This window comes from Lacticaseibacillus sp. YLM2-1 (assembly GCF_056583465.1).
In genome coordinates this window covers 1-57,671 of record NZ_JBWOEE010000002.1, presented here as the reverse complement: position 1 = coordinate 57,671, position 57,671 = coordinate 1, and the positions used below count along the sequence as shown (strand labels likewise).

The following is a 57,671-nucleotide window of genomic DNA, read 5'->3' as shown; positions in this document are numbered from 1 at the left end:
TTGAGACGACAGATTGGGATTGGTCGATTTATCCACGAGGAATGTATGACATACTGATGCGGATTCATAATGACTATCCGTTGGTGCCAGTGACCTACGTGACAGAAAATGGTATTGGTCTTAAAGAAAGCTTGCCAGAAAATGCGACCCCTGACACCGTGATTGAAGATCCAAAACGGATTGATTATGTAAAGAAATATCTGTCCGCAATGGCTGATGCTATCCATGATGGCGCAAATGTCAAAGGTTACTTCATCTGGTCACTTCAAGATCAGTTTTCTTGGACAAACGGTTACAGTAAACGATATGGTCTGTTCTTCGTTGATTTTCCAACACAAAATCGTTATATCAAACAAAGTGCCGAGTGGTTTAAGTCTGTGAGTGAGACCCACATCATTCCGGATTAAAAAGTTTTTGGCTATTTAGACAGCAAGGATTGAATCGGAGGGAAAATGATGGCTACTAAAGAAGAAATTTCAATGGTTGGTTTTGCACTTGTGGCGTATGCAGGCGATGCTCGAACGGCTGCTGTGCATGCACTTGATGCCGCTGAAGCAGGCGATTTCGATAAGGCAAACGAATTGGTTGAGAAGGCCCAACAGGATATTAATGAAGCCCACAACCAACAGACCCAGCTTCTAAGTCAAGAAGCTGGCGGTGCTGAAATGGATGTCACCTTTATCATGGTTCATGGTCAAGATACGTTGATGACAACCATGTTGCTCATTGATGAATCACGCTACATGATTCGCATGTTTAAGCGGATCAAAGAACTTGAGAACAAGCAGTAAATGAGTCATCATCATTTCTCGATAAAATGATAGTCGAATCGATCAGCATTTCCTCCAAATGACGAACTTTGCTGTTAGCGCGTCCTCAATAATTGAACAGAAGTAACCCAAAAACTAGGCGCGTGGCACATACAGCGCCTAGTTTTTCTATTTCGGAAGTTTGTCAAATGGTGTTGAAGGATAGTTTCTATCCTTTGGAGATCTCCTCGTGTGGGAGATCTTTTTTGTTGTTTTATTAGTTGCGGCGTTTAATCTGGTGTGTTGTCTGAATATCGTACTTGAAGGCATAACAAATAAGCCTACCATCGTGACGTTATTGTGGTAGATAATCTAGGCAATCAGCTGGTAGACGCGTGTGAACATATTGGCCTGATTGGAGAAGCTATAACAAGCACGTTTGAGCTCCTTGATCTTACGGTTGATGCCCTCGGTCCGTTAGAGTAGGACGATTTGGCGGCGTTAATTACTCCATTAAGATTCTTTCGTAGGGTATGCATGGCCGTATCTAGAGGCGTGCCGTAAGAACCTGTCTAGTATCTTTTAAGAACTATCTTCAGGAAGGCCAATACCACCATTTGAAGACTGCTGTTAAGGGCGCGTTCACAGTTTTTCCAAAGTCGCCGACATTTGTCTAGCCAACTCCATGAACGTTCAATGATCCATCGTTGCGGTAACACCGTGAACGTATGCAACTCGTTGCGTTTAGCTACCGTCGTCTTAGCATTCAAAATGAGCTTCACCTGATCCGCAAAGTCATTGCCAGTGTAGCCACCATCAACCATGACATGCTGAACCAGCTCTAAATTTTGGCTAGCCAAACTAAGCATAGCCAATGCACCTGAACGATCTGATACATTAGCTCGTGTCACGAGAATGGCTTGTGGTAAACCGTTAATATCAACCGCCATATGACGCTTAATCCCTGAAATCTTTTTGCCGCCATCGTAGCCACTATTTTTCGTTAAATCAGTGGTTTTAACACTTTGAGCATCAACAATCACAAACGACGTTCGGGCCGATCGGCCCTGTGCAAAACGATAGGAAGCGACAGTTTTTTTAAAAGCCTTTCTAATAGCGAATCAGCTGTCGGGTCTGGTTTATCTCGCCACATATCGTAATAGCGGTAGACGGTATGCCATTCCGGGAAATCGTGCGGTAATTCACGCCATTGACACCCTGTAGTAAGCGAGTAAAGGATGGCATTGAATACGTCATAAAGATCATAACGACGCGGTCTTGTATGCTTACGGAAGTTTTCTAAATCAGGTTGTATTAACGCAAATTGCGCTCGAGAAATATTGCTTGGATAATCTGGCATGACAAACTCCTCAGTCGGTTTTCCACAATTCTACCAGATTCAGCAGATACTAGACAGGTTCTAAGCACTCCACAACGAACCGGGTTGAATCTTAACCATTGATGGTATCTCAGATCCCTGGGTTCAAACAAAAAAGCGGGCGACCAACGCAGTTTTCTGCGTTAGTCGCCCGCTTTGGTTTCTCTATTAAACACGACACGTGGCCTGAATTTCTGGAGCCCCCGGTAAATAAGCCTCAATATCTGGCGTGTTACGTTGCGTGTAAACCGTTAGTAATGGTTAAAAATACTTAAAGACGTCCAGTTTATTTAATTTTTCCATTTGTACAATACCAAACCAGATCGTATTAGCCTTTGCGCCTGCCGTTGGTTTTGTGAACAGACTTATTCTTTCGCACCAGCGTGGTAGAGTGGATCTGTTGCTCATCGTGGTTATTGTGTAAAGGTAGATCACAATGCTCAAAGATCTGGTAAACCCGGTCCTTTAGATTAAGGGCATTGTTAATCACATTGCGTAATAATTTTAACGGTGATTTCTTGATTGTTTCCTCGATTAACTAGTCGGCTTTGTGTTTCTAGTGCGTTAGCTTTTCACAACCGGGGTCTTAAAAAGATCATTCAAGGCTTCAGACATTGTTGGATGAGTATAGATCATGTCGCGTAATCTTTCGTAAGGTAATTTGGCCTTAATTGCCAATGCAATTAGATTGATGGTTTCATGAGCCTCAGCGGCATACAATGTTGCCCCTAAAATAAGGTGTGTTTTTTGATCAACGCTTACCTTATAAAGCCCGCGTTGATCCTCCAAGACACGGGCCTTTGGAATCGCCTTGACTGATAGCTTGAAGGTTTGTAAATCATAACCTGCACTCTTAGCTTGACGTTCATTTAAGCCGACGTTAGCCAGTGGTGGATTTAGGAACGAAGCAGTCGGTATCACCATTCGATCGGCCGTTGAGCGATCCCCCTTATCAAACAATTGATCTACAATAATACGAAAATCATCCAATGAGACATAAGTGAACATAGGACCGCCATTAACGTCGCCCAAAGCCCAAACGTTTTGTACTGTGGTCCTTAAATGATCATCGACCTGAATAGCACCACGACTGGTTAAAGCAATATCGGTATTTTCTAGCCCTAAACTATTTATATTAGGCCGCCGACCGACTGCAACTAATACCGCATCAAATTCCGCAGTGTTACTTTGATCACCTTGTTGATAATATAATGTAACCTTCTCACCATTATCTTTTACTTGAGTTAGTTGAGTCTCCGGTTTAATCTCGATCCCTGCGTCAGTCAGATCTGCTACGACCTCGGTCGCAATATCAGGATCTTCGCGCTCTAACAATCTGGTATGTTGGTCGAAAATCGTTACATGCGTACCAAAGGAATTAAACATTCCAGCAAATTCAAGGCCAATATAACCGCCACCAATAATTGCTAGTCGTTTCGGTTGTTTCTCCAATTCCATAGCTTCTTTAGACGTAAAAATCCGCTGACCGAATTCTAACCCTGGGATTGATGGCCAATTTGGAACCGCTCCAGTATTAATGAAGATGCGTTCACCTCTCACCTTCTTAGTTGTTCCATCACTCATTACGACTGCCAAAACATAATTGTCGATAAAACGTGCTGACCCATCCCAAATTGTTGCTAGTGGCTCATCAGCCACCATGTGATAGTTTTTGTCTCGCAACTGTCTAGTCATCTCACCACGCTTATTAACTGCCGTAGTAAAGTCTAAGCCACGTTGACCATTTAAAATTAAATTTTTAGATGGTAGGCAGCCAACATTGATGCAAGTCCCTCCATACATTTGTTTTGACCGTTCGATCAGAAGCACGGTCTCATCATGCTGCGCCAAGTACTTAGCTAATGTCTTACCCGCCTTACCAAATCCAATAATAATATTTTTAAATTTATCCATTGTTTTACCCGCCTTTTACTAGTCATTTGTTATTGCACTTATTATAAGTAAGTAAAGCGTCAAAAGCAAGTTATATGCTCAACTACCTATTTATCTGACTTGACTTTATAGTCATCATTTCACCATCTTATTTGTCTTTTACCACAGTTTTCCCTCTAGTAGCTGATTTTATGACCTTCTTTACTTTTATAATCGTACTGTCTGGTAGGGTTTGCGCCCGCTCTTGGACCGCCCTACTGGACGCTTGTTATTTCCCATTGCAGCAGTATTATTAGCCTTGCTTGCTGACCTTGCTAGTGTTGTAGCTTTCCTTTGCTGTCAAGAGCGGTTTTATTGCTCTTGGTTGATTTTTAATTTCCCTGTATAATGGATTGAGCAAGAAGTTTTAAGGGCGGTGGCTGTCTTTTCCCTTGTGAGGTGAGGCCCATGGGAACATGGAATAATCTTCAGGAAGGTTTCACAGTCAATGAGCGTCTTCCAGACACTCTCGTTGATGTTGCTGTTTGGCACGTTTTTAATCGCGCTACTCAGCTATATCGACAAGCACCACAAATAAAAAAGCCGCCCTGCGTAACTTTTGTCGGTTACAGGGCGACAATGTAGTTTTGTAATCTAGGCCACCGCCTTTGAAGCGGCTTGCACGGGAAGTCCTGTTCTAGCGGCGCTTCCTTTTTCTGTCTACATTATAGCATGACTATAATGGACTTTCGACTATTTTTAATCAACTTTCTGCCAGTTTTTAGGGAACACGCGTTTGCCTTCTGCGCTACAATACAGGTAAAAGCTAACGGAAGTGATGAAATTGTTTACTGATGATGAACCGCATGGCGTGTTCTTCTTAATTGATAACAAGTCCTTTTATGCTAGTTGCGAGGCCGTTACCCGGGGACTTAACCCCTTAAAAGTCCCATTAGTGGTCCTTGGTGAAGCTGAAAATACCAATGGTGGACTCATTTTAGCCACGTCACCCGAAGCTAAGCGCTTATTTCATCTTAAAGCCAACGTCTCCCGTAAACGTGACTTACCCAATGACCCCAGGTTGTGGGTCGTGCCACCGCGCATGAACCTTTATATTCAACGTAATTTGCAGATCAATCAGGTCTTTCATCAATTTACTACTGAAAAAGAGGTTTGGCCGTATTCAATTGATGAAAGCATTCTTGATGTGACCCATACTTGGCGGCTGTTTGGCAATTCCGTTCGCGAAGTGGCACGCTTGATTCAAAAGACAGTTCGGCAAAAGCTAGGCTTGTATACCACCGTGGGAATTGGTGACAATCCGGTGCAAGCTAAATTAGCCTTAGACCTTTACGCTAAACATAATCATGAATTGATCGGTGAAATCCATTACAAAACTGTGCCGGATAAAATTTGGTCAATTACTGAATTAACGGACGTTTGGGGGATTGGCCCCCGTATGGCGAAACGTTTGAACCGCCTTCACATTCACAATATGTATGAGCTAGCCCATACCAACCCTTATTTACTCAAACAGCAGCTTGGCGTCATTGGTAGCCAGTTATTTGCTACGGCCTGGGGAATTGATCGCGCAAAAGTCACGGAACCAATTAAGGTTAAAGCAGCTAGCCTGGGTAATTCACAAGTGCTACCACGGGACTATTTTAACCAAGCCGAAATCGAAACGGTCATTAAAGAAATTGGGGAACAGGTGGCGGCGCGGCTTCGGCACCACCATAAACTAGCGGGGTGTCTATCGCTAAGAACCCGTCTAGTATCTTTTAAGAACTATCTTCAGGAAGGCCAATACAACCATTTGAAGACTGCTGTTAAGGGCATGTTCACAGTTTTTCCAAAGTCGCCGACATTTGTCTAGCCAACTCCATGAACGTTCAACGATCCATCGTTGCGGTAACACCGTGAACATATGCAACTCGTTGCGTTTAGCTACCGTCGTCTTAGCATTCAAAATGAGCTTCACCTGATCCGCAAAGTCATTGCCAGTGTAGCCACCATCAACCATGACATACTGAACCAGCTCTAAATTTTGGCTAGCCAAACTAAACATAGCCAATGCACCTGAACGATCTGATACATTAGCTCGTGTCACGAGAATGGCTTGTGGTAAACCATTAATATCAACCGCCATATGACGCTTAATCCCTGAAATCTTTTTGCCGCCATCGTAGCCACTATTTTTCGTTAAATCAGTGGTTTTAACACTTTGAGCATCAACAATCACAAACGACGTTCGGGCCGATCGGCCCTGTGCAAAACGATAGGAAGCGACAGTTTTTTTAAAAGCCTTTCTAATAGCGAATCAGCTGTCGGGTCTGGTTTATCTCGCCACATATCGTAATAGCGGTAGACGGTATGCCATTCCGGGAAATCGTGCGGTAATTCACGCCATTGACACCCTGTAGTAAGCGAGTAAAGGATGGCATTGAATACGTCATAAAGATCATAACGACGCGGTCTTGTATGCTTACGGAAGTTTTCTAAATCAGGTTGTATTAACGCAAATTGCGCTCGAGAAATATTGCTTGGATAATCTGGCATGACAAACTCCTCAGTCGGTTTTCCACAATTCTACCAGATTCAGCAGATACTAGACAGGTTCTAATTATTTTCGACACAATAGTTAAATACGAAAAACACCTTGATGATATTTTTGCCAACTGGCAACTCTTTTCATCAAGGTGTTTTTCGTAAGTTATTAATTTTTAGTGGTTGACGTGTTTGTCGTGAAGGTCACGTTAATGACTTTAGCGGGTAACTTGTTAACGGTTCGGGCAGGGTTGCCGACCACTGTGGTTTTATCGGCCACGTTATTCAGGACAATTGCCCCTGCGCCAACTTTACTAAAGGCGCCGATCGTAATGGTGCCAAGCAATTGGGCGTTGGCACCAATGAATGCACCCTTTTTTACATAGGGATGTCGCCGACCTTCAACGGCCCTCCTAGCACCCAGCGTCACGCCATGCAGGATAGTGACGTCATCTTCAATCACGGCAGTGGCACCGATCACAACGCCAATCCCGTGATCGATAAAAACGCGCTTACCGATTTTGGCTTCCGGCGAAATTGAAATCCCGGTTACTTTGGCGGCATGTTGACTTAGGAACCCGGCAATTGTATAAAGTCGATGAAAAGCCATAAAGTGAGCGATTCGGTACCAAAACAGGGCCCGAATCCCCGGGTAGGTTAAGAGAACTTCTAAAAGACTGTGGGCTGCCGGATCACGCTTGAGAATGGACCTTGCTGTCTGAAACATTTTTCTTGCTCCTCTTAAGCTCATTGAAGCCGCGTTCCAAATCGGCTAACAAATCCTTTTGATCTTCAACGCCGACTGAAAGGCGAATTAACTCGTCTTTGATTCCGTTTTTCAACCGAATGTCACGTGGAATTGAGCCGTGGGTCATCAAGGCCGGAATTTCGATCAAGCTTTCCAGTGCACCCAAACTCTCGGCCAATGTGATAACGTGCAGTTGTTCAACAAATTGTTTTGGATCCAGTCCGTCCTGTAATTCAAAGGAAATCATTGCGCCAAAGCCGTGCATTTGTTTTTTGGCGACTTCGTAATCAGGGTTGTTCGGATCGCCAGGGTAGTAAATTTTGCTGACAAGTGGCTGGTTTGATAGATAATTGAAGACGGCTTCGGCATTGGCCAAATGAGCACGCATTCGAAGAGACAACGTTTTAATCCCACGTTGCAATAGCCAACTTTCCTGAGGGGCCAAAATACCACCAATGGCATTTTGAAGGTAACCAATTTTTTCGGCCAATTGATCATCTTTAGTGACGACCAGCCCGGCAATGACGTCGCTGTGACCACCAAGATACTTGGAAGCACTGTGAAGAACAATATCCACTCCCTGTTCCAGCGGTCGCTGAACGTAAGGCGAGGAGAAAGTGTTGTCGATAATGCTTAAAATTTGGTGCGATTTGGCAATCTTGGCAACCGCTGCAATATCGGTTACTCGTAAAAGCGGGTTGGTTGGCGTTTCCAAGTAAATTGCTTTGGTATTTGGCGTAATCGCTTCTTCAACAGCGGCCAGGTCGCGGGTGTCAACCACGGTAAAGGTCATGCCAAAGCGTTTTAAAACGGCGTCAATCAATCGGAAGGTACCACCGTAGACATCATTGCCAATGACGAAATGGTCGCCGGCGGAGAACATTGAGAAGACTGTGTCGATTGCAGCTGAACCGGAAGCAAATGCAAACCCGGCTGTGCCGCCTTCCAACTCGGCAATTAGTTTTTCAACTGCTTCTCGAGTTGGGTTTCCAGAACGAGAATACTCATATTGATTTTCACCGATTTTTTGCTGATGAAAAGTTGATGCCATATAAATCGGCACCGAAACTGCTCCGGTTGCTTTATCTTCGCTAATACCACCATGAATTAATTTTGTATCAAATTCCATTTTAATAACCTCACTTTATTTTTAATCATAAATATTTTCACTCATGTAACGTTCACTGCTATCTGGAAAAATTGTGACAATGGTACTATTCTCGGGAAGTGCCTTGGCAACCTTTAAGCTGGCAGCCAAAGCAGCCCCGCTTGAACTGCCAATGAATAATCCCTGCTTCTTGGCAAGCTCCTTAACTTGATGAAAGGCGTCGGCATCGGCAATTGTTAACGTTTTGTCGATTTGAACATCTTTAAAAAATGGTGGGACAAATTCAACACCGATGCCTTCAGTCCGATGGGGATGGGCAGGCCCACCATTTAGAATTGAGCCTTCAGGTTCCACAACGATGGTTTGAGTCGCCGGATTCTGCTCCTTTAAGTAACGAGCGACGCCTGCAAATGTCCCACCACTGCCCGCACCGGCAACAAAGGCGTCAATTGGGTCATTGAGGTCGTCAAGCAACTCTGGTGCCAGAGTGTGATAATAAGTATCAGGGTTGGCCGGATTTTTGAATTGCATTGGAACGAAACTGTTAGGAGTTTGATCGTGAAGCGCTTCTGCTTTTTCAATGGCGCCCTTGATGCCCTGATCACTGGGGGTGTTGATTAATTTTGCCCCTAAGGCTTTCATCAATTGTTGTTTTTCAAAACTGAACTTTTCCGGTACGACCAGAATGGTTGGCAAATGGTGTTGTTGAGCGGCAAGGGCAACCCCAATTCCGGTATTGCCGGCAGTAGGTTCGATAATTGTTGTTACACCTTCAGTTACCTGACCACGATTAATCGCATCTTGAATCATGTATTGGCCCAGGCGGTCTTTGATGCTGCCTCCTGGATTAAACATCTCCAGTTTGGCGTAAATGTGACTGTGATTTGGAATGTTGATTTGCAGATCAATCAGTGGCGTATGACCGATCAGTTCTGAAATGGAATGAATAAGCATAAATAAGATCCTTTCTAATCATTTGGAGCAGTGTTTAGCTGGCGGGATGCTAGGGGAAATGGCCGCAATAGATAGAAAAAGGGCGCGAAATTCTGAAATCCAGAATTTTCGCGCCCTTAGTTCAACTCCAGCCAAGTGGACATTGAACTCTTTTTAGGTCATGATTTCCCAAAAAACGTCAATGCTAACAGGCCGAACATCGCCAAAAACGCGTTGTTCGACAGCAACAATTAATCGCATTAAACATTGATTGACTCATCATGACACCTCCGAAATTTTTATTGTGATTAATGTACACAATTTCGAGACATATGTCAATCATTTTTGAGCTAAAAAATAAAAAAGTCATGATAAATAGTTGAAATTTCTAGTAGCTTGAAAATATTTTTTCTCTGGTGTTATTTTCAAATTCTGTTTCGTGAATGTTTTAATTTGCTTTTGTTATATTAGTTATATTGTTGATAAGATTGAATGTCATCTTATTCAGATAAGAGCGAGACATACTGCAAGCAAGAACATTGCTATATGTTTTTAAATTTAAACTATGAGGATCATATTAACCTTATTGGAACAGAGGTTTCGAATTTAATGGTTAGCTCAATGTTAGTTTCCTATTTTTTAGTTGTTTATCTTTTTCAGCTTTATTCTATCCCAGCTATATTAAATTATGAAGCCTAAACGCCAAGCGGTTCGCGTATAATAAACTAATGAGTAATTTAAAGGTGGGGGAAGGAATGTTTTTATGTTGGAACTGTCGTTTGAAAAAGAAGTTGTTAAAACCTTAACGACTGGAAGCAATCAATGGGTGGAACGCAAAGACCTATATGGTGCGACGCCGGATCAATTATGGGCTAATTTTCGTGATAAATTAAATAACAATAATTATGCTAAATTGCAGGGACACCCTTTAACTGATACCGAATTTAATCAGGTTAAACGGGCGATTGAGGTCCGGACACCTTACGAAGCAGCTAAGTTACTAGCCGCCGAAAATGGCATTGGCAAAGTTGAAGTTGAACGTGATGATGCTAAGCTGGGCACGGTGACGCTCGAGTTGTTTTGGAAAGCGGACGTTGCTGGCGGTAAATCTAGTTATGAAGTGGTACGGCAAGCAGTGCGACCACGGTTAGCTGGTACTCAAGATGTCGATCCTGATCGCCGTTTTGACGTAACCCTATTGATTAATGGGTTACCCTTAATTCAATTGGAACTAAAAAAAGCCACGGTCGAACTTAACCAGGCTTTTAATCAAATTGAAAAATACGCGCAGGAAGGTAAATATACGGGAATTTACTCGCTGTTGCAAATGTTTGTGATTATGACGCCGGATAGTACGGCGTATTTTGCGAATGCCGAACCGGATCATTTCAATAAAGCCTTTTTGTTCAATTGGCGAACGCGGGATAATCACCCCGTGGAAAACGGCTTAGCGTTCACGCGCCAAGTCCTTAATATTCCCATGGCCCACAAAATGGTCAGTGAATATACAGTCATCGACCAAGAGCGGCAAAGCTTAATTCTCTTACGGCCTTACCAGATTTATGCGATTGAAGCCGTGATGCACCGGATTCATGACCATCAAGATGGCTTTGTTTGGCATACCACGGGTTCTGGTAAAACACTCACCTCATATAAAACCGCTAAATTAGCTGCGCAAGATCCCGGTGTCGATAAGGTCATCTTCTTAGTTGACCGGCGGGATTTAGACGAACAGACAACCAGCAACTTTAGTGCCTATGCTGCCAATGACGATATTGCCATTAACGAAGCCCAAAATACCGGTGATTTAATGCGTAAGTTGCAACAAAATGACGGTAAGGTCTTGGTCACCTCGATTCAAAAGCTCCATCGGGCGGTCAAAAAAACGCAAGCCCAGCTGGCAACCGGTAAGCAATCCCGCTTTAGTAAGACTTTAAAGCAACGGGTGATCTTCTTTGTTGACGAAGCCCACCGGTCGCAGTTTGGTAAGATGCAAAAGGAAATTCGAGCAGCGTTTATCAATAGTAACTGGTATGGTTACACTGGCACCCCCATTTTTAATGAAAATAAGAAACAGCTCAAAGGTGATCTAGCAGTTACGACGGAGGAGCTATTTGGTAAAGTCTGTCATGTTTATAACTTGCGAGACGCCTTAGAGGACCAAGCCGTGTTACCGTTTAACGTGGAACACGTAACGACGATTGGGAAAGACACGTTAATAACCCGGGCCCTCGAAAAAGAAACTCAGCGCGTCAAAGCGCGTCGTGATAAGCAAGGCCGCCTGCTGAGTACAGCTGATGAAGCAAAAATTCAAGCCAAGATTCAAGCGATGTCAGTCAAGGACTTGGAAGAAACGTATTTAACTCCGGCTGACTTTGAGACTGATGAACATATCCAACAAGTTGTTCAATATATTTTACAAAAAGGCCCACGTAAAACCAGCTTGGGGCATGGCAACTACAATGCGATTTTAACCACCAGCTCCATTGAAATGGCGCAACGCTATTATCAAGCCTTTAAAGCCGCGAAAAAGACTACTCACAATCAGCTAGATCCTGATTGGCCCCGAATTGCGATTACTTATTCATTAAGTGAAAACGAAGATCAGAGTGCGCAAAAACATGACCAAATGGCCACCATTTTAAAAGATTATAATCGGCAGTATCACACTAATTTTGATTTAGCCGATTTGAATCTCTACAACGAAGATGTCGCAAAACGGGCCGCCCGGCGTGAGGCGGTCTTTGCTCATTTGAAACCGGATCAGGAAATTAATCTAGTGATTGTGGTGCGGCGGTTATTAACGGGTTTTGATGCCCCTCGGCTAAACACGCTCTTTGTTGACCGCACCTTAGCTTATCAAGAACTCATTCAAGCCTACTCACGCACCAACCGGCTCCAAAACCGGGAATTAAAACAAGAAGGCCAAATTGTGACCTTTCGGGTGCCAGCAATCATGGAAGCGAATGAACGTGAAGCTTATAAGTTATATAGTGGCGAAGGCTCTTTTAATGTCATCATTCGTCCCACTTATCAGCAGGCCGTCTTAAAATTTCAAAAGGCCGTGGACGATTTAAAAACCATTGCCCCGACGCCGACGGCGGCCGATGACCTGAAAGGAACCACTGCCAAGGTGCAATTTGTGAAAGCATTTCGCCAAGTGAATCAGCAATTGAATTCCTTATCGATGTACAACGATTTCACTTGGGAAAACAGTGAAAAGGCCTTTGGTATCGCTCAGCCCGAAGTAGAATCCTATACGGGTAAATATCTGCGGATTAAAGCGGCGGTTACTAACCAAGAGCCTGAGAAAGTCCCCGAAGAATTAGCTGCCTTAGACTTTTCCCTAGCCGTTGGTTCAGTCGTCTTGGTGGATTATGATTATTTGACGCAATTAATTCAAGATTGGATTGATGAACAGCAACAGTACACGACACCTGAGCAAGCCCAAGCCCATATGACCGATTACCTGCAAAATAGTGCCAAAGTACAATCTAGTTTGAATAAATTAGCGGAAACGCAACCGCAACAGGCTCAATTAATTCGCGAAGCCATGCCCTATATTGAGCAAAAAATGCAACAGTCTCAGCAACAGAGTGACCAAAATCAAGCGCCAGTAGCGTTGAACGCTCGGGAGTTGGTGGCTGATTACGCCCAGAGACAATTGGTCAAAAAAACGTCGGTATTCGCCCACACGTGGGGCTTAGATCAAACAGCCCTATTGCGGGTGGCGCGTGAACACACCGTAGGTACTGATGAATGGCATCATGAACAAGAATTAACGCAGTCAGCGAATTTAGCAGCGGCCTTACAAGCTCAAACTGCCACTGGACCGAAGATTCCAGCTATTTTACCACTATACCGGATTAAGTCCCAGGCCGCTTGGCGACAGTTTATTGAACACGATTTAGCAATTTATCTACAAAAATAAGTGAGGTTAAACAATGTCAGAAAAAACAACTCAAGCTAGTCAACTTGAAAGCGCCCTATGGAATGCGGCCGATGTCTTACGCGGGAAAATGGACGCTTCTGAATATAAAAATTATTTATTGGGGTTAATTTTTTATCGGTTTCTATCTGAGAAAACCTTAACGACCTTTAGTGATTGGGCAGGCGAAACCGAAAATGTCACCCGGAAATATGCTCAGTATATGGATCCTCAGTTTGAATTGGAAGGCGTCTCGGTGCAGCCCAGTTTAGTGGAGTATTTGCAAAACACGCTCGGCTATTTAATTCAACCACAAGCGTTGTACACCACCCTGATTGGCAAGATTCAAGCCCATACTTTTGCGTTAGACGATTTATCTCAAGCACTTCATGATCTGGAACAGTCGACACAAAATCTATCTTCAGCGCAAGACTTTTCGGGCTTGTTTGCCGATGTGGATTTAAGTAGTAATAAATTAGGCAGTTCTTTACAACAACGGAACCAAACTATTAGTGATACTATGTTAGCTTTAAATGCGATTGATCTTATCCATCATCAAGGCGACGTCCTAGGTGACGCCTATGAATACTTAATCGCGCAATTTGCCAGTGATTCTGGTAAAAAAGCGGGTGAATTTTATACTCCGCGGCAGGTGTCCGACATTATTGCCCAGATTGTGACCTATCAGCGCAATGCAGGTGACAACCAAGTGCGGACTATCTATGATCCAGCAGTTGGTTCTGGTTCACTGCTATTAAATGTCGGACAGCACGTGCAAGACCCCAATTTAGTGAGTTATCACGGCCAAGAATTGAACACCACGACCTATAACCTGGCCCGTATGAACCTAATGTTACATGGAGTCTCGTATGACGATATGCATTTACGCAATGGTGACACGTTAAGTAAAGATTGGCCGGTTGACGAACCTTACTTATTTGATGCGGTCGTCATGAACCCGCCCTACTCGGCACACTGGGATAACAGTGATAAACGCTTGTCTGATCCCCGTTTCCGCGACTATGGCGTCTTACCACCTAAATCTAAAGCCGACTTTGCCTTTCTGCTACACGGCTTTTATCATTTGCAGGAGCACGGAACTATGGGCATTGTCTTACCCCATGGCGTGCTATTTCGGGGGGCTAAGGAAGGTAAGATTCGCCAAAAACTCCTGCTGGATAACCGGATTGATGCCATTATTGGGCTACCCGCTAATATTTTTCATTCCACCAGTATTCCAACGTTGATCATGATTTTAAAGAAACACAAAACCACTGACGACGTCTTATTTATTGATGCGTCCCGGGAATTTGAAAAGGACAAGAATCAAAATAAGCTAACGGCAGCGAATATTCAAAAAATTGTGACCACTTATCAAAACCGGCAAGATGTCGATAAATATGCCCATGTGGCCTCACCGGCAGAAATCAAAGAGAATGATTATAATTTAAATATTTCGCGCTACGTTGATACGTTTGAGCCGGAACCCGAGATTGATCTGAACCAAGTCAAAGCTGATCTAAAGCAACTGGATGAGGAAATCAGTCAGAATGAACAAGCCTTTAATGAATTAGCTAGCCAGTTAGTGACCACCCAGGTGAATGACCAGTCAAAACCGGAGGTCCACAATGAACGCTAAACAAGCTAAATATCCGCAATTAAGATTTAAAGGTTTCACTGACCCTTGGGAAAAGCGTAAGTTAGGGGAAATCTCTAAAACTACTATTGGTGAGTTTGTAATTAAAAATAAACAAGATTCAGATGCACCTTATCCGGTATATAACGGGGGAATATCATATACAGGATTTTATGATGAATTTAATAATGAAGGTGACAAAATCGTTATAAGTGCTCGTGGAGCTAATGCAGGTTTTGTTAATTATATAGATGGTAGATTTTGGGCTGGAAATAGTTGTTATTCTGTCGATATCTTGGATAGGAAAAAATTTTCAGTTGAATTTATGTATCAGTTTTTAAAGCGTAATCAACACTTGTTTACGGATTATCAGCAAGCTGCAAACATACCCTCAGTGTCTAAAAAAGACGTTGCAACATTTATAGTTCAATTTCCAACACAAAATGAGCAACGTGAGATCGCCTCATTTTTCAAACAGTTAGACAATCTCATCACTCTTCATCAGCGTAAGTTAGCTAAGCTTAAGGAACTTAAACAGGGCTATTTACAGAAATTGTTTCCCCAGAATGGTAGTAAGTTCCCGCAATTAAGATTTGCAGGGTTTGCTGACGCTTGGGAACAGCGTAAGTTAACTGAAATTGTGAACCGAGTGAATAAATCTTCAAATTCTGATGTTTTACCTAAAGTTGAGTTTGAGGATATTGTCTCAGGAGAAGGTCGCTTAAACAAAGATATTTCATCAAAACTTGATAGTCGAAAAGGCACGTTGTTTGAATCTGAAAATATTTTGTATGGGAAACTTCGTCCGTATTTGAAAAATTGGTTATTCCCTGATTTTGAAGGCGTTGCATTGGGTGATTTCTGGGTTTTTGAAGCTACTGATGTTAGCGTTCCGTCCTTTGATTATTACCTAATTCAATCAGATGATTATCAAAAAGTTGCAAACGATACTTCAGGTACAAAGATGCCGCGTTCTGATTGGAAAAACGTTTCTTCAACAGACTTTGCAATTCCAAGCAAGGATGAACAAAAACAAATCGGTACCTTCTTTAAACAGTTAGACAACACTATCACTACTCTTCATCAGCGTAAGCTTGAAAAACTTCAGGAACTCAAAAAAGGATATCTACAAAAGATGTTCTGCTGATCCTAAATTTGATTCAATTTAGGATCCTATGAAACCCCATACCTTAATTTTTATTGTGCTTGGTCAATACTCAATTCCCCTGTATAATGGACTAAGCAAGAAGTTTTAAGGGCGGTGGCTGTCTTTTCCCTTGCGAGGTGAGGCCCATGGGAACGTGGAATAATCTTCAGAAAGGTTTCACAGTCAATGAGCGTCTTTCAGACGCTCTCGTTGATGTTGCTGTTTGGCACGTTTTTAATCGCGCTACTCAGCTATATCGACAAGCACCACAAATAAAAAAGCCGCCCTGCGTAACTTTGGTAGGTTACAGGGCGAACTAGTGTCGTTTTAATATCTGCCACCGCCTTTGAAGCGGCTTGCATGGGAAGTCCTGTTTTCGGCGGGGCTTCCTTTTCTGTTTCTATTATAGCATGTCCTTTAAAAACTGGCTAACGTTTCATGCTTCGATCAGGTTTGGAATTGGATTGTTTAATTTCTGGATTCTGTTCAGCAAATGCTTGCAGTTGCTTTTGCGTTCGATCACTAATTTCTTGGTGCACAGCAGTTAACTGAATTTTAAATTGCGCTTTTTGTTGAGGATTAGTTGCTGACTGGGCTTGTTGTTGTAAGCCTTCACAGGACTGATTCAATGCCTTGGCTGACTGCTGTGTTAGTCCATGGTCGGGGGCTTGTAGTGCTTCTTGTAAACCTAATTGTTTGGTTAAGCCATCGCTAAGCTCAATCACCTTACTGCTCGCTTGCTGGATTTCACTTAAAACACTATGGATCACGGTCTCATCTTTGGCCTAGGTGCCCACATACCCAAGTAAGTAGTTCCCCCGTATCAACTCCAATATTTTGCATGGCGACATACGTGACGGCCTCGGCTCGCGTTTTTGGTAATTCCGCGGGCGATCTTTAAAGGCTTATTTTAACCCATGTAACTGACTATGCGCAGTACTCGTGACAGAACGTCTTTAATTTCAAGGCATTGTCAGGCTCATCGCCAATTTTTTTGCTTTTTAATGAAGCATCGTAAACATTACTATTAATATGCTGAACGGGCAATTTTTTCAGCGATTCATTAAAAGTCATCACTAAACAAGCAATTAACAAAACAATAAACAGAATAATCCGTACCCAATGGCACTTTTTTCTCCTATTTTGCATACTGATCTATTTTTTGGTCGAAACCCAGGCCGGTATTCAATCAGGTGACCGTCATCGTCGACAATTTTCACGAGTTGCAACTGCCAGGTATGATATTTGACCTTCAAACTTTCGACTTTATGCAAGCTCCATTCTCGCTTTCGTTTATCAACAGCACTAACTTCAATGGAATTTTTCTCATCTGCATTCCCATAGTACGTATTCTAATATGGACCCCTTAGTTGATGAAGCACTTAGTAGTCATCTTACAAGAAGAGCAGTTTGACTTCGTGTGCATGACAGCGTGTGTGTTCGTCACTTTGAGGTGCCCTTTTAGGCTAGGATTCGGTTGGCAATTTTTTAATGACTAATGGTTCCTTTATATTTAAAACGACTTTTCCATATTCATGTGACGTATTTTTGTGTGAAGACTGGTCATTAATCCATCTTGAGCAATCAGCATGATCCTTGCCTTGAAAGTATACTTTGCCCGATCGAAACCCCACAACTGCAAACCGAACTTGTGCACAGACGTAGTTTAACTTTTGAAGGATCGTTTTTGAAATACCCTCCTTAGTGTTTAGGAACCGTCGAATCGTACGATCACTGATACCGGTCAGTTTGACGAGCTCGGGAATCTTAAGGTGATTATTATACAGGTATTTTTGAACGACTTTACGTAGTGCATCGCGATTCATTTGCTCAATCTCCCTTCTGTTGAAATGAGCCATTATTGTAGTTAATCGTTACACCTGCTTGGGCGTTAAACACCCACACATTGTAGTGGAATCGATCAGGATGATCGATGGATTGGACCAAGACATGCGTGCCACGTGGTACCAATTCATTTCCAACGTACACTGGAATCGCCTGATACGCAACAGCGTCATCTCGATGTGAATTTAAGTAGTTCCTTGTCAAGGTTTCTGTGTAGGCCATGCCGCCGGGATCACGTTGATTATTTGTCCCGACATTTTGTGCGCGTGTCCCCAAAACAACGTTGTGTGCCCGCATATCGCCACCTAGTGACCAGGCTAACAGGTGGCTTTTATTATACAGATAACCACGGTACCCGTTCAGTTGCACCATTTTGTTATTGGGGCACCGGCCGAACCATTGTTGAAGGTTTTTGTTGTAAACACCATCTGCATACTCACCTGCTACCTTAGTGGTTTTGGGAAAGACTGGACGTTTACGGACGGCGCTTGAATGACTGTGCATCATACCATAAGTCACAATTGCTGAAACTGAGTGGGTTCGTCCTAGATCATCCAAACGGTCATAGTAGGTCTGAGCACGCGTCTTCTTCGCTTTTTGGGCAGCGGCCACGGTTTGCTTAAACCCATTTTCAAAAACCGGGACATTATGATTGATCGTTGTATAGTTTTGTGGGTATTTGGTCAGATCAAACGGCAAATTGGCCAGATCGCTGTTTGTTTGTGCAGCGTCCGTCGTGCTTGTTGACATGGATGTTGAGATGGCAGAGCTGGTACTGCTTGACTGGTTGGTCGTGGATTCTTGAGTAGAGACGCAGCCAGTGACGCTGATTGCCAGCACGGTACTCAAAACAAAAGCCAAGTTTGTTTTTAAATTCATATTGAAGTCCTTTCTGATTCATGGTGGTGGCCTTGCTGAGCAAATAACGCTCAGTAAGGCTTAGTTTGTGTCAAGGCGGCGCGCCCTTGGCCGACGCGCTCGCCCGGTTACGTCTTGTCGTTTCAGGGTAGGCAACCGGCAAGGTGAGATGGTTTCTATACTTCAACTGTATCACGTTGTCGGAATAGAAAACGTCTGTGCTCAAGGTAACTGTATAAAGCTTGTGGCGTACCGCCACGCGGGCACGCCCGCAAAAACCTTTCTACTGCCGTTTTTGCCTTGCTTTGATTTCGCATTCAACCAGCAACAAAGCCGCTAAGAAACAAGTTTCTAAGCGGCTCTAGCAGAAAAAACAAGGGCCGGCCAAAATTTTGCTCCGCCAAGTCCGCTACACAAATTTTTGTCACTCTCGCTGCACTCACCCTTGCATTTTCTGCCGTGGCTGGTGTGCCTGTTACATCAAAGGCGGCTTCAAAAAACCGCCAGTAGAAAGGGTGACAACCATGCCAAAATTACCATTTTACCTACCGATGATTGAAGACGATGAAGAGGGTGTTTTTGAAACTTGGCCAAACGGACAGCGACCATACGACAAATTGAGTGAAGGGTTACACTCGTACATTCAAGAAATTGCTGTTAAAAGTCAAACGACTAGCCAAATTGAGAGAGACCGATACGGCAATCAACGCCTAGCCTTTTATGCCAACGGTTGCGAAACACCTTATTACGTTACCGATGATTTCCTGCTTGCGCCTAATCAAACTCATGATGCAAAGAAGCTGTTAGTGACAGCACTGATGTTAGGTGATAGCAAGCTGACGGCGGTTGTATCTGACCAGTTACTAGCTCAACTTTCTCCGAAGATCCGCGCATTTGCTAAATATCAGCTCATCAATCAACCAGCACAACAATTTATGGACGAACACATCAGTATTCAATTCATCAAATAGGAGGAATAACTAATGAAAAAAGGAAAAATGTATCAGGTCAGCATTGACGAAATCGAACATCAACCACACTTCATCATGGTTTATGCCAGTGAAGACGCGAAGGACGAAGACCTACAGCGGCTCGCAACAAACTTTATTTTGAGCCAAAACCCAGAATTGCCAGAAAGTGCATTAGTCGATAGCGTCATTGTTGAGCCAGGTGACCCGAACGAGAAACCAGACGTTGTGGCCGAGGGACTGCATTTTCCTAAGAGCGTTTGGGGTGTCAAAATGGGCTTTCTGTACGCACAGGAGGTTCATCACGCTACCTACGATGATGATGAGTTTGATGAGGTGGCTTACGTTCGGGACGAAACACAGGCGAAACGATTTGACACCGAGGCCGCCGCAAAAGAATTTGCTAAATGGCTCAACCCAGCATGTGAAGTGGTCAGATTGAAGGCAGGTGATGACCATGACTGATAATGCCATCCTTTATTATTCCAAGCGTGTTCAGGGGAAAAAACGTGCCAACCTGTTGGATATGGCTTGTCCGTACTATAAATAGTACAAACAGGGAGTACCCTCTAAGAATGTTTCCCTAGCAGAGTCGTTAAAGACTGTCAGACTTCTACCGAAAGTCTAGTGATAGTCTTTTTTAGTATTGGTACGAACATTCTTTGTTCATGTATCCAGAATCATGATATGAGTTTACATATCGGCAACGAATAACCAAGTCGAAGAGTAGAAGCAATTCCATTCTACATTGTTAACTGATCAGACTTTTAAATGTTTTTATATTTGAGTAATCTAGGAAATTTATTTTTTAAATTATTTTCGAACTTTGAATGCACATCTGTATTAACAAAGATAGCTAGGCCATGTTTTGCCCGGGTGATACCAACATAAAATAAATATAGCATTATATCCGAACGAAGGTCTATTTTGTCATTTTCGCTATGATTAAAATCGATTTTATTCCAATTGAACTTCCAATAATTTCCAAAATCAATATTTAAAATTACGTTATTAAATTCTAAGCCCTTAGAAGAAAAGAATGTCATGCTTTGATCGTTAATATCGTCAAGAAGATTGTAAAGATCGACCACTTTTTTCAATTCAGAAAAGGTAAAAAGATTTAGCTTGTTCGTAAAATCATTATTAATTTCATTTGTAAACTGCAAACCTAATTCTTCGTAGCCTTCAACTGTTACTATTTGCTTTTCTTTTTCTTGATGAAGTAACTCTTTAATGGAATTAATATCGACATTTTGAACTGATTTTTTTGTAAACAAAGTAAGCAACGCACAAACGGAGCTATAGTCACTTCCAAACAACAGATTTCCATATTCAATTAATGCAGTGACATAGGGGCTCAATCGGTCTTTATGTAATACCTCTGACCAATCTGTATAGCCGTGTTTAGGTGTTGGTATCCAGCCATAAATCTTTGCAGCAATTGGCCCAAAACCAGCAGCACTAACTCTCATTCTATTTGTAGTTGATAAAATGACGGAACTCTCAAAATTCATTTGACGATTGATCAATGAAACTAGTTCCAGCGTAATTGAACCACTATGCAAAAAGACTTGTGGCATAGAACCAACGTTATTTTTTGGCTTTTGTTCTAATCCATCATAGCGTTCTCGCGTTTGGTTGTATAAATTAACTAGGTTAGCTTGTGACCGATAGTTATATGGCAGATTAAATGTCTTAATGCCATACTTTTGCTTCTCAGAAGCAATATTGATCGTTTTATCATTCAAATAAACTGTTTGAAATGGATCACCATATAGGCCAATTGTTAGTAACTTCGATAATTTTTTGAACAGCATATTCAAAAAATCCCCATTTGTGTCTTGATATTCATCAATTAATATATAATCAAAAGAGCCACTGATCATCTTTTTGAAATTCGGAATCCATTCTAGTGCTTCGATAAACAAGGATATTACGTCGTCGTGAGACAACCAAAGTTCGCCAGTACTAGGATTGAATTGTGGAATCCCAATTTCCCCATATTGAACTGTTTTTACGTCTTTCAATGTACAATTATGGCTTTTCTGAAGGCCTTCCGGTTTGAATTTTGAAAGCAAATCAATTGAATCAAGAATATGTTTAGACACAGTACCAATAACTTTCCAACAAAAAGAGTGTAATGTAGATGGTGTCACATTCAAATCAACCAATCTTCCAGATAGTTCATCAACAGCAGCGTTTGAAAAACTAAGAACGGCAATATTGCTATGATTGTTGTCATAAAGAAAGTGGATATCCTTAACCAACTGATGTGTCTTACCTGCGCCTGCAGCACCTCGAATTTCAAATATCCCATTTTCCATTGAAAGATAGTCGCTATTCTGCCATTGTTCAATTTTCAAGCCATTTCAGTCCTTCCATTAAATATTGTGGGATACGGTAATTTTCATTTGCAATTAGATCTAAGCTATCTAATGCAAAGTCAGCTTTACCTTGTGTCAATAGTTTCCCAGATATGTCATTAAGATCATATGGACTTTGAGTCTTGATTGTATCAACGTCATCTTTTAATAATTTGTTCGTTTTATACAAAGAGAAGTTTTCCTTGCTTGCAAATACGAGTGCACTTTCCAATGTTCGTGGCCAAAAATTAAACAATTTGCTATATCCTTGGGTAACAATCATAAAATTACTAGGTGCTTTTGGATCAGGAATGCCATCCGATGGAATAAGCACATGTTTTTTACATATGTAAGCGTCTTCACTGTTAAGGTAGCTCGTTAAACCTATTTGTTTCAGTTTGGAATCTCCCGTAGGATTGTCTAACAAATAAATCAAGTTCCCATTTGTAGTACGAACATGACAAGGGTCTTCAATCTTGAACGTTTTGTCAGAGCACTTGTAATCAATGTCAGTAATCAAAAGGACCTTATTAAATCTAAGATCGGCGATTGCGGGTTCTATTTTTTTAAATGCAGTGCCAACAGGAATAAAGGCAATTCTTTCGCCAAGTAGGGGGGCAACTTCCTTTCGAATGAGGGCCGTTAAAATTAATCTTTCTGCGTTCCCTTCATAAGCTATTAACTTATCAGCAAATAACATCTCTGCATTGTAGTTAATAATTAGCTTTTTTAGTTTGTTTCTAGATTCAGGATTGCCACTCCCAACTTTATCCCAATTTATAAAGTAGCTAAAATTCCCTTGCCGACGACCAATTACAATCTGAAAATTCATTTCAAATGCAGATATTGCTATTTCTGGGGAATGAGAGATGATTAGTAGTTGGTATGGTATTTGGCATTCTTCTGCCTGACGCTGAATAAAAGTGCGAATTTGTTGTACAAAAATATGTTGCAGTTGTGGATGTGTGAATGCTTCGGGTTCCTCAATTGCAAAAAAAACGGGATTATGTAATCGTAGCTTTTGCATTTTTGAAAATTGTGCAGATATTCTTGCGAGAATATTATAAATATTTTGATATCCTAATCCTTGTGCATTCAAGGGCAATTCAAATCCGATTAAATCCTTGAAGGTTTGAGAAATACGTACCTTAGGATTAGCTAACCATTCGTCAATAGTAAGAATAGCTTTAAGTGGATTTTTTGGATTTTGTGGATATGCAAATTTTTTCAGTTCGGTTTGAAATGGGTCAAGCTTCTTAGCAACATCTTGGTCTACTTGTTTTTGAACATTTGAAAATACTCTTGTTACTTCAGCATTATCTGATAATAAGTTGAATACTTGGGCCGAAAATTGGTTCGCAGTCACATTCTCACTATCAGTTTTGCCAGAATCAACAAAGCGAAACGCCTTGATGGTACATAATAACAGTTCTCCGGGTTTAAGATCATCAATATTTGATTTAGGAAGCGGCATGTATTTACTAAGTTTAGTATTTGCAGGTAATGGTGTTTGCCGATTCACTTTAAAGTCATCAACCGAGCCGATCGAGATTTCTTTTTTAAACAATTCAATAATCTCGTTAACATTTTTAACTTGTTTTAATTGTGCGTAGTTTTCTTGGGGGATTGTATATCGAATTAAAATCTTTGTGTTTCCGGAGTTAGAAATATTGCTCAACAAAGACCAGTAATCAAACCCTAGTTCCTCCCAATGGTACGTTATACTAAATTCTACACATTGATTAGAAAGTGTTTTATTAGGGTCGTCTTTATTTTTCATAATACTAATTAATAGTGCTAAATTAATATCCGAAATTTTTAATCCATAAGCAAACGACTGGAACGCATCCAACAAACTCGTCTTTCCTATATTATTTTTCCCCAGCAAAATTGTATCCTGCTGTAAGTCAATAGTGCTATCCTTAATTGCTCGGAAATTCTTTATGGAAATTTCAGATACTCTAATATTTGCCATTATATTCCTCCATCACGACGTGTCATAAATTGATCGCCAAGATATTAATTTGTTAATAGCGTTATTCTTTGAGAACGACAAAAAGTCCATTTGAGCCAAACGGTGAGCTTTAAATTAACACATGACAACTGGAAAATTTTTGAGTTAATAAGACTGTCCAACAGCAGAAGATGGCTCAACCAACATGCCATAATTAGTCTCTCTTTATTTTACAATAAACTAAGCTTATTGGTAATAATTGAAGCTGTATATAACGAGAGTTAGAAGTTGCGATTTGGATCCAGTAGCGACAGTGATCATGATAAAGTATGTATCTATTTTTTCACAGGGAATAGCCAGTAAAAGCAGTCTTTTATCCGAGTAGAAGCTTGAGATTGGTATCTTTCGCAACCGTCTGTAAAACGACCTTTCACGTAACGGAAAACGGTAAATTGGATTTTTCTTTTCAGCCTCAAAAAGTATTGGTGGTGCGATATTAAGATAATGATGCTTGCAAGTTTGCTGTCACCTCGAACCGAGTAAATAAAAACAAAGTAACAAAGTCGTGAAACAACCGTGTAACTGGACGACCAGGACTTGTCAGAAAATGATCTGTTGTTGTAAAAGCACCATAAGAAGTCGTATTCGTAAACGCCTAGATTGCATAATTAAAGTTACCACCCAGAAAATGTGAAAAAAGACCTGTCCGTTCTTGCTAAAATGGTGTTTGCATAACATACCATCTAGAGAGAAGGACAGGTCCCATGGCCATTATAACCTTAATTGAACGATCTCAGATAGAACTGATGCAACACCACACGATTCAATACATCGCCGCGACCTTAGGCCGCTCTCGTATTTCTATTAGGCATGAGCTTCACCGTTGCCCTGAAGGTGATTACTGCGCCATTATAGCTCAGGATCATGCCGATACTTGTCGGCATCGTTGTGGTCGGCACTCGATTTTAACGCCTAAGTTGAAGCGGATGGTAACTGAGAAGCTAAACCTAGGTTGGTCCCCTGAAATGGTCGGTTATGCCGTTCACTGTGCGCCACACACGATTTACCACTGGATTTATCAAAGACAAGTCGATTTTCAGCCAAGCCAACTCTTTGATCACGGTAAAGAGTTTTCCTGCGATCAGGCGCTTACAAAGCGCTATCGGATACCGGTTTACTTTTGCCACGCCTATCACCCGAATGAACGGGGCACAAATGAACGGTTCAATCGAGAACTTCGCTACTATTTCCCGAAGGGAACACAGTTTGATCAGGTTTCAGAGACCGATATTCAACAAGCCACAGCGCTTATCAATAACAAACCTAGAAAATGTCTCCGTTGGCAAACCCCAGTTCAAGCAGTGAGCAAGCCTCTTTCTAGGTGGTAACTTTATTATTGCAATCTAGGAACCAAATACAAGCAAGCAGAAGAAGCAGCATATGACCGATGCCGCTTCAGTTGGGAACGACAACGTCGAATTTATCTGTCAGAAATGCCACAAGCATGAGGAAATACCACGAGAGATTGTGATCATCCTTGATGGAAGTGACTTAGCGTATAGTCCTGATCAACTGCCTCAATTTGTGTGTGAAGATTGTGGTGGTGCCATGTCACCGGTGTATTACCGAAACGAACTTGGCTATGAATTTAGACTCGAAGACAAGTAAGTGGCAGTGGCCACTAACTAAAAAGACCTCAGGGCGGGTTTCCCTGAGGTTTTCTTATGTCCCAAAATGCTGATATGACAACATTTTTAGTTTATGCCACCTATTATTGACCAAATCCAAGCGTCTTTTGTTGACAAACCTGTACGTACAGGTAAAATAAGCTCTGTAAGTGAAATCGCTTTCTGGAGGGGGAAGAAATGCGTAAGTACGATGTCATTTATCAGGATCTGAAGGACAAGATCGAAGCAGAGATTTATGTAACGGGATCGTTGCTACCAAGTGAACGGACGTTGCAGGAAATGTACCGGGCATCGCGCGACACGGTACGAAAAGCATTGCAGCTGCTCAAAGACGACGGGTTTATCCAGTCGCAAAAAGGTAAAGGTTCAACGGTGATTAATCGGCAGGAATACGTTTTCCCCGTCTCAGGAGTTGTGAGTTATGCCGAACTGGCCAAACAATTTCACTTACAGACGCGAACCGTCATTTTGGCCAATCATTTTGCAACATTACCAGCCAAGTCGTTTAAGGATGTGGATCCGCACGTCACGACGAAGCAGATGCGGTTTTTGAAGCGGGTGCGGTATTTGAAAGGTGAGCCGGACATCATCGATATCGATTACCTTGATCCTAATGTGGTGCCGCCGATTCCGGAGTCGGCAGCCAAAGATTCGTTGTATGCCTATCTTGAAGGTCAGGTGGGGTTGACCATTGCCTATGCGACCAAGGAAATCACGGTGGAAACAGCTACCGAAGAAGATCGGTGTTACCTGAAGTTGCCCCAGGCCGCAGTGGTCGTCGTAGTTCGCAGTTGCAGCAGTCTGGTCGATACAACAAAGTTTCAGTACACGGAGTCGCGGCACCGAGCGGATCGGTTTAAGTTTCATGATTTTGCTCGGCGGATGCGGCCGTGAATGGTAGCAAACTCAGCCTGCAATTAATGGTTGAGATTAAGGAGGTGCGCGATGGGATTTCATAAAAAAGTCATTTATCAGCTGTATCCCAAGTCATTTTATGACAGCAATGGCGACGGGGTCGGTGACTTGCGTGGCATTATTGAAAAGATTGATTATCTTAAGTCATTGCATGTCGACATGATCTGGTTCAATCCATTTTTCGTGTCACCGCAATACGATAACGGCTATGATGTTGCCGATTATCGCAATATTGATCCGCGTTTCGGCACGATGGCGGATTTTGACGAATTGGCTAAGAAACTCAAAGAAGCTGGGATCGATATCATGTTGGACATGGTGTTGAATCATACCAGCACGGAACATGAATGGTTCCAGAAGGCGTTGGCTGGTGACAAGCATTATCAAGCCTATTATTATATTCGCCCGCCAAAGCCGGATGGCAGCTTGCCGACTAACTGGGAAAGCAAATTCGGCGGACCAGCGTGGGCACCGTTTGGCGACACCGGCAATTATTATCTGCATTTATATGAACGCCGCCAAGCTGATTTGGATTGGCACAATCCAGCAGTTCGGCAAGAAGCCGCAGCGATTATTAACTTTTGGCGTGCCAAGGGTGTCCACGGATTTCGGTTCGATGTGTTGAATGTGATTGGCAAGGCAGAAAAACTGGTCGATGCACCGCCAGAGGTTGCCAGCAAAACGCTATACACGGATACGCCGATTGTTCAGGACTATCTGAAGGAACTGGCGGCTAATAGCTTCGGCCAGGATCAAAACAGTGTCACGGTGGGCGAAATGAGTTCCACAACTGTTAAGAACTCAATCGCCTACACGAAACCGGAAAATCATGAATTATCCATGGTCTTTCAATTTCACCATTTGAAGACGGATTATAAGGACGGTGAAAAGTGGACGAAAGAACCGTATAACTTCAATGCGTTGCGGGACATTTTGCACACTTGGGGTCAACAGTTAGATCAAGGCGGCGGCTGGCAGGCGCTGTTCTGGAATAACCACGATCAGCCGCGGGCACTCAATCGTTTTGGCAACGTTGACAAGTATCGGGTTAAAAGTGCCGAAATGCTTGCTGCGGCGATTCACCTCAGTCGTGGCACCCCGTATATCTATATGGGTGAGGAAATCGGCATGACCGATCCGCACTACCATTCAATGGCTGATTATGTGGATATCGAAGCCAAGAATGCTTACAAGGCTTTGCTCAAGGAAGGTAAGTCGGAAAAAGCGGCGTTTGCCATCATTTTGGCGAAGGCCCGTGACAACAGTCGGACGCCGATGCAGTGGGATGATTCGGCTAATGCCGGCTTTACCACCGGTACACCTTGGCTGCGACCGACGAATCAAAAAGAAATCAACGTCAAAGATGAGTTAGCGCATGGCGAAATTTTCCAATTTTATCAAAAGTTGATTGCGTTGCGAAAACAATATGACGTGATCAGTGACGGCAGTTATGAACCGTTTGGAATCGATATTGACCGCTTGTATGCGTACGAACGGGTTGCTGGTGAGGATCATTTGTTGGTCCTGAATAACTTCAGTGACAAGGCGATCACAGTACCGCTGCCAAATCGATTCCAATCCGCAAAAGTGCTTATTACCAACGAATCAGGATTAATACAAACTGCAACGATGACATTGCCGCCGTACGCGACGATTGCATTGTTGACATCGGAAGAGAATTAAGGAGGAACCAAAAATGGCTGATGAAAAGAAGCTACACATTTTGGCGCCTGTTTCAGGGCTTGCCATGGCGATTACAGACGTCTCCGATCCGGTCTTTTCACAGAAAATGATGGGTGATGGCTTTGGCATTGAACCATCAGATAGTCAGATTGCTGCGCCGATTGACGGACGCATCATGATGATTGCCGATACCAAGCATGCAATCGGGATCAAAGCCGATGATGGGGCCGAGTTGTTGATCCACTTGGGTATTGATACGGTTGAATTGAAAGGCGCACCGTTTGAAATCGACACCGCGATGGATGCCAAAGTCAAAGCCGGCGACGTGATTGGTTCCATGGATTTGGATGCGATCAAGAAAGCCGGCAAAAAGACTACGGTCATTGTTGCGATTACCAATACCAATGATGTGGTTGATCATCTTGATGTCACCCCGGGCGAAGTTAAGGTTGGTGAAGAAGTTGCCGTGATGACACCTAAGGCAGCTGCGGCTACATCAACAGCCGTGGCGACGCCGAATAAGAAAGAAAGCAAATATGCGGCGACTGCCCGCCAGATTATTGCCGATGTCGGCGGGGCGCAGAACGTCAATAGTTTAATTCACTGTATCACCCGGTTGCGGTTTTATCTGAAAGATGAACAAAAGCCGGACGATGACACAGTGCGCAACATTCCGGGCGTCATTGATGTTGCCCGGGCAAATGGTCAGTATCAGGTGGTCATTGGGCAAGCCGTCACTGACGTTTATGATGAAGTCATTAAACAGTTAGGCCCCGGCTACTCTAATGCTGAAGGTACTGCGGAAGCCATTAAAGAAACCCAAGCAGAGGCTAAAGATACCAGCTTCTGGGGCACAATCAAACGTTGGACCCAGGCGTTGATCGGGACGATAACCGGATCCATGATTCCGGTTATCGGACTGTTGGCCGCCAGTGGGATGCTCAAAGGTGTTCTCAACATTATGACCACCTGGTTCCATCTTTCAACGACGGATCCGACATACGTGATTATTAATGCGATGGGCGATGCAGCTTTTTACTTCCTACCTGTGATCGTTGGTTTCACGGCCGCGCAAAAACTTGGCTCGGATCCGGTTATCGTTGGCATTATCGGTGCGTTCCTGATTTATCCATCAATTGCTAAGATTGCAACGGCTGGTAAAGTTAGTGGTACGTTACTGGGCATGGGGGTCAATGCCAGTTTCTTCGGCTTACCTGTCCACATTGCGAATTACACGTATTCGATTTTCCCGATGATTTTTGCGGCATGGATGGCAGCCAAGCTTGAACCGTGGATCAAGAGCTGGATGCCACTGGTTCTGCGGATGATTTTCACGCCGCTGGTTGAAATCTTCTTAGTCGGCATGACGGTTGTCTTGGTTGTCGGGCCACTGATCACGGTGCTGTCTGGTGCGATCACATCCGGGATTCAGGCATTGCTCAGCTTGACGCCTATGATTTCCGACGCCATTATTGCCGGTCTGTATCAGGTTCTGGTTATCTTCGGATTGCACTGGGCGGTTATCCCGATTATTACCGCACAATTGTCTTCGGCACACCCAGAGTCCGTGCTTAACGGCATCGTCTCCATTTCCATGATTGCCCAAGGTGCCGGCGCGTTGGCTGTCTGGGTTAAGACTAAGCACAACCCAGCACTGAAAGGTTTGTCTATTTCCGCGTTCATCAGCGCATGCTGCGGCATCACCGAACCTGCGATGTATGGTGTTAACTTGAAGTATGGCCGGGTCTTTGTCTTTGCTAGTATCGGTGCCGCAATCGGTGGCGTTGTCAATGGCCTGTTAGGTGTTTCGATGTACGGATTCACTGGCAGCTTCATCGGTTTTCCATCATTTGCTGCTCCGGGTTGGGCACACAATCCAGGCAACTTTGCCGGATTCTGGATTGCTTCGGTTGTGACCTTGGTTGCCGCCTTTCTCTTGGTTTACTTCTTCGGTTATAAAGATGCCGATGCCAATGCGGCTAAGGCAGCACCTAAGAAGAAGCGCTTAGGTAAGACAGTTGAATAATGAGTTAAGGCTTCACTGAAAAGTGGTTCGAAATGACAATCGTATCATTTTTGCAAAGAATCAAAGTCTAGAAGTCTAGTAGTAAACACCGATGTCGTTGGGCATCGGTGTTTTTGCTTGGCAAAAAAGCGGGGACGATCATGATCGGAGAAACGCCACAAAAAATTGTGCCGATTTCGATAAAAATAACTTGCAGTCACCGCAGAATTGATGCTTTCATTCAAATTCTCAAATCATTAGCCGATGTTGGTTACACACTAACGCCAAACTTCTATAAGTTTGAGGAATATGGTGTTCCACAGGCTCGGCATCGTATATTAATTGTTGGTATTCGCAATGATCTGGCTAGTCAAGGCATTAAATTTCACGTACCTGCCCCGACCACACCCAATCCAGATGACTATGTTACCGCTGGCGAGGCTCTAACTAATCCACCGATTCCAGCAGACACGTTTAATAACGAATTAACACGTCACAAGGCTTCGACTATTAAGATGTTGTCCTATATTCCAGAAGGTGGTAATGCTTGGTCGCACCAAATTCCTGAAAGTCTGCGTCTAAACGTCAAGGGTGATCGGCTTTCAAATATCTATAAGCGCCTAGACCGTAATAAGCCGTCATATACCGTTACCGGATCTGGAGGCGGTGGTACCCATATGTATCACTGGAAGGAAAGCCGAGCACTAACCAACCGTGAACGTGCACGACTGCAAACTTTTCCTGATAACTACCACTTCATTGGTGGGAAAGAATCTGTGCGTAAACAAATTGGTATGGCAATTCCGCCTGCTGGTATGCGCCATATCCTTATGGCAGCTCAAAACTTTTGCAGGTGAGGAATATGACTACATTTCACCGACGCCACGTCTACAACCGAATGTTCTATTCAGGGCATCCGGATCTGAAGTGGCAACGCTGGTTAAGCTTTAGCCGGCTCTGGTGCAAATGATCTGACAGATGACCATTTAACACGCAATTTATACAGTGCTGAAGGTTATGTAGCTATCAGTGTTTCTAATTCGTACGCGACTGAGAACCCGAGGGACCGTAACGATTAGGTTATGTTTCGTATTGCGTGAATAGTTTCCAAACCGTTCAGCGTTGCACTAGAGGTTCGGATACTATAAAAGCTTGCGTATTAGACACGATGTCACTTAATGAATCAATGGTCCTGCTCAATCAGATTGTTTAAATATTTGTAGCACCGGTGTGCCGATTTGTTCAAATAGGCTTGCGTATTAGGTGCTTCACGCTTCTAGCTTGCCCTTATGTTGATTGGAAAGTCACTTCGTCAAGGTACAGCACAACGTTATAAGTGCTTCGGAATGGCTACCACGGTAGCTTTATCCCGATTATGCACGAACATATTCTTGTCTTCATTAAGCGTTCTATCTGGCAACTGGATATTAAGTATACAAAGACTTTTACCCGTGATTTGAGACAATTACAGCAAGTTACTTGGCGCGACTTGGTACGCGCCGCGGTTGAACAGCACGGCGGGCAGGCGTCACTTCAAGATTTGTATCAAACCCTCGATGGGGCTAAAAAGCGGTCAACAACGTTCACTGGCGCGAACAAATACGGGCAGTGGTACAGCGCTATCCCGAATTTGAACGTATTCAAAGTGGCGTTTACGCGGTTGCATAGCCCTAAAAACCTCAAAACGAAAAAACCGCCTACTGACGATACAGCAGACGGCGTAGCACTTAGCCACTCACAAGTTAAGTGTACCGTATCTTGATAAGAATGCAACCAACCCAATAAGCACAGCGGATAATCCCTATCAGCCTTGTTAGATAGGGTTTTTTCGTGCTATAATATAGATACAAACAGGGAGCACCCCCATAAGAGTGCTCCCCTAGCAGAGCCGTTAAAGACGGCTGGCATTTCAACTTACAATCAAAAGATCGTCAGCCTTCAGCCACGAAGTTTAATGACGGTCTTTTTGATTGTCTTGCATTGCTTTTACAAGGGTCACAAAGGTGTTCACAAGTGACAGTACGAAACTGCCAAATGCTAGCATCAGCGTGATTGCCTCAGCAACGGACAAACAGGTACCTCCCTTCACTTAGATTTTGGACGTCTTTCATAGGCGACCACCTCTTTGTGATTGGATTTGCCAACCGTCATTAACTTTTCTGCTAAAAATAGTATACCATAAAAATAGCTGTATTCCTAGAGCCACAAGGGATATAGCCTTTTTTAGTCCGCGGGTCTGCGAGCTTTTTGGCTCAACGGTTTTCGGCCAAGGCCGAGGAGCGTGGGGCGCCTGCCCCGCCCACGCGCTCCAGGCAACGTACTACGTCGTCTCATATAACCAATCAAGTTTCTGTTAGGTAACGGACGAGGAAAACCACCTCGTCTCGTTACGTCGAGATAAGGACGCCAAAAAGCTCGCAGACCCGGTAATAGAAAACTATCGCTCCAACGCTTGATCATGATGCTTAGGTGCAATTCTAAGATTGGCCGTCACCGCCCTTTCTTTTGCTGCTGCTATTTTTTGATCCAAGGTCAAACCCTTGCTCTTTGAACGCTCATGGATTTGTAGTCGATCATTCCAATCCTTTGGAACGTCTCGTACAACTTGAAAATCACCTTTTTGGTAACGCTGCGCAACCTCTGTGATTCGGGTGATCAGGTTGTTGCGATTTGCTATTGTCAGATCCGGTGCCTGCTGCTTGAAGTAGGCTTGCCAGTCAAGGCCGTTAGGTTGCAGATAAGGCTTTAATTGTTTAGCAAATTCAGGTAAGTCCGCGAAAGAACCTTTGGTAAGGGCATCCTGATAATGGTAGCCGTTTGCCATACCGTGACCGGGCTGTAAATTGACAACGACTTTCAGATACGCCATTAAAGCGACGGTAGGAATGGCCGCCTGCTTAGCGGCACTGACAACTGGCGCTAGACACTCGTGTGGAATTGCTTGGTCAGCTGGGATTAGACTCGTATACGGCACACTCGCTAAAGCATGTTCAGCCCGCATCTGGTCATAAAAGACATGACCACTCGGGTCATTGTCGACCCCAAAAGCAATCTCTGAAGGCGCACGACCAGTTTTCTCGCAGAAATAGATCAGCCCTTGTTTGACCGTATTTGGCTTCAAGCCGTCCATCGACATTAACGTAACGTGATTCAAGCCCCGATGCAGTGACCAATAACTCAGGGCATCAATCGGCGCCTCAAACATTAAAAGTCGTTCAGGCTTGCCTAGTGACAAATTGAAGCCAAAGTTTTCTTGTGAGTTTTTAGCTATCTGCTTAAATGTACCGCGCTTACCCAAATGCTCATGGTCAATTCTCGTACCTTGTACCGTTGCCCCAACGATTTTGTCTTTCCTTGACCAGACAAAGATAGCATTGCCATGTTCGTCTTGTTGGATAAAGCCTTTGCGATGCAGTAAGTCCACAATCTGTGGATCAAGATTCCGAACCGTCGTTAGATACTTAGTGGCCTGCTCAAAGTTAGGGCTATTCTTAAAGCTGTATTGAAACGGCTCACGAACCTTATGCGTGGTTGTTTCAACTCTTTCTAAAGCCGCGTGATTCAGATACGCAACTGCCTCGCGAAAACTGCTGATGCCTAAATAATGCTGCACAAAATCTAATGCACCGCCACCAACATCACGACTATTCCAACGGAAGAGATTCTTCTTGTCATTAATGACTAATGAGTCATGTTCGACCCCACGCCAATAGCCATTGGACTGTTGCACTAGGGCAATGCCATTCGCTTCGGCAATCGCCACAATGGCAACGTGATTCGCGTGGTCAATCGTTGCTTTACTGAGTCGTTTCTGTTTGTTTGTGACCATCTCGGTTAACTCCTTTCTGCATCAAAAAAGGACGCCTAGGCGTCCTATCGTTCAATATCATGATGATGTTGCTGTTCTTGCTCTTCCTGGGACGGTTCACCTTGTAAATTGTTCATTAATTCAGCAATGTCCTCCCACTTGTTGACCATGATGGTTTGCTGCTTGAGACTTTGTTCTAATGACCGTAGGGTTTTTTCTTGGTCTGTGATGACACTCGCCATTTCTTCGTTAGTCAGTAGTGGGTTAAAGTCTTGGTTTTGCAAATGTAGCACGGCGGTTTGATACATATTAATTTCATGTTGGTACTTCCTAGTGAGCCGGTGTTGCTCATTTGGTGAAACGTCCTCTAATTTGTCAATAATTGGTTGATATTGGTTGCGGGTAAAGATGAACTTTGCTAAGTCGTTGTAGGTGGTAATCTTATCGTGAAGCATTTCAATTTTCTGCTGCACGTCATGGAGCTGCGCTTTGACCGTTGTTACCTGCCGGCCTAATGACTGACGGTCAGTGATATGGTTGGCTCTCAATTCACCAAGCGTGGTTGACAAGCGCTTCACGTCAGCTTGCTGAGCTTGCATATATTGACGTTGTCGGTTTGCTATTAACCAACGTCCTAACATCGGCTGCGTTGACTTTAATGCGGGTTTCAACGCGGCTCCTGTCAAACTAACTGACTTTGGTTCTGGATCGTTCAACGTAGCAAAGGGCGTTGCATTGTAGTGCCAGTGATTGCCAATTTGCACTGTGTACTGTTGATGCAACCGGTCATAATTTACGGCGTCATTAGGGATAAAGACCCGTTCATAACCGGCATCAGGTAGCGTAATCGTTAGTCCCTTGTCAGAGTGACCAAAGACAGCTTGAGGAGGAACTTTTACCAGTTCAGGATTCAATCCTTGATCAAGATCAATCGCGTGTATCAATGCTTCACCACGGATTGAAACAGCGCGTGGCCGTTTTCCTGATTGATCCGTTAATGTGTAGTAATAATTGGCTTGTAGCGCAACTTGCAAATGATCAGAATCACCGCGCAATTCGTAACGATTCAAGTGAACTGTTAGCTGTCCTTCATTAGGCACTTCTAGTTGAACCAAAGCCCCCTTTTCATCAACACTTAGCACCTGATCCTCAGACAAGTCCATTAAGGTTTCGGTGTTGGTCATCTTCGACTTGGTTTGTTCCTGATACTCGGCTAAAATATCAGGAGCTGCCACCTTTGCTTTGAAAGCATTGGGGTCATGCCAATGCTCATTCATATAGTTTAGTTGGTAGGCAGGGGGTAGAAGTTCCGCGGGCACTTTAGTACCATCATGAAATGTGAATTGATAGCTACCATTGCGCTGCCGTTTGAGGGTAACATCATGTTCCTGTTGCAGCATGAAAGTTAAATCATCAAGGCTGTCACACATACCATAGACATCATCAATTAAGGTCATCAATCGTTGTTGATTGTTAGCATTTTCAGCAGTGGTTGTTTTAATACCTGCGGACGTGTAGGAACCAACATCAGATAGGCTTTTGTCGCGAATATTGCGCTGCTGGTCAGGCAACCGATACCCCCTATCTTGACCACGCTTCGTTGTCGTGATTTCTAGCTGGTTACATAGCTGATCAAACATTTCCGGTGATGTTGCACGAGACGCAACAAAACGCAGTCGGCGACGCAACTCCGCGCGGAATGATTGGTGAACATCCTTCTGGTGAACAAAGCCATTTTTGTCGAGTTGTTCTTCCCGTTTTAAGGACACGGACAACCCATGTTCAGCGGTCAAGCGATTACTGATCTCTTTGATCCGATTAGCCGTGATGTAAGGTTGGCTTCGGAACTTTTTTAAAGTCGTCATGGAGTAAGCGTTAAAAATGATGTGATTGTGGATATGATCCTTGTCAACGTGAGTCGCAATGACGAACTGATAGTCATCGCCGATTAATTCGCGCATGAGTTGTAGACCGATCTCGTGAGCCTCCTCCGGGGTGACATGATCGTCTGGTGAGAAAGACTGAATCAAATGGTAACTTTTGGCTTTTTTTAGCAAGTGTTGGCCGTCAACTTGACGACCGCCAACACGCTCAAAGTTGCCATTGTAGCGATGTGACATATCAGCTAACATTTCAAATTCAAACGATGCTGTTGGAGTGTCACAATGGACACCTTCAACTAACTCACCGTTTCGAGTTTTGAGCGGGTCGATAATGTATTTGATTGCGTCCTTCGTTGAACGGTTAATTGCGTGTATTTTCGTGATTGCCATTTAAGACCACCTGCTCATAACGATGAACAACGTCAAGACGATGTAGCAAGAGATTATTCACAGCCAAAAACAAATCGTAGACTTCACTTTTAACCACATTCATTTGTTCCTGGGTAAGTGATTCACTCTCGTTAGCTACGTGTGCCAATTGGTTCAAGTTATTTCCAATTCGAGCCATCTGTTCTATTAATTGTTTAGTGTCTGTGAAGTCGATATGAATAATCTGACTAGCTAAAAGAGATTGAATTGAAAAACTGTTGAATCGAGGATTACCAGCCATTGCCATACGCAATCTGAGAGCTTGTTCCTCGCGCAGGTTAAGCCTCGTGTGCTTTTGAATAGTTCGTTCCCTTTGCTCATTGTCTTCTGCCATCATGAAAAGCCCTTTCTAGTTATGTTATGGAAGTTCACATTAAGTCGAACATTGAAATACAGGCCCTTCTGCCATTTTTCTCAAAGTAGCATTCCGGGTGTTTTTCTACTGTCGCGAGATTTGCAAGAGGGTACCCTTTTGCAGAAAATTGACGATTAATCAGCTCCGCTGATAGTCAATTTTGTTTTGGGGGCACGCCCCCAATCCCCCGTTATTTTGAAGGGGTCTGCGACACCCTCCAAAATCAAAGTTCAAACCCTTCTAAGTTCTCATTTTGGCTCAGCCATTTCTGATAATCCTCGACCGAAAGGTCGCGTAATTTTCGGATCGTTTCGTCGTAACATTCGAGGGTAAATTCTTTCTCAATTGGATCTGTGATACCTGTCAGGTCATTAGAAATATCATCACGTACTGCTTTAACCTTTTGTAGAATTGCCGGCGGTGTATCTTCGCTCACAGACTTGCGATGAAGTAAGATAATGTCACGATCAAATTCGTTCATTTCGTCAATGGTTTTCATGTTGGTAATTCCTTTCTTGGGTGATCAAGGGCTGGAGAAAAGCAAGGGCTGGAGTGTCCTCTTGAGTGAGAGTATTCAACAAATGAGTTAGCGGGTTTTCTCCTGCGTTGCTTGCACCAGCCCTTGCTCTTTTTTTGCGATGTTTTCCGTTGTCGCAATGGTTTTAGCGCGTTCTATTTTTTGATCAAGCGTCAACGGTTTCTCACGAATCTTTTCAAGGTTTTGATCAACGGTTTTATTGAATTTTTCGGCAGTGGATTGGATACGCGTTAAGCTTTTGGAGAGCTGGGAAAGATCCTTATCTTTCGACCAAACAGCAAGGTAAGGGAACGTATAATCACTCGTGTCAATTCCCAGATGTTGGCAAACGATAAACGCGGTACTTTCAGCTTCCAATTCCATGGTTGAACGATCCAACTTTAACTTCGGATCACAGTGTAATTCACTGTGCGCGAGTTCATGAATCAGCGTCTTAATGGTTTGCTTCTCGCTCATACCGGAACGCAATTGGATTTCTTTTTTGAGTGGGCGAGTAACACCCTTGGTTTCGCTGCTCGGCATCTCATGGCTAAAGCCCACATGAAAGTCAGTTGCTTGAACAAGTTTGCTATAAATAGTGGCATAATTTGGTACTTCACCAGTCAGCTCATGTGTGAACATTTTGATAGGCTCACCACTGGTCTGAGAGTAATCAAAGACAGCTGCAGGTCGGCAGAATACTTTGCTCTCTTTTACGCGTTTAATGGTGCCATCAGGTTGCCGAACTCTCTTTTCGTACTTGTGTTCGCCACCCGCCAATATCCTGATACCTTTTTCGTGTTGATTAACTTGTCGATGGTACTGATTTTTCCATGTGTGATACCCCGCAACAAAAGTGGCATGTGGGTTCTGTAAATAGATGAGTAACTGGTTTCTGACACTGTATTGATGAAACCCGCTGATGAACTTTAAATACTCTCGATATTCGTCAGTAGAGAAGACTTTTTTGGCGCCATCTTGCGCCAACGCCAGTAACTCTTTGGTACTCTTTGGTGGTTGCTTTTCTTGGCTTGATGTTGGCATCTTTATCACGCTTTCCTTTACGAATTTGGGTTGTTACTTTCTCCTAATGTGTTCAGGGCATGTTCAAATGTTTTAACGGTTTGCTTAGCTTGCTGACGCTTGTCTGCAGGTTGTTTCGGATCGCTTGCAATCTTGTTAAAAGCATCAATACCAGCCGCATACTTTTTCCCGACTTCAATCGCTTGACTAATGGTTGAGTCCTTTAGTTTGTCGTTGATTTTTTGAGCTTTATCGAAGTCCCTTTGTCGCACATACCCCAGCGCAATCACCTCTGATAGCGTTTTGCTCTTGAGCTGCTCGTTAATTAGTACGGCGGCATCAAATTGCTTAGTGTGAACATAGGCAATGGCGAGTTTGCCTTGGCGCTCCTGAGATAGCGTCACACGATTACTCATCGCGATGACTTTTGGATAATCGTGTTGCAGGTAAGCAAGATCAAACAGTGTCTCAGCTTTTGGGTAGACACGTTGAAACTTAGCGAGTTGCTTCACGTTACTTTGATCTGTAAGGGTTTTACGCACATCGTCCCGTCGATTCGGATATAGCTTACCGGCTTGAAGGTAGTCCCCCTTCTTAATCAGGGAGGTGTAGCTTGGGGGTGCGTTGTACGCATCAACGACTAGTTTTGTTCCAAACAAAAAGCCGCCTGCTATTATCAGCAAAGCGGCAATTGTTATCAGGTGTTTGAGAAACGATCGACTAACCCTTGGTAATGAAATTGAAGGTAATTTGATAGCATTTTGTTTCGGTTTTTTGGCAGTAGTTCTACGTGATCGATTGCTTATCCTTTTTGGCGTTGTATCAGCCGCCAACGAGTCGGTAAGAACTGGTTCAGATGCAGGTTCGGATGCAGAATCCGGCTCAGTTTCATTCGCTACTGAAACGCCTGTTGCTGGTGGTGAAGTTACCTCTTGCCGTTGAGAAATTAAGTCTGTGATCAGATCCTCAATTTTTCCTTCAATCGGTAGCTTAATCTTGACGGAAAAGGCAACTTGGTCACGGTGATAGGCCGTGATTTGGCAGCTACCATGTTGCGCTAAATCAAACAGGTGATCACTAGCCGCCTGCAACTGTGCTAGCCCATCATCAAACGGTTGCGGGTCGGTAGCTAACGCGATCCCCTCTTGATTGGTAATCTTGATGGTGTCAGTCTCTTTATCTTTTTTCCGACCCACATCAGTCCCTCCCTTCCATGCCTCTTGTACGATCATTAATGAAACCCAGGGGCTTCATCATGGCTTTCTTTTTTAAGTAGCTTCGCAATGTCGTCATAAGTTAGATGGCTCTCAGATAACAATGCGTCAACCTTATCGGCTTTTAAGACTTTGAGATCACGCCTAGCGGCCGTCAGTTGTTGCTGCACCTTTTTTTGCTGCTCTTCTAGTTCTTTGATCCGGTTCTCTTTACTCTTGATTCGCTTTTCCAGACTCGTACTTGCCATTATTGATTGCTCCTTTATTAGTCATGACTTGCCTGTGATTGATTGAGACGATATAGCGTGCACCCAATTATCCTTTGCTGCTTCATCGGCAAGCGCAGCACTAAATCGTTTTTTATTCTGTTGCCGTCGCTGGTGATAGTGTATGCTACCCGTGCCATTGCAATTGTTTCGGAACCTGCTTGTGTATAAGTAACCTCGCGATGCTGGTACGTCACCTTATAAGACAGATCCGGACCAACACCCGCTTTACCAATATTAGCCGGTGGTACGATTTGATCTGCTATTGCTTTGGTCGATAGCTTCTCAAGTTGATCGTGTCGTTTTTGTTGATCCGCACGATATCCAACAACTAAATCCGCAAAAACAAGGACTCTTTTATCTACCTTTTTTGATTCACCGCCTGTTATTGCGTTCAGATGCGTTTTTGTTTCTTGTGAGACGCTTTGACTGTCCGACCAACAATACCAGCCTACGACCATCAAAGCCGTCATTAGCACGGCATACAGCGGTAATAGCCAGTGGCGCCATCTGTGTCCTTCCATCGTCTTCCTCCTTTTACCGTGGGTGAATATAGGTGTAAGCTCCCACGTTTCCTAACGTTTGCAAATTTGGCCCTGGTTGCTGCTTGAAGCCCGTTCCTCCCTGAGAGATGGTAATTGTCCCTTTATCCAAATCAACTGATTCTACATACGCCACATGCCCGTATACCGGGTCTGCCTGCCAATTACCAACCATTTGGCCTGCGGCAAAACTGACCAATGCCCCTTGTTGAGGGGTATGATCGACGCTGAATCCTGCGGCGGCTGCTGAGCTACCCCAGTCAGCACCATTGCCCCAGTTATTAGCAGCCCATCCGGATCTGGCTTTTGCCCACCACGTACACTGACCTACAGGATAAGAATTACCACCATTATGCAGCGTGATATTACCGATTGAGTCACCACTCTTGAATCCAAAAATGGCTAAAAGTTTGTTGACGTTGGGTACCCAGTTAAGATTCAGATTGTTAGGGTCATTAATGGCGCCAATAGGTGCATAGGCGGCGCCTAACTTCTGGACAGTATTCAAACCACGGGTAACAACTAAGTTATGCAACGTGTTCCCGGTGGCATCAATACCAGCTTCTAGCGATGGATAGGCAATGATCGTACCACCACTCATTTGACCACTAGGATTATTTGCACCACGAACCGCAGCACTTGTTCCCCATGAGGATTCTGTCCCCATAATTGCGGCAATAAGCGCCGGATTAACGCCAGCCTTTTTAGCTGCGTCGATTGAGTAACTTTCCTTGTCGACCAAAACACCGTTAGAAAAATACTTAACCCACGCGGCATGAAACTTGTTGGCGTCAAAGTCTTGACCCGTTAAATTGCCACCACTGGTCACCAAGCCATAAGTCGTGGCATACGTGTATTTCACATTTGGTAAAGCAAAGGCAGGATTTAATTCTTCCTCAACAGGTGGCAAAGGTGCTGAACTTACCACAACGGTTGAACTGGAAGCGGAGGAAGAGTTCTTTGAAGATAAACCTGGTGCCTGAGAGACGCTTTCTAAGGTGCTCGACGATGATGGTGTTGATGAAGACTCGTCAGGAGCGCTCTGCTGCGTGATTTTGATAAGCTGAAGAGTGATGTTCTTTTCGCTAGTTCCGATTTGATCTCCTTTCTTGATTTCCTGGTTTGGTTTAACCGTCACGGTTTTGAGCCCACCGGTCACGGTTCGTTTACCATCAGTTGCGATCGTCACACTTCCATTTGAACAGGCAGTCACTGTGCCGGACATCACGGCCACAATCTTTTTTCCAGTCTCGCTTGAAATCCGAATGTGATTAGACATGTTCTTTTGTCCGCCACGCATTCGCCAGGCGTACCGGTCGTTGACCATGATCGTTGCATTCTGATCTTCAAAGGGCGATCCTAGAATCTCTTGCGTTCGATATTGACCCACTTGACCCATTGCATCTAGCCGATCTTTATCATCTTGTGAGAGTGCTTTAGGATGGTTCTTCTCCCACTCATCAAAGCTAGACAAATTGACGGTCACAGTTTTTTCATCAACCGTCACCGACATCATCTGATCATGTAACTTTTTAATCTTCTGTTTGAACGCATCATCAACGGTGAAGTCGTCATACTTAATCGACAAATAGGCCAATTCGCGGTCAAAGTCAGAGATTAATTCAATCCCATCTGTTGTTGCTTCCTGACCATTGATAATCAGTGAACGTCCGTTTCCGTCCGTGTTAGCCATACTGTCAATGACCTTCTTAGTGGCATCAGTGTCCAACTCCGTAATGTAACTGTAGGCGTCAGTTAAGGGCTTAGAATCGGCTGTCGTCGACATCGTAGGCACCAACCAGCCAAACATGGAACTCATCAAGGCGATCAGACCAAACACAAGTCCCACTAATAGGAGAATAGCCATCGACTTGATCACGACTGGTAGCATCAGAATGGCCTTTAACAGATGCCTGATTGAACTAATAGGATGACGCCACGAGAAGGTAGCACCCTTTAAAGCACGCTGCTTCATCATTTTTCTGACGGATTTACGGCTGTATGAAGTTTGAACTGGCTTACCTAACTTTTTTGCTAGTCGCTTGCTTTTACGATTCCTATGGCGCTTCAACCGGGCTTTTAAGCGGCTCTCTCCTTGCGTTGTCTTTGACAACGTTTGGTAGGTTGGATCGTTTTGCTCTTCACTTTGCTGACCATTGGTAGCTGCCAGTACAGTGCTCTTCTTAGCCGTTTCAATCGCGCCATGTTGAAGCGCTTCTCTACTACGGTGCCGAAAACGTTTGACCCAACTAGCCTGTTTCTTTTTATGCTTAGCGTTTTGTGCTAAAAGGCCACGCCTAAACTGCCCTTTTTTTCGGACAAAACGTTTGCCACCAAAGCCGCCAACGCCTTGTATGCGATATTTGTTACCGCGCAAGGCTTTCTTAAACCGGCTCGGATCACTACTGACTAAAGCGTCTTTAGGGTCATGATGCTGCTTATTAAGCAGCATGTCTTTCCAATTATTCACCACTCACCTCGCCTCCATCCTCATGCAGTTTCTTGCAGGAAATATATTGCTCCATGTCTTCTGGTTTCGTGGACATGATCTTGTAGAGCTTGGTCTTCTTCGGAAAGTCATTCTCAAATGGAATGACGGCGTCACCCGCAATCATCAAGCCATGACCGGAGTCGGCATTGGTGATATAGCCTTCCTCCTGTTCAGACAGATGCAGCATTTCTGTGAGCTGACCACGGTCATTGGCAGCTTGGTCAAGCAAAAGCACAAATTCACTGTTAGACAACATGCGGCGGGCATTATCACTCAGTAGCAAGGTTTCAACGTTTTGCGTAATCCCAGTAGGCAACGCGCCCCATTTACGGGCACGCGACCACAATTCAAAGAAGTAGTTAGATGCAAATTCATTGCTCAAGAGCAGCTGCATTTCATCAACGTAAATCCACGTCCGTTTGCCTGAGTTCCGGTTCTTTGTAATCCGGTTCCAGATTTGGTCAAGCACAATCAACATACCCATTGATCGCAGGTTCTTACCTAAATCCTTGACGTCATAGACAACCACTGAATTGTCATTGTCTACGTTCGTTTGATGCGCAAAAACAGACAACGACCCTTCAATATACGGCTCAAGCTCAAGCGCAATTTGCTTCCCCTCTTCTTCGGACTGTTGTTTAAGGGTATTTGATAGATCAACCATTGTCGGCATCGCTGTATGCTGCTCAAAATAGCGTTGATACGTTAAACGACAAGCACGATCAATCAAAGTCCGGCGCTCAGCTGACAGACCGTTTTTGCCACCGAGTAGCATGTCGCACATAGACAAAATGAAGTCTGTTTTGAAAATGACAGGGTCTTCATCGTCACCGTAATCTTCATTGATTTCCATTGGATTGATATGCGCTGCGGCACCTTGGGAGATCGGTATGACTTCGCCACCTAGCGCTTGCGCAACCGCTGAATACTCACGCTCTGGATCAATAATCAATACTTCGGAGTCAGCATCACGTAACCGTACGGACAGCATTTCCTGCTTGCTGGCAAATGACTTACCAGCACCGGGACGACCTAAAATCATGCCGTTACCAGCTTTCAAGTTCCGACGATCCGCAGTCACTAGGTTTTGAGTAACTTGATTGACGCCATAAACTAGACCGCTACTGTCACTTAGCTCTTGAGCAGTAAATGGTATAAAAATAGCGGCCGCTGAGGTTGTCAGTGTCCGCGATACTGGTACATAATTTTGTCCCCACATGAGCACAGAATTAAGGGCTTGTTCTTGGAGATAATCGAGATTTGCAAATTCGCAGCTATGTCTACGACCGGCCGCTTTAACTTGCTCGATAATCTCATCAAGCTGTTGATCGGTCTTTCCCTGTGCCATGACGAGGAATGTCACGTCAAAGAGTTGCTGGTTATCGTCTTGCATCTGTTGGAGCAAGTCCTCAGCTTCATCAAGGCTGTGCGTCAGGTTCTCCGGTAGAATATCAGGATCATACCCCGCTTTCATCGCCTTCTGCTGCTCATCAGCTTTCTGCTTCTGCATAAAGCCTTTCTTCGTCTGCACCATCTTCATGCCTTTTACTGGATCGATAGGGTGAATTTGAATGGCAATCTCCAAGTCCGCCATAATATCCGTTAAATCAGTAATCAGACGATCGCTGATTTCGGGTGGATAATCTCGCAAGTACAACACTTGTGCAACTTGGTCGCCCATTGTAAAACGGTTCTTTGCGTGTTTGAAATTGAAGCTGGTTGGTGCAATTACTGAGTGTGTCGTCAAGCCACTATATTTGAGATCGTCATAGTCAAAATGCAACACACTGCCAGGCCTCAATGTGGCATTAGCAAGTTGGAGTCGGCGCAAACCATTCAACGGACGCGCTGTTGATCCCATTTGATGAAAACTGGTAACCACATTCGCCTGTAGTTGATTCAAACTGGTTTTAGCACGTTGTCGGTCATCAGCATGTTGCGTAAAGGTTACGTACTTCTCCTTTAGGAGACTCGTATTGCCGCTTTCAACTCTTTCTCGCATGATGTGGTTCATCTCATCACGGAGCGCGTTGAGATCATCAGGTCGATGCTTGAAGGACGTCTCCTGCATGAACTGGCGAATGTCCTTTCGCCTATTGATGATATTAATCTGAACAGTCGATTCACTGTCAAAGCCATTAAGAAACTCTGCATATTTGCTAAAGATGTCACTTTGATGGTCGCGATCGCTAATTTGATAGTTAATATCGGAGATCGCAACACTCTTAGAAAAAACACCTGGTACCACTTCACAGAGGCCGTCTTCATACATGGCACGATAAGCTAAACTGTCTTGAGTTGCTCTTGATGGTGCATTTTTCCGCTCTTGCTTGCCACGTTCCTTTTTGTGGCGTTGTAACAACTTCAAGGCTTTACTATGGCCTGTCTTCTTTGTATTCTTTGATCTTTCCTCGGTTCTTGTGAACATGAAGGCTAACCTCCTTTCGATTTTCATAAATTCTTAGCCCGTTCATTTGTTGGTAATGCAAGATGATGCCGATATACTTTTCTAATGGCATTCCTTTTGGCCTGATCCAGCCAAATGCCAACACTGGCATATCCAATAGGATTAGCACATTACCGGCACTATCCATTGACCAGTGCAACTTCCAGACCAGGAAATAGATAATGCCCGCTGAATAGATGAATGCGATCGTAGCACAGATTAGTTGCCGTAAATCCATCGTGCCTATGATACGTTCTTTGTAGGTCTTGATTTCTTTGGGTACTCTCACGCGTAAAGCCACTGTTACTCACTCCTTTCCTACATTGCTGTTGTCAGCGACTTCGCCCATGAGTTTGTTTGGAAGACCGCAAAAATTAGTAGAATTGAAAATCCCATCAATGATGCTATTAATGGAAGGACGCCACTTTTATCGACATTCGCAAATGCTGTTTTCATGAGGAATGGATAGAACAGCTGCACCATATAAATGAGGGTTCCTTGTATGGATACTGCCATGAAGCTCTTGAAGAAGTTTTTAGCAATCCCTGAAAACTCATGATGGGGCATGGTTGCAATTGGAATAGGTGACACAGCCAAAAACACATACATCTGTAAAAACCGGCCGGTGACAACAACATTAACTAAGACTGTGGCAAGCATGGTAATGAGCATGACAAAAAGAAGAAGCACCATGATCATCAGCTTCGTCCAAAAACCTTCTTTTACTAAGGGACTATAAATATCATCAACGCTAATAATGGTGCCCATATGTCCAGAATTCACTAACTTACCGATACCCTGTGATAGCGTGATACTCACTTGCATAATGGCATTCATGAATAAATTCATGCTATCCATTGCAATCTTACAAAAAGCCACCTTCACTAAGGCGGCTGAAATCAGCCTGACCCCTGCATCTGATCCACCTCCCATAGCTTCTACTTGTTCCGAAATTCGATATAGTTCTAGCAACGCAAACAACGCCAGAATCATATATCCGACCGGCATCATCACATTAGTCTGGATCGTTGTTGCGAATCCGTATAAGTCCTTGCTCCACCCTGCCAACGTTTCGGTAATGCCGTTAGCCTTTGCGGAACCAGAAACGGAGTTCAAGATAAACTTAATAAATCCCTTGATCGTGTTATCCACGCGGTTCCGCCTCCTCACATCACGTTAGTGAAATAGAGTTGAACAATGCTCCAGCAGCAATGATTAAACCGCCACCTGCAATTGTCCAGATACCACTTTGAATACCAGGCCCATTGTGATCCTTCAAAGCACCACCAAGACCAACCAAGCCCCAAGCGGCGTAAATAGAACCACCTGCAATAGCAAATTTTGACATTAAAGAAATCGCTTGAGATAAAACGTTCATGTGTTGTTCCTCCTTATTTATCGATATGTGTCTAATAGATTGACATCAGTCAGGATATCCGAACCCTGTTCGTTCTCCTTGACGTCATCATCCTTGGTTTCCTCTTGACTGACATTAGCCAGGAAATCTGACTCTGATTTGGATTCTTCTGTTTCTACCTCACCACCTTTGTTGTTCTCGCTTTTAAGTTGAGGCTGATATACATAGTCTGAGTGATCCGTTTGAAGCTCCTTGTACCGTGGATGTTTTTCCAACGAATATTTTTGCGACAAAAATGGCGGCACACCTCTGAGCATGTAAATACTCTGGTCGCCGCCAATTCGATCGACTTCATCAGGCGCTAACAAATCACGCGCGATTTTGTCGTAGTTTTGGTTGAATGAGCCATTATTGCCTTTGGATTCACCATAACGCTGAACGTCTATCGTTCCTTTGCCAAGAATCTTGGAAATGTACTGAGCGGTTTCACTGTCGTGTCCGCCAAGGTACAGCAGTGAATCCGAGGCACCGAGAATCGCCTGGTATGACTTTGGATAACGTTCTTTGAGCTGGCTGAGTTCCTGCACAATTGGCACACAGAAAATGCCCCGTGAACGCAAGGTATTGATACGCTTGTCAAATTGTGGAATCTGTCCACTGTTTGCAAACTCGTCCTGCCAACAAACGACTGTTTCATTAAGCCGGCCGTTGGCCTGATGGTCAGCATGTTCTACCAAAGTAGTAAACAATGTTTGGTAAACCAAGCTGACCAAAAAATTAAACGTTTCGCTTTGATCAGGTAAGATCAGAAACAGAATTCGTTTTTCATCTCCTAATTTTTTAAGTTCTAGTGTGTCGTCACTGGTAATATCAATAATGCTAGGCACATCAAACGGTGCTAAACGAACACCAAGTGAAATGACGATACTCATGGCTGTTTTGGCTGGTGCGAGTTTGAAGATACCATATTGTTTAAGCCCAAACGCATCCGGGAAGTCCTTTTTGAATTCTTCAAATATTAAGTCAAGTGGCGTTGTGTTCCCACCAGCGTCCTCCTCAATTGTTGCTGCTCTGACTAAGTCCAAAACATTGGGTACGTTGGCAACAACACGGTTGTCAGGATTGCCAGACTCTAAACGTAAATAATCAAACAAGGCTTGCATGAGCGCTTTTTCGCCTTTATCAAAGAACGGATCGCTTTTACTTTGCGGTGAGGTTGTGTTTTGCATGATAGCATTCACAACTTCAATGACATCATCCTCATTGTTGATATAAGCGAATACATTGAAATGATCAGTGTGTTTGCGAGTCACCAAATCAAAGACCTTAATCTTATAGCCAGACTTCTCAAAAAAGTTACCCACCCATCTAAGCGTCTGTCCTTTGGTATCAGTAACAACATAGGAGCTGGAACGCTGCAATAGATTAGGTACGACAACGGTTCTGGTTTTACCAGAACCAGCACCCCCGATGACCGTCACAAATTGATTTCGCTGCAGTTTCATTGGCCGTTTATGATCCAAGTCATTCAAATACAGCTTTTCCGTGGCCGTCATAATCAGGTTGTTATCTGGGTTTTTGGTATCCTCAAATGGGAGAATATCCTTATGAGTCCCCCATTTTGCGCTCCCGTGTTCCTCACCTGGTCGATAATTTTTCTTATTGGTCAAGGCATATAAAACTACCAGCGCTACAACTGCCAGTAGAATAAGACCACCTAGGAATGGTTTGCCATTGAAAGTCGGCGGCCACCAAGAAACCTTGCCAAGATTGTTAGACACGTACAGTATTTTGTCGAGTATAGACTTAGCGTCTTTGTCCTGGACGTTATAGGCGGCTCGCGTTAAACCACTGCCAACGATATATACCGCAGAACTACCAATAGCCACAAGGCCGAAATTCCAGACTAGGTTTTTCGCTTTTTCTTTGTCCATCAGCGCTCACGTTCCTTGCTACGCTGTCGCGGCTTTTTCTCTTTTTGATTGCGTTCCTTTGCGGTCACTTTAGCCTTTTCAATCTTTTCTTGAAGCGTTTGGCCGTGTTCGGGTGTTTTGTCAAAGTCCTTAACAACCTTCTGCAAAACAAGTTGAACTCGGTCTACATCAGCACCCTTAAAAAAGACATGGTACATGCCCGTTTCCTTGTCTCGGCGGATAGAAAAGTCAACGTGATACTTTTTAAACTTCTTTCCGAGCGCGCGCAGATCGGTTTTACTAATATCCACGTGTTCTAGCGCACCCCTTTTTTGCAATTCCGCAATGTTTTGTTTACCAGTCGTCCGCTGATGATGGATTGCTTGTTTGCTCATATCCATTGCTTTACTTGGCAACTTGACGGCCAGTGCTTTAAGGAGCGCTTGCGCGGACAAGGTGCTTAACCGTAGAACATACTCTGCTGCTTGGTTGTCCATTTGATTCACCTACCCTTTTTAGACCGTTTCACTGACTGTTACGGTCAAATTTTGCGTTGTTGTTTGGCCGAATTTATCCGTCACGGTATAAGTCAGCACATAGCTGCCAGGTTTACTGGTATCAACCGAACCTTCGACATCAACAGTGACATCGCCATAAGAACTGGTAGCCGTAACACTAGCCTTTGGATCAAAGTGATCGCCAACTTTGAGTTTTGTCGGTACTTTAGACAGATCAAGGGTTGGCTTGTCAGCCACAACGTTGATAGTTACTTCCTTGACGGTCTTCTGTCCAAACTTGTCAGTGGCTGTATAAGCAAGCTCATAGCTACCAGGCTTGCTGGTGTCAACTGATCCATCTACAGCCACAATCACGGCTCCTATGCTGTAATTACGGACAAAAATAGTTTGTGCGATAATTGACAGATGAGGAATATTTTATGACCAATACAGCTATTCGCTACACCCCCGAATTTAAGCAAACCTTGATTGATCTTCATGAAAAAGGACACTCATTCAAAGAACTACATGAAGAATACGGTCCTTCCTTAGACACTATTCGCAAATGGGTTCAGGCGGCCACTGTCATTGCCATTGATCATCAAGGTACTGCTGTGACCAACGAACAGTTCAAGCAACTTCAAAAAGAAAATCGCCGTTTGAGGGAAGAACTCGATATTTTAAAACGAGCGGCGGTGTTGCTGGCAAAGCGTTGATTCATAGCGGCCGAAAGGCCGCTCTTTTTATGATTCAAGATCAATTGAGCCGGGGGCACCGCATCACAGTTATTCTCCGAGCGTTACGGATCCCTTCGAGTACCTACTATGACTGGTTAAGGTGGCATCCTAAGTCACGAAATCGCCGCCGAATTAAGCTTAAAGAGCTGGTTCAGGTTCTTTGGCAACGTCGAAAGTTTTACGGATACGTGCGGATTGCTAAACGTATTCGTAAATTACTTAAATGCCGCTTAAGTGACCGCACGATTTGGAAAGTCATGCGTGAATTGGGGATTCAATCGACAATGTATCGTAAACGCTCTAAAAAGCCTACCACAACCACTGACATGCCACAAAAACCTAATTTAATGCGACACCTAGCTGACTTGTCTGAGGTCGTGACCACCGATATCACCTATATTCAACTGATCAACCAAAACTGGGTTTACCTTGCAACAGCGTATGATCCAAAAGCGAGAAAAGTCTTAGCTTGGCAAGTGGGTCAACAGATGACACAAGACCTCGCGGTCGCACCGATTCAAGCGTTAATTCACCAAGGTTATACTTTTAAGATGGTTCATAGCGATATGGGTAGTCAATATACCAGTCGTTTGTTTGAGACAACCTTGACAGATGCGCACCTGCGTCACTCATATTCTCGCAAAGGCAAACCGGCTGATAACGGGCGGATTGAGGCCTACCATTCGCTATTGAAACGAGAATGGGTCCGGTTGGAGCAGATCAACTATGAATCAATTTTAGACGTCACTGAATCCATTGCTCGTTACAACACCTTCTACAATCATGATCGCGAGACCAACGGTCGCGGTGCTTGCAAAAGAAAGTCAGCAGCTGCATAAGTAACCGTTCAATAGGCGCACAGCCCTGGGGAAAGCACCAGATGTCAGGGCTTGTTTGTCGTACCTATGGCACGTTAAACAAGATTAAACGCTGATAAAAGATCTGATAATGCGTGAATTTAAGTGACAACCATACGCATTCGGCAGAACCGTACAATTTTTGTCCGGGCCATTGACATTCTTGCCCACATCGCCATAAGGACTAACCGCTGTGACATTGGCCTTCGGGTTAAACTGGTCTCCCACCTTGAGTTCCGTTGGAACCTTCGACACATCAAGTGTCGGTGCCGTGGCAAACACCGTAACCGAACGTTTCAGCGTTGTCACAGCACCATTCTTATCAGTGACGGTATAAATTAGTTCGTAATCACCAAGTTTGCTGGTATCAACGTCTCCTGCAACCTTGATTTCCGTTGTGAGGTCACCATCTTGATAATCATCAGCCGTAACACCTTGTAACGGATCAAAGGCATGACCAACCTCAGTTTGATTGTTCCCCGAGACATGAATAACGGGAGCGTCATTAGTCACGACAACATCACGCGTAGCACTCGTTTTGTGCCCTGCGCTGTCTGTCACTTGGTAGGTCACTTGATAAGTCCCCTCCGTGTTAACGTCCACAGTGCTGCATAACACAACCTTGTTGGTCAAATCACCATCTTTTACATCATGAGCACTTACACCGTCCATTAAATTGAAGGATTTTTGACCTAAATGCAGATGCAGGTCATCAGCAAAGGATATGGTCGGGGCTTGGTCAACTGGTGCTGGTGTTGGATTCGGATCTGGCGTTGGGTTTGGCTCTGGTGTTGGCGTTGGATTCGGATCTGGCGTCGGGTTTGGCTCTGGTATTGGTTCCGGCGCTGGATTTGGTGTTGGACTAGGTTCCACCGATGGCGTCGTCTTGGTATCAGTCGTCTGTTTATCTGTTAACGGTTTAGGTTCAGGCGTTGTTCCTGTATTGTCTGCCGCTTTTGGCGTGTTCTGTTCCGCTGTTGCCTGATCTGCCAACGAAATAAGGCTTTGACTATTACTCGACTCAAGCTGTTTGCTCAAATCATTTTTACTGAAAGGAAAGGCGACTACTGTTTGATCACTTTTATCGCTATTCGGCAGATCCGGAGCCAGGGCATCTTTTATGGTCTGATCGGCTTTGTTAGAGGAAGGCTTTGTGTTCTTCTGTTTTTGCTCGACCTTTTTTGACGGCGTCCGCCATTGCTTAGATGGAGTGCTACTTTTCTTGACTGATTGCGAAGCGGGGGCAGCGTTTAACTGATAAGCCGTATAGCCGCCGCCTCCCAAGACAATCGCACTTATCAGCAAGATTGCTGCTGTTTTCTTTTTGTTGTTTGCCATGAATGAATCCTCATTTTTCCGCATTAATATGCTTCAACAAATCGCTTAAACTCGTTCTGAGGGCGAACATAAGCCACGATCACGCGCTCTTTGCTTGGTAACACCCGCACGATCTCACCAATACAAGTTGTATCTGGCAGAATAGGCCAACCAGTCTCGATGCTTAGCACCGCATGACGCAACTTCAACATCAATGCCTTCTCCTTTGGGGGTGGGAATCTGATTTCAAGAAGACCATTGTGCCGCTTAGCTTCCTTGATGTCTTTTGTTTGAAGAACCAAATTGAACATATGATCACCTCTTATATCAAGTTTTTTGGGACGGACTTAATGCGTTCTCCGCTAATCACTAGACTGCCGTCTTTTTTTAATTCAGCTGACACCACCTTTAGAACCAAAACATTTTTCAGCTGGTTAGGCGGCTTAATATTGCCAATCACCACCGTCATACCAGGCTTAATTGGATAATCAGCATGATCCTTAACCCATGAAGCTCGGACTCGATAAGAAAGAGCATCATGATCTTTCGAAATCAACTTCAAATTGCGATCATGTAACCAAATACCTACAGGTTCAGCCATGTTCAGTCTCCTTTCTTTAACGCAAAAAACACCTGCAATTAGCTGGCATTTGGCGTTCATTATTTTGGCATTAGCCAAGGCCGCTTCGTGGAATCGAACCACGTTTCCCAGTAGCGGCATTTGTTGTCCAGTGACACACCATTAAATTGCGTAGCAGAGCACAACTTTGGTAAAATGGAGGTACGTTAATACCTAATAAAAACGCGCCCTAGGGCGCGCTTTTTGCTTGTTGACGATGTTTTTCAAGAGCTTCCTGTCGTTCCTCTTCACGAGAACACAATCCGCTAATCCGAATAGTTGCAAGCTCACACAAAAGGATAAAGCCTAGTAATACCCAAAAACTGCATTTGAAAATCAGCCACAACATCTTAATCTCTCCTCACTTTTCAGTTTTTGAATTGTAGGACGGTAAAAAGCCTGAATCATAAAGTCTTTTCTCAGTAGCAATCAACCGACACACCAATGTTGAGGGTCGTTCCTTAGTAACCTGACAAAGAGCTTTAAGCTGCTGCTTCTCTTCTGGCGTCAAGGTGATTTGGTAACGTTGATTATTTTTGTTGGCTGTCATCTTTCCTCCATTCAAAAAGTGCCATCACTTCTCCTGACTAAGTCAAGAAAGTGATGGCACTTTCTGGTTATAGATTAGCGCATTTTAAAACCAAGCAACATACTTATCAGTAGTACGATGCTACAAGTGAATGAGGCTGCTTGCAGCGAAAGCGAGTGTCTGGTAACCAGCATTCCCGCAATGATCAGAATGATTTGGATCACCGCAACAATGATCATAAAATCTCGATTGTACCGTCCCTCTTGCGTGGTGATTTTTTTCTTGCGAGTTAACCAAATGATGACCAATATCAAAACGATCGTTAGTAAATTCCAAACTGCTACAAGCATGGTACACGCCTCCTTTTAATCATATTAAAGCCGTTTGTGCCTTTACAGCAACATAAAAACCCCGACCGAGTTAGGTAGCAGTCAGGGCTCTTTGGAGATGGTAAACGTTTGACACCCACATCCGGCTAAAAGTAACCCTGACACTAAAATGATCCCACCCGTTTTTACCATCATTTTCATTTGTTTCAGCCTCCTATTTGGCCTCTTCTTATGCGTGGTTATAGCAAATTGCTATCAATGACAAGGACTCTTGGCGCTACTTCCTGTTGTAAGGTTTGCTTTTCTTTTTCAATTAAAGCATCACGAAAGTCTGCTAAGTCATGCGCTTCAAGCGTTATATCGGCTGCACGCGTCAGAGAAACTTCATGAGGATTTAATTCATCAAAAGCGTTGTCAATTTCCCCTTTGTAAATTACAATGGCTTCTTCTGGGCTATTAGCTGAAATCAATGCATAATAATCATGATCTTCAGTTCTAAACTCATAGAATCGCATGATGATTGCCTCCTATTCGCCATTCCTTAACTGGATGTTGTTGGTGATACGCCCATTCCTGCTCTGGTAATTCCGGTTTAAGCTCCTCAGTTTCTCCTGGTCTTAAAGCCGTCATGTAATACCCATGATCAACAAAAGTATAACGCACGCCCTTTTCCAAATGTGGTAGAGTCTTCCCCACACCATTAACAAAAGGCACTTTTGTCTGTTTAAGCACCCAAACTCACCGCCTTCACACTTGATCCTAATACCCCATGTCGTACGACGATTCGTTGATCGGTCTTGCTTTCTGCTAAGATCTCAATCCATTCACGTTGTCGTACCAGATCGTGGTCATATAACCGTCGCGCCCGATCATAAGTTGCGTAATAAATACTCGTCAGCCGATGTTGTTGCATAAACACAAGTAACTGGTCGATTGCTTTCATCTCTAGATTACCTCATTTCAATTTCTGAATGAACAGCGTTTTGGTGACGTTTCCCCTTTAACCTGACGGTCTTACTGCGATTGAGCCAGGCCATTAACAAGTGGCGTTCTTGCAGACTCAAGTCATGCATATGAGCGCGGCGATATTTAAAATAGTCTTCAACCGTCGTGATCTTGCCAAGTTTAGTCATGTTGACAAACTCAGTCACAACTTCATGTTGCTGTAGCTTTTTTCGCTGTTGCATGGCACTACTCCTTTTGGTTCAACTAACAATATGATGCCTACGCATGAAGCATAGGTGAGGTCTGACCTCATGGTTTCTTAAAAAGCTAATAAACGTTTTTATTGCGTGAAATTCTCGAGTTTTCTAGGCATGAAACTCGCTAAACCTCAGCGTCTATGACGCTCGATTGACAGCTCTAGGCATATGCTGACGACCTTTCCAGCCATTCACTACCACCCAAGCAAAAACTTGCTGACACTCACCGTCGAGTGATTCACGGTCTGGTTCTAAGCCGCAGCAAAGAACGGTCAAACACATTATGTCTCGCCCGTTTTGATGTTGACACGGACTATTGGTGGCGGCACGGAATACCGAGGCGTTCCTCACCCGCTTGATTTCGCGGGCAACCATCTCCCCTTCACATACCGGCTGTGAGGAACACCGTCGAAAAAGGCCGGAGGGAGTTTAAGGCTATTCAGATTTCAAAGAGCTAAAGTTAGTTGTGCGTTCACACGCACGCATCATATTGTGAGTTGAACTGGCGTGATTATGACAGCTTGTATAAAGCCGCCTGTGGATGTTTGCGCTTGGCAATCATCGTATGGTCGCTGTTGTAAACACTGCGAATCTTGGGGTAAAGCTGTTCAATTGCCTCAACCGAAGCATGATCCCGATCGTAAAAGGAACCATTCGCGTGATTGATGAGCACCCGTCGATCAAAAGTCCGAACGCAAAATGCCTGTCTTACAACTCCTGAACGTGCTAGAATAGCCATTGTAACAACTCCTTTCTTAGGATCAGCAGCACCAAGAGAAACACAAAAATAAGGGGCGCGCTGCCTGCTGGCAACGCGCCCCTCACTTCGTCTTGTTTGGCTGCTATTTTGACGTCTCCTACTTTCGCTCTAAGACTTCTCTAAGAGAAGTTCCACAGCGGTCACAAGGTCTGTTAAAATAAACTTGCCGCGCTTAACGCGGTGAAGACGGCAGTTGCTAGGCTAGCGGTGACTAGTTCTAGTAACAGTCACAGTGCGCTTATCCTGGATTGGTAGTCTAGGTCAGTGCTGTGATGCTGTCTTATTTTTTTGTATTCCCCTTGCTACTGTTGATTCTGAATTCAAGATAACACTTGAATTTTTTGAATGCAAGCATTAGTGTGTAGAGGAACAAATTAAGTAAGGCAAACATGTGTTGAATTGAGCAGGTAGACAAACGAATGTTCGCCTATATTTATTATAGGACCTGGTTCCTTTTTAGACAAGAATTTTTCTAATTCTTGTCTTTCTTTTTGCTCTTCTCTAGGTTGGCTAACTCTTCACGAACCCTATGATGGCGGCGAATCACTTTACGAACTCGGTTATGTTTTTGCTGTGCAGAATCAAATGGCCCCCGGTAATCTTTCTGTCGTTGTCGCTCAGTTCTTTGTCCTTGTTTGACTTGAACAGACGAGGCATATTGGCTTGTGAACTCAATCATAAATTGATCTGGTACAACCCGGCCATCTTGTAATTGCCGCTGCTTTTGTTTGGTAACATAAAGCACCATCACATCATGTAGCTGGCCATCTTTGCCACGAACATGCGCAACTCGCCCTAATGGCCGATCCGGAATGACCAAATCATCAGGGACTAGCCAGTAGTATTTAGTCGGTCGAATGCGCTTTGGCGTCATGAAGTAACCTGCCATCATAGTAACTTTTCCAAGTACCTTGACGTGACGATTACGATGCTGCGTAAAGGCTTTTAACTCCGTATCAGTCTCTGTTTTCTCCTGGATCAAGCGTTCTTTGACGGCGGCATAGCTGTGCTTTCTAGCTTCTTCCGCTCGTTGATTAGCAGTTTTTTGTGCCTCTGCCAGAATATCCTCTCGTTCATCAGGATCACTCGTTTGAATCATGAGTAAATGCAGACCGGCACGTTCTGCCTCAGTTAGCTCTTTGAGGTTTTTGAGCGCTACCTCTTCCGGAAAGGCTTCACGTTTCCGTTGATTAAACTCTTTAGAATTCATCAGGGTCGCCTCCATTAGCTGTCATGAGTGATTTGTTCCAGTATGCCACCAAGGTCTCTTTCATAGCACCAAACAAGTAATTTTCGACATTGTTAATTTTTTTACTGTCAGAACGTAAAACGTTAAAAAACCGGCGCATAGTCTTGTTGATCATTTCTTGGCACCGCGGATCATCTAGGACAATTGCCGTTCCTTCATGTTCCCTTTCTACAGCCTTTTTGGCATTTAGAATAATGCCTAGAAAGCGACGCATTTGTTTAGGCGAGCGACACCAAAGCCCTAGTAGTTCAACACCTTCTTTGTTGAGAAAGAGGCCGCCATTTGCTGATTCAGGTAAATAATCTTTGGCCCTTCTCACTAGGTCTTGATTTTGTTTACGAATAATTTCCGGGGAATATTGATCGGTAGAAAAGTCGAACTTTTCTGTCTCTTTATTGTCTCTAGCTTGTGTCTCTAAGTCTTTATATTGATATACTAAAGAATTTTTAGTTCCGCTTGTAGCAAGGGATTGAGGGACTTTATCGCGGGCTAAAGAATTTTTAGTTCCGCTTGTAGCAAGGGATTGAGGCATTTTATGTCGGGCTAAAGAATTTTTAGTTCCGCTTGTAGCAGGGGATATAGTACTTTGACTTGCTTCATTCTCGCGTTTGTACACGTCGGTTGCAGATACATTGAGATCGCCCAAATATAAGCGATTGGGATTATTCCGTTTCATTTTCGGATCAAAGCCCATTTTTTTCTGGAAGAGGAGGTTTGCTTGTTCTAACTCTTTTTTGGTTTTGATTACCTTGGGTTCGGAGCAGTTCAAAATCTGTTGAAGCTCAGTATTTGAAAAAATGAAGTAAATATTTCCGTTTTCGTCCACCCAGTCATTGTGAAGCGAATATTCCAGTCGATCTTTCAAAATGACGTACGCCAACTTTGCTTCTGCAGAAAGGTTTTTGTATGTAGGACTGTACAAAAGAACTTTTGGAAACTGAAAGAAAAGAGTCCCGTAAACTTTTGTCGCTTGGTAAAATTTAAAACTCGAATTTATTGGGTTCAT

Annotated in this window: 55 protein-coding genes and 5 pseudogenes (1 of these 60 running past the window's edge); 18 read left to right on the top strand and 42 right to left on the bottom strand. The window is 43.8% G+C overall.

The window, feature by feature from the left end; translation table 11 throughout:
- Both lacG and AC07KQ_RS14465 read left to right on the top strand, forming a co-directional pair.
- Window positions 1–407 carry the final stretch of a 6-phospho-beta-galactosidase gene (lacG, locus tag AC07KQ_RS14470; protein WP_003589794.1) on the top strand. Its footprint begins 1,018 nt before the window's first position, so the window shows 407 of its 1,425 coding nt (coding positions 1,019–1,425); the start codon falls outside the window, past its left edge; its stop codon occupies window positions 405–407.
- A gap of 48 nt (window positions 408–455) precedes the next feature.
- Window positions 456–791: a PTS lactose/cellobiose transporter subunit IIA gene (locus tag AC07KQ_RS14465; RefSeq protein WP_020751461.1), complete on the top strand. Its 336-nt coding sequence runs from the start codon at window positions 456–458 to the stop codon at window positions 789–791.
- Between the two features lie 330 nt (window positions 792–1,121).
- Here AC07KQ_RS14465 and AC07KQ_RS14460 read toward each other — a convergent pair.
- From AC07KQ_RS14460 to AC07KQ_RS14445, 4 genes and pseudogenes are all read right to left on the bottom strand, one after another.
- Window positions 1,122–1,309 (bottom strand): annotated as a pseudogene (locus AC07KQ_RS14460) (transposase); the annotation flags it as partial.
- 12 nt (window positions 1,310–1,321) lie between these two features.
- Window positions 1,322–2,109, bottom strand: a protein-coding gene (locus AC07KQ_RS14455; RefSeq protein ID WP_095691935.1) for an IS5 family transposase whose coding sequence is annotated in 2 segments (ribosomal slippage) — window positions 1,322–1,842 and window positions 1,842–2,109 — 789 coding nt in all. Because the reading frame shifts where the segments join, the coding sequence is not laid out codon by codon here.
- A gap of 346 nt (window positions 2,110–2,455) precedes the next feature.
- On the bottom strand, window positions 2,456–2,650 hold the full coding sequence (locus AC07KQ_RS14450; RefSeq protein WP_071799104.1) for an IS66 family transposase: 195 nt from the start codon (window positions 2,648–2,650) through the stop codon (window positions 2,456–2,458).
- A 41-nt stretch (window positions 2,651–2,691) separates the two neighbouring features.
- Complete coding sequence (locus AC07KQ_RS14445; RefSeq protein ID WP_049176631.1) at window positions 2,692–4,041, bottom strand: FAD-dependent oxidoreductase; 1,350 nt, start codon at window positions 4,039–4,041, stop codon at window positions 2,692–2,694.
- A 466-nt stretch (window positions 4,042–4,507) separates the two neighbouring features.
- On the opposite strand from AC07KQ_RS14445, the gene AC07KQ_RS14440 reads away from it, so the two are divergent.
- On the top strand, window positions 4,508–4,597 hold the full coding sequence (locus AC07KQ_RS14440; RefSeq protein WP_021353390.1) for a putative holin-like toxin: 90 nt from the start codon (window positions 4,508–4,510) through the stop codon (window positions 4,595–4,597).
- A gap of 240 nt (window positions 4,598–4,837) precedes the next feature.
- Window positions 4,838–5,761 (top strand): annotated as a pseudogene (locus AC07KQ_RS14435) (Y-family DNA polymerase); the annotation flags it as partial.
- 9 nt (window positions 5,762–5,770) lie between these two features.
- On the opposite strand, the gene AC07KQ_RS14430 reads toward AC07KQ_RS14435, so the two are convergent.
- From AC07KQ_RS14430 to AC07KQ_RS14415, 4 genes are all read right to left on the bottom strand, one after another.
- Window positions 5,771–6,558, bottom strand: a protein-coding gene (locus AC07KQ_RS14430) for an IS5 family transposase (protein WP_148214112.1) whose coding sequence is annotated in 2 segments (ribosomal slippage) — window positions 5,771–6,291 and window positions 6,291–6,558 — 789 coding nt in all. Because the reading frame shifts where the segments join, the coding sequence is not laid out codon by codon here.
- Window positions 6,559–6,715: 157 nt separating this feature from the next.
- Complete coding sequence (epsC, locus tag AC07KQ_RS14425; RefSeq protein WP_003586333.1) at window positions 6,716–7,273, bottom strand: serine O-acetyltransferase EpsC; 558 nt, start codon at window positions 7,271–7,273, stop codon at window positions 6,716–6,718.
- Window positions 7,239–8,423: a trans-sulfuration enzyme family protein gene (locus tag AC07KQ_RS14420; RefSeq protein WP_003586331.1), complete on the bottom strand. Its 1,185-nt coding sequence runs from the start codon at window positions 8,421–8,423 to the stop codon at window positions 7,239–7,241. The genes epsC and AC07KQ_RS14420 overlap by 35 nt, the downstream gene beginning before the upstream one ends.
- 21 nt (window positions 8,424–8,444) lie before the next feature.
- On the bottom strand, window positions 8,445–9,356 hold the full coding sequence (locus tag AC07KQ_RS14415; RefSeq protein ID WP_012807380.1) for a PLP-dependent cysteine synthase family protein: 912 nt from the start codon (window positions 9,354–9,356) through the stop codon (window positions 8,445–8,447).
- 742 nt (window positions 9,357–10,098) lie between these two features.
- Here AC07KQ_RS14415 and AC07KQ_RS14410 point away from each other — a divergent pair.
- The 4 genes from AC07KQ_RS14410 (at window position 10,099) to AC07KQ_RS14395 (ending at window position 16,322) form a co-directional block, all read left to right on the top strand.
- On the top strand, window positions 10,099–13,266 hold the full coding sequence (locus tag AC07KQ_RS14410) for a type I restriction endonuclease subunit R (protein WP_049176977.1): 3,168 nt from the start codon (window positions 10,099–10,101) through the stop codon (window positions 13,264–13,266).
- Window positions 13,267–13,279: 13 nt separating this feature from the next.
- Window positions 13,280–14,902, top strand: coding sequence for a type I restriction-modification system subunit M (locus AC07KQ_RS14405; protein WP_049176974.1), 1,623 nt, complete (start codon window positions 13,280–13,282; stop codon window positions 14,900–14,902).
- Window positions 14,892–16,046: a restriction endonuclease subunit S gene (locus tag AC07KQ_RS14400; RefSeq protein ID WP_480156641.1), complete on the top strand. Its 1,155-nt coding sequence runs from the start codon at window positions 14,892–14,894 to the stop codon at window positions 16,044–16,046. Before AC07KQ_RS14405 ends, AC07KQ_RS14400 begins: the two co-directional genes overlap by 11 nt.
- Window positions 16,047–16,232: 186 nt before the next feature.
- Window positions 16,233–16,322, top strand: a complete 90-nt coding sequence (locus AC07KQ_RS14395) for a putative holin-like toxin (protein WP_021353390.1) — start codon at window positions 16,233–16,235, stop codon at window positions 16,320–16,322.
- Window positions 16,323–16,474: 152 nt separating this feature from the next.
- On the opposite strand, the pseudogene AC07KQ_RS14390 reads toward AC07KQ_RS14395, so the two are convergent.
- The 3 genes and pseudogenes from AC07KQ_RS14390 to AC07KQ_RS14380 form a co-directional block, all read right to left on the bottom strand.
- A pseudogene (locus AC07KQ_RS14390) lies at window positions 16,475–17,033 on the bottom strand (hypothetical protein); the annotation flags it as partial.
- Window positions 17,034–17,512: 479 nt separating this feature from the next.
- On the bottom strand, window positions 17,513–17,872 hold the full coding sequence (locus tag AC07KQ_RS14385; protein ID WP_049176970.1) for a hypothetical protein: 360 nt from the start codon (window positions 17,870–17,872) through the stop codon (window positions 17,513–17,515).
- Window positions 17,873–17,876: 4 nt separating this feature from the next.
- On the bottom strand, window positions 17,877–18,770 hold the full coding sequence (locus tag AC07KQ_RS14380; RefSeq protein WP_049176968.1) for a DNA/RNA non-specific endonuclease: 894 nt from the start codon (window positions 18,768–18,770) through the stop codon (window positions 17,877–17,879).
- Between the two features lie 503 nt (window positions 18,771–19,273).
- Here AC07KQ_RS14380 and AC07KQ_RS14375 point away from each other — a divergent pair.
- Both AC07KQ_RS14375 and AC07KQ_RS14370 read left to right on the top strand, forming a co-directional pair.
- Entirely contained in the window at window positions 19,274–19,720 is a 447-nt protein-coding gene (locus AC07KQ_RS14375) for a hypothetical protein (protein ID WP_049176965.1), read from the top strand.
- A gap of 12 nt (window positions 19,721–19,732) precedes the next feature.
- Window positions 19,733–20,182 (top strand): hypothetical protein, encoded by a 450-nt coding sequence (locus AC07KQ_RS14370; protein ID WP_049176962.1) that lies wholly within the window; start codon window positions 19,733–19,735, stop codon window positions 20,180–20,182.
- Between the two features lie 302 nt (window positions 20,183–20,484).
- On the opposite strand, the gene AC07KQ_RS14365 is transcribed toward AC07KQ_RS14370, so the two are convergent.
- Entirely contained in the window at window positions 20,485–22,080 is a 1,596-nt protein-coding gene (locus AC07KQ_RS14365) for a UvrD-helicase domain-containing protein (RefSeq protein ID WP_049176960.1), read from the bottom strand.
- The gene (locus AC07KQ_RS14360) at window positions 22,070–24,055 is read right to left on the bottom strand and encodes an ATP-dependent nuclease (protein ID WP_480156645.1); all 1,986 of its coding nucleotides are present in this window, start codon (window positions 24,053–24,055) and stop codon (window positions 22,070–22,072) included. Before AC07KQ_RS14360 ends, AC07KQ_RS14365 begins: the two co-directional genes overlap by 11 nt.
- A gap of 743 nt (window positions 24,056–24,798) precedes the next feature.
- Here AC07KQ_RS14360 and AC07KQ_RS14355 point away from each other — a divergent pair.
- From AC07KQ_RS14355 to AC07KQ_RS14330, 6 genes and pseudogenes are all read left to right on the top strand, one after another.
- Window positions 24,799–25,422, top strand: coding sequence for an IS30 family transposase (locus AC07KQ_RS14355; protein WP_289420829.1), 624 nt, complete (start codon window positions 24,799–24,801; stop codon window positions 25,420–25,422).
- A 477-nt stretch (window positions 25,423–25,899) separates the two neighbouring features.
- Complete coding sequence (treR, locus tag AC07KQ_RS14350; RefSeq protein ID WP_031547174.1) at window positions 25,900–26,616, top strand: trehalose operon repressor; 717 nt, start codon at window positions 25,900–25,902, stop codon at window positions 26,614–26,616.
- A gap of 51 nt (window positions 26,617–26,667) precedes the next feature.
- Window positions 26,668–28,320, top strand: coding sequence for an alpha,alpha-phosphotrehalase (gene treC / locus AC07KQ_RS14345; protein WP_049176575.1), 1,653 nt, complete (start codon window positions 26,668–26,670; stop codon window positions 28,318–28,320).
- A gap of 13 nt (window positions 28,321–28,333) precedes the next feature.
- Window positions 28,334–30,346 (top strand): PTS sugar transporter subunit IIABC, encoded by a 2,013-nt coding sequence (locus AC07KQ_RS14340; RefSeq protein ID WP_031547179.1) that lies wholly within the window; start codon window positions 28,334–28,336, stop codon window positions 30,344–30,346.
- A gap of 209 nt (window positions 30,347–30,555) precedes the next feature.
- Window positions 30,556–31,276: pseudogene (locus AC07KQ_RS14335) on the top strand (DNA cytosine methyltransferase); the annotation flags it as partial.
- Window positions 31,277–31,700: 424 nt separating this feature from the next.
- Window positions 31,701–32,087: a hypothetical protein gene (locus tag AC07KQ_RS14330; protein ID WP_049176576.1), complete on the top strand. Its 387-nt coding sequence runs from the start codon at window positions 31,701–31,703 to the stop codon at window positions 32,085–32,087.
- 189 nt (window positions 32,088–32,276) lie between these two features.
- Here the strand turns inward: AC07KQ_RS14330 and AC07KQ_RS14325 are convergent, their stop codons facing one another.
- From AC07KQ_RS14325 to AC07KQ_RS14245, 17 genes and pseudogenes are all read right to left on the bottom strand, one after another.
- On the bottom strand, window positions 32,277–32,414 hold the full coding sequence (locus tag AC07KQ_RS14325) for a putative holin-like toxin (RefSeq protein WP_049176792.1): 138 nt from the start codon (window positions 32,412–32,414) through the stop codon (window positions 32,277–32,279).
- A gap of 348 nt (window positions 32,415–32,762) precedes the next feature.
- Entirely contained in the window at window positions 32,763–34,154 is a 1,392-nt protein-coding gene (locus tag AC07KQ_RS14320) for a DUF3991 and TOPRIM domain-containing protein (RefSeq protein ID WP_049176793.1), read from the bottom strand.
- A 44-nt stretch (window positions 34,155–34,198) separates the two neighbouring features.
- Complete coding sequence (locus AC07KQ_RS14315; RefSeq protein ID WP_289420836.1) at window positions 34,199–36,406, bottom strand: relaxase/mobilization nuclease domain-containing protein; 2,208 nt, start codon at window positions 36,404–36,406, stop codon at window positions 34,199–34,201.
- Entirely contained in the window at window positions 36,378–36,782 is a 405-nt protein-coding gene (mobC, locus tag AC07KQ_RS14310) for a plasmid mobilization relaxosome protein MobC (protein WP_049176868.1), read from the bottom strand. Before mobC ends, AC07KQ_RS14315 begins: the two co-directional genes overlap by 29 nt.
- A gap of 241 nt (window positions 36,783–37,023) precedes the next feature.
- Window positions 37,024–37,299, bottom strand: coding sequence for a hypothetical protein (locus tag AC07KQ_RS14305; RefSeq protein WP_049176867.1), 276 nt, complete (start codon window positions 37,297–37,299; stop codon window positions 37,024–37,026).
- An 87-nt stretch (window positions 37,300–37,386) separates the two neighbouring features.
- The gene (locus AC07KQ_RS14300; protein ID WP_014566876.1) at window positions 37,387–38,361 is read right to left on the bottom strand and encodes an ArdC-like ssDNA-binding domain-containing protein; all 975 of its coding nucleotides are present in this window, start codon (window positions 38,359–38,361) and stop codon (window positions 37,387–37,389) included.
- A 17-nt stretch (window positions 38,362–38,378) separates the two neighbouring features.
- Window positions 38,379–39,536: a hypothetical protein gene (locus tag AC07KQ_RS14295; protein WP_289420838.1), complete on the bottom strand. Its 1,158-nt coding sequence runs from the start codon at window positions 39,534–39,536 to the stop codon at window positions 38,379–38,381.
- 35 nt (window positions 39,537–39,571) lie between these two features.
- Window positions 39,572–39,802, bottom strand: a complete 231-nt coding sequence (locus AC07KQ_RS14290) for a hypothetical protein (RefSeq protein ID WP_193137606.1) — start codon at window positions 39,800–39,802, stop codon at window positions 39,572–39,574.
- Window positions 39,803–39,819: 17 nt separating this feature from the next.
- Complete coding sequence (locus tag AC07KQ_RS14285; RefSeq protein WP_194958966.1) at window positions 39,820–40,344, bottom strand: hypothetical protein; 525 nt, start codon at window positions 40,342–40,344, stop codon at window positions 39,820–39,822.
- A gap of 13 nt (window positions 40,345–40,357) precedes the next feature.
- Window positions 40,358–42,835 carry a CHAP domain-containing protein gene (locus AC07KQ_RS14280; RefSeq protein WP_289420841.1) on the bottom strand — a complete coding sequence of 826 codons (2,478 nt, stop codon included), beginning with the start codon at window positions 42,833–42,835 and terminating at the stop codon, window positions 40,358–40,360.
- Entirely contained in the window at window positions 42,825–45,281 is a 2,457-nt protein-coding gene (locus AC07KQ_RS14275; RefSeq protein ID WP_289420842.1) for a VirB4-like conjugal transfer ATPase, CD1110 family, read from the bottom strand. The genes AC07KQ_RS14280 and AC07KQ_RS14275 overlap by 11 nt, the downstream gene beginning before the upstream one ends.
- Entirely contained in the window at window positions 45,229–45,600 is a 372-nt protein-coding gene (locus tag AC07KQ_RS14270) for a PrgI family protein (RefSeq protein WP_289420843.1), read from the bottom strand. The genes AC07KQ_RS14275 and AC07KQ_RS14270 overlap by 53 nt, the downstream gene beginning before the upstream one ends.
- A gap of 17 nt (window positions 45,601–45,617) precedes the next feature.
- Window positions 45,618–46,451, bottom strand: a complete 834-nt coding sequence (locus AC07KQ_RS14265; RefSeq protein ID WP_003571732.1) for a VirB6/TrbL-like conjugal transfer protein, CD1112 family — start codon at window positions 46,449–46,451, stop codon at window positions 45,618–45,620.
- A gap of 19 nt (window positions 46,452–46,470) precedes the next feature.
- Window positions 46,471–46,677 carry a hypothetical protein gene (locus tag AC07KQ_RS14260; RefSeq protein WP_003571730.1) on the bottom strand — a complete coding sequence of 69 codons (207 nt, stop codon included), beginning with the start codon at window positions 46,675–46,677 and terminating at the stop codon, window positions 46,471–46,473.
- 17 nt (window positions 46,678–46,694) lie between these two features.
- On the bottom strand, window positions 46,695–48,590 hold the full coding sequence (locus AC07KQ_RS14255) for a VirD4-like conjugal transfer protein, CD1115 family (RefSeq protein ID WP_289420844.1): 1,896 nt from the start codon (window positions 48,588–48,590) through the stop codon (window positions 46,695–46,697).
- The gene (locus AC07KQ_RS14250) at window positions 48,590–49,066 is read right to left on the bottom strand and encodes a PcfB family protein (RefSeq protein ID WP_014566884.1); all 477 of its coding nucleotides are present in this window, start codon (window positions 49,064–49,066) and stop codon (window positions 48,590–48,592) included. The genes AC07KQ_RS14255 and AC07KQ_RS14250 overlap by 1 nt, the downstream gene beginning before the upstream one ends.
- An 18-nt stretch (window positions 49,067–49,084) precedes the next feature.
- Window positions 49,085–49,447 (bottom strand): annotated as a pseudogene (locus tag AC07KQ_RS14245) (immunoglobulin-like domain-containing protein); the annotation flags it as partial.
- 59 nt (window positions 49,448–49,506) lie between these two features.
- Between AC07KQ_RS14245 and AC07KQ_RS14240 the strand changes: the two are divergent.
- Together AC07KQ_RS14240 and AC07KQ_RS14235 are read left to right on the top strand one after the other, a co-directional pair.
- Window positions 49,507–49,782 carry a transposase gene (locus tag AC07KQ_RS14240; RefSeq protein WP_003566536.1) on the top strand — a complete coding sequence of 92 codons (276 nt, stop codon included), beginning with the start codon at window positions 49,507–49,509 and terminating at the stop codon, window positions 49,780–49,782.
- A complete protein-coding gene (locus AC07KQ_RS14235; RefSeq protein WP_003663214.1) occupies window positions 49,779–50,642 on the top strand; it encodes an IS3 family transposase in 864 nt (287 codons plus the stop codon). The genes AC07KQ_RS14240 and AC07KQ_RS14235 overlap by 4 nt, the downstream gene beginning before the upstream one ends.
- 84 nt (window positions 50,643–50,726) lie before the next feature.
- Here the strand turns inward: AC07KQ_RS14235 and AC07KQ_RS14230 are convergent, their stop codons facing one another.
- The 12 genes from AC07KQ_RS14230 to AC07KQ_RS14175 all read right to left on the bottom strand — a co-directional run bounded on the left by AC07KQ_RS14230 (window position 50,727) and on the right by AC07KQ_RS14175 (window position 57,671).
- Entirely contained in the window at window positions 50,727–51,998 is a 1,272-nt protein-coding gene (locus AC07KQ_RS14230) for an immunoglobulin-like domain-containing protein (RefSeq protein WP_480156644.1), read from the bottom strand.
- 23 nt (window positions 51,999–52,021) lie between these two features.
- A complete protein-coding gene (locus AC07KQ_RS14225; RefSeq protein WP_014566886.1) occupies window positions 52,022–52,288 on the bottom strand; it encodes a hypothetical protein in 267 nt (88 codons plus the stop codon).
- Between the two features lie 11 nt (window positions 52,289–52,299).
- Window positions 52,300–52,578: a hypothetical protein gene (locus AC07KQ_RS14220; RefSeq protein WP_003586951.1), complete on the bottom strand. Its 279-nt coding sequence runs from the start codon at window positions 52,576–52,578 to the stop codon at window positions 52,300–52,302.
- A 379-nt stretch (window positions 52,579–52,957) separates the two neighbouring features.
- Window positions 52,958–53,146 carry a hypothetical protein gene (locus AC07KQ_RS14215; protein WP_014566889.1) on the bottom strand — a complete coding sequence of 63 codons (189 nt, stop codon included), beginning with the start codon at window positions 53,144–53,146 and terminating at the stop codon, window positions 52,958–52,960.
- Window positions 53,147–53,220: 74 nt separating this feature from the next.
- Complete coding sequence (locus AC07KQ_RS14210; protein ID WP_289420850.1) at window positions 53,221–53,475, bottom strand: hypothetical protein; 255 nt, start codon at window positions 53,473–53,475, stop codon at window positions 53,221–53,223.
- A 218-nt stretch (window positions 53,476–53,693) separates the two neighbouring features.
- On the bottom strand, window positions 53,694–53,969 hold the full coding sequence (locus tag AC07KQ_RS14205) for a hypothetical protein (protein ID WP_014566855.1): 276 nt from the start codon (window positions 53,967–53,969) through the stop codon (window positions 53,694–53,696).
- Entirely contained in the window at window positions 53,956–54,186 is a 231-nt protein-coding gene (locus AC07KQ_RS14200) for a hypothetical protein (RefSeq protein WP_014566856.1), read from the bottom strand. Before AC07KQ_RS14200 ends, AC07KQ_RS14205 begins: the two co-directional genes overlap by 14 nt.
- A complete protein-coding gene (locus tag AC07KQ_RS14195; RefSeq protein ID WP_014566857.1) occupies window positions 54,179–54,397 on the bottom strand; it encodes a hypothetical protein in 219 nt (72 codons plus the stop codon). The genes AC07KQ_RS14200 and AC07KQ_RS14195 overlap by 8 nt, the downstream gene beginning before the upstream one ends.
- 7 nt (window positions 54,398–54,404) lie before the next feature.
- Window positions 54,405–54,641, bottom strand: a complete 237-nt coding sequence (locus AC07KQ_RS14190) for a hypothetical protein (protein ID WP_014566858.1) — start codon at window positions 54,639–54,641, stop codon at window positions 54,405–54,407.
- 526 nt (window positions 54,642–55,167) lie between these two features.
- A complete protein-coding gene (locus AC07KQ_RS14185) occupies window positions 55,168–55,395 on the bottom strand; it encodes a hypothetical protein (protein WP_014566859.1) in 228 nt (75 codons plus the stop codon).
- Between the two features lie 493 nt (window positions 55,396–55,888).
- Entirely contained in the window at window positions 55,889–56,626 is a 738-nt protein-coding gene (locus AC07KQ_RS14180) for a hypothetical protein (protein ID WP_050894556.1), read from the bottom strand.
- Window positions 56,616–57,671, bottom strand: coding sequence for a replication initiator protein A (locus AC07KQ_RS14175; protein WP_289420851.1), 1,056 nt, complete (start codon window positions 57,669–57,671; stop codon window positions 56,616–56,618). The genes AC07KQ_RS14180 and AC07KQ_RS14175 overlap by 11 nt, the downstream gene beginning before the upstream one ends.

What these genes read in the sequence shown, in the direction of transcription:
- AC07KQ_RS14255 (WP_289420844.1), bottom strand. Translation starts at nt 48,590, where the DNA reads ATGGACAAAGAAAAAGCGAAAAACCTAGTCTGGAATTTCGGCCTTGTG.
- AC07KQ_RS14400 (WP_480156641.1), top strand. Translation starts at nt 14,892, where the DNA reads ATGAACGCTAAACAAGCTAAATATCCGCAATTAAGATTTAAAGGTTTC.
- AC07KQ_RS14205 (WP_014566855.1), bottom strand. Translation starts at nt 53,969, where the DNA reads ATGCGATTCTATGAGTTTAGAACTGAAGATCATGATTATTATGCATTG.
- AC07KQ_RS14340 (WP_031547179.1), top strand. Translation starts at nt 28,334, where the DNA reads ATGGCTGATGAAAAGAAGCTACACATTTTGGCGCCTGTTTCAGGGCTT.
- AC07KQ_RS14370 (WP_049176962.1), top strand. Translation starts at nt 19,733, where the DNA reads ATGAAAAAAGGAAAAATGTATCAGGTCAGCATTGACGAAATCGAACAT.
- AC07KQ_RS14240 (WP_003566536.1), top strand. Translation starts at nt 49,507, where the DNA reads ATGACCAATACAGCTATTCGCTACACCCCCGAATTTAAGCAAACCTTG.
- AC07KQ_RS14250 (WP_014566884.1), bottom strand. Translation starts at nt 49,066, where the DNA reads ATGGACAACCAAGCAGCAGAGTATGTTCTACGGTTAAGCACCTTGTCC.
- AC07KQ_RS14420 (WP_003586331.1), bottom strand. Translation starts at nt 8,423, where the DNA reads ATGGAATTTGATACAAAATTAATTCATGGTGGTATTAGCGAAGATAAA.
- treC (WP_049176575.1), top strand. Translation starts at nt 26,668, where the DNA reads ATGGGATTTCATAAAAAAGTCATTTATCAGCTGTATCCCAAGTCATTT.
- AC07KQ_RS14375 (WP_049176965.1), top strand. Translation starts at nt 19,274, where the DNA reads ATGCCAAAATTACCATTTTACCTACCGATGATTGAAGACGATGAAGAG.
- AC07KQ_RS14230 (WP_480156644.1), bottom strand. Translation starts at nt 51,998, where the DNA reads ATGGCAAACAACAAAAAGAAAACAGCAGCAATCTTGCTGATAAGTGCG.
- AC07KQ_RS14180 (WP_050894556.1), bottom strand. Translation starts at nt 56,626, where the DNA reads ATGAATTCTAAAGAGTTTAATCAACGGAAACGTGAAGCCTTTCCGGAA.
- AC07KQ_RS14360 (WP_480156645.1), bottom strand. Translation starts at nt 24,055, where the DNA reads ATGGCAAATATTAGAGTATCTGAAATTTCCATAAAGAATTTCCGAGCA.
- AC07KQ_RS14380 (WP_049176968.1), bottom strand. Translation starts at nt 18,770, where the DNA reads ATGAATTTAAAAACAAACTTGGCTTTTGTTTTGAGTACCGTGCTGGCA.
- AC07KQ_RS14465 (WP_020751461.1), top strand. Translation starts at nt 456, where the DNA reads ATGGCTACTAAAGAAGAAATTTCAATGGTTGGTTTTGCACTTGTGGCG.
- AC07KQ_RS14215 (WP_014566889.1), bottom strand. Translation starts at nt 53,146, where the DNA reads ATGACAGCCAACAAAAATAATCAACGTTACCAAATCACCTTGACGCCA.
- AC07KQ_RS14185 (WP_014566859.1), bottom strand. Translation starts at nt 55,395, where the DNA reads ATGGCTATTCTAGCACGTTCAGGAGTTGTAAGACAGGCATTTTGCGTT.
- epsC (WP_003586333.1), bottom strand. Translation starts at nt 7,273, where the DNA reads ATGTTTCAGACAGCAAGGTCCATTCTCAAGCGTGATCCGGCAGCCCAC.
- AC07KQ_RS14195 (WP_014566857.1), bottom strand. Translation starts at nt 54,397, where the DNA reads ATGAAAGCAATCGACCAGTTACTTGTGTTTATGCAACAACATCGGCTG.
- treR (WP_031547174.1), top strand. Translation starts at nt 25,900, where the DNA reads ATGCGTAAGTACGATGTCATTTATCAGGATCTGAAGGACAAGATCGAA.
- AC07KQ_RS14300 (WP_014566876.1), bottom strand. Translation starts at nt 38,361, where the DNA reads ATGCCAACATCAAGCCAAGAAAAGCAACCACCAAAGAGTACCAAAGAG.
- AC07KQ_RS14410 (WP_049176977.1), top strand. Translation starts at nt 10,099, where the DNA reads ATGTTGGAACTGTCGTTTGAAAAAGAAGTTGTTAAAACCTTAACGACT.
- AC07KQ_RS14355 (WP_289420829.1), top strand. Translation starts at nt 24,799, where the DNA reads ATGGCCATTATAACCTTAATTGAACGATCTCAGATAGAACTGATGCAA.
- AC07KQ_RS14290 (WP_193137606.1), bottom strand. Translation starts at nt 39,802, where the DNA reads ATGGCAAGTACGAGTCTGGAAAAGCGAATCAAGAGTAAAGAGAACCGG.
- AC07KQ_RS14220 (WP_003586951.1), bottom strand. Translation starts at nt 52,578, where the DNA reads ATGGCTGAACCTGTAGGTATTTGGTTACATGATCGCAATTTGAAGTTG.
- AC07KQ_RS14440 (WP_021353390.1), top strand. Translation starts at nt 4,508, where the DNA reads ATGAGCGTCTTCCAGACACTCTCGTTGATGTTGCTGTTTGGCACGTTT.
- AC07KQ_RS14285 (WP_194958966.1), bottom strand. Translation starts at nt 40,344, where the DNA reads ATGGAAGGACACAGATGGCGCCACTGGCTATTACCGCTGTATGCCGTG.
- AC07KQ_RS14395 (WP_021353390.1), top strand. Translation starts at nt 16,233, where the DNA reads ATGAGCGTCTTTCAGACGCTCTCGTTGATGTTGCTGTTTGGCACGTTT.
- AC07KQ_RS14225 (WP_014566886.1), bottom strand. Translation starts at nt 52,288, where the DNA reads ATGTTCAATTTGGTTCTTCAAACAAAAGACATCAAGGAAGCTAAGCGG.
- AC07KQ_RS14330 (WP_049176576.1), top strand. Translation starts at nt 31,701, where the DNA reads ATGCACGAACATATTCTTGTCTTCATTAAGCGTTCTATCTGGCAACTG.
- AC07KQ_RS14210 (WP_289420850.1), bottom strand. Translation starts at nt 53,475, where the DNA reads ATGCTTGTAGCAGTTTGGAATTTACTAACGATCGTTTTGATATTGGTC.
- AC07KQ_RS14315 (WP_289420836.1), bottom strand. Translation starts at nt 36,406, where the DNA reads ATGGCAATCACGAAAATACACGCAATTAACCGTTCAACGAAGGACGCA.
- AC07KQ_RS14305 (WP_049176867.1), bottom strand. Translation starts at nt 37,299, where the DNA reads ATGAAAACCATTGACGAAATGAACGAATTTGATCGTGACATTATCTTA.
- AC07KQ_RS14320 (WP_049176793.1), bottom strand. Translation starts at nt 34,154, where the DNA reads ATGGTCACAAACAAACAGAAACGACTCAGTAAAGCAACGATTGACCAC.
- AC07KQ_RS14175 (WP_289420851.1), bottom strand. Translation starts at nt 57,671, where the DNA reads ATGAACCCAATAAATTCGAGTTTTAAATTTTACCAAGCGACAAAAGTT.
- AC07KQ_RS14275 (WP_289420842.1), bottom strand. Translation starts at nt 45,281, where the DNA reads ATGTTCACAAGAACCGAGGAAAGATCAAAGAATACAAAGAAGACAGGC.
- AC07KQ_RS14415 (WP_012807380.1), bottom strand. Translation starts at nt 9,356, where the DNA reads ATGCTTATTCATTCCATTTCAGAACTGATCGGTCATACGCCACTGATT.
- AC07KQ_RS14385 (WP_049176970.1), bottom strand. Translation starts at nt 17,872, where the DNA reads ATGAATCGCGATGCACTACGTAAAGTCGTTCAAAAATACCTGTATAAT.
- mobC (WP_049176868.1), bottom strand. Translation starts at nt 36,782, where the DNA reads ATGATGGCAGAAGACAATGAGCAAAGGGAACGAACTATTCAAAAGCAC.
- AC07KQ_RS14260 (WP_003571730.1), bottom strand. Translation starts at nt 46,677, where the DNA reads ATGAACGTTTTATCTCAAGCGATTTCTTTAATGTCAAAATTTGCTATT.
- AC07KQ_RS14405 (WP_049176974.1), top strand. Translation starts at nt 13,280, where the DNA reads ATGTCAGAAAAAACAACTCAAGCTAGTCAACTTGAAAGCGCCCTATGG.
- AC07KQ_RS14445 (WP_049176631.1), bottom strand. Translation starts at nt 4,041, where the DNA reads ATGGATAAATTTAAAAATATTATTATTGGATTTGGTAAGGCGGGTAAG.
- AC07KQ_RS14190 (WP_014566858.1), bottom strand. Translation starts at nt 54,641, where the DNA reads ATGCAACAGCGAAAAAAGCTACAGCAACATGAAGTTGTGACTGAGTTT.